A 57,671-nucleotide genomic window follows, 5' to 3' on the forward strand; every position below is an offset into this window, starting at 1 on the left:
GTTGTTCCATGTTCTGTTCTCCGTGAGAGGTTAAGCGTTATGCATAAGGGCTGGCGTAGTCGCCTAGCTCAATAAGAATGCTCTTGGTTTGAGTGTAATGAAGCAGGGTTTCGGGTCCATTTTCGCGACCAATACCAGATAGCTTGTAGCCACCGACTGGCATCTCTGCTGGTGAGTCACCCCAAGTGTTTACCCAGCAAATTCCAGCCTGCATTTGATGAATCACGCGGTGCGCGCGTGATAGGTTTTGAGTGAATACCCCCGCCGCCAAGCCATAATGAGTGTCGTTCGCGCGGCGAATCACATCGTCTTCATCGGTGAATTTGAGCACTGACATCACAGGGCCAAAGATCTCCTGCTGAACATGAGGCATGTCATCGTCACAATCGACGAATACGGTTGGGATAACAAAATTGCCATTACCTAGCCCATTGTCAGTCACTTGATAGCCGCCAGTCAGCAGAGTTGCGCCAGACTGCTTAGCCGTCTCAATCGCTTCAAGGACTTTAGACAGATGCTGTTTGGAGATGAGCGCACCGATTTGCGTTTCGATGTCCATCGGGTCACCAATCACAAGCTTTTCTGTACGCGCCTTGAGCTGGTCAACAAACTCTTGGTAGATGTTTTCATGCACATAAACTCGTGTGCCATTGGTACACACCTCACCTTGGGTGTAGAAGTTAGCCACCATCGCGGCAGATACCGCATCATCGAGCTTGGCATCATCAAAGATAATCATTGGCGACTTACCACCAAGCTCCATGGTGACGGACTTAAGCGTCTTTGCACTATCAGCCATTACCGCTTTGCCCGTACCCGTTTCACCCGTGAAAGAGACTTTGGCAATATCAGGATGAGCCGTCAGCATTTGGCCAACTCGGTAATCGCCTTGAACAACGTTAAACACACCGTCAGGCAAACCCGCTTCGGTAAAGATTTCAGCCAATTTTAGTGCAGTAAGTGGTGTCTCTTCTGAAGGCTTAAACACCATTGCATTACCCGCGGCCAGAGCAGGTGCCGATTTCCACATGGCGATTTGAATTGGGTAGTTCCAAGCACCTATACCAGCACACACACCCAGAGGTTCGCGACGGGTATAGAAAAACTGGCTTTCGCTCAGGGGTTGTTGCTCACCTTGCAGAGTTGGAGCAAGGCCTGCGTAATACTCAATTACGTCAGCGCCAGAGGCCACATCCACTTCAAGCGCTTCCTGCAATGGCTTACCTGTATCAGCAACCTCAAGCTTTGCAAGGTCATCGTTTCGTGTTCTAAGTATTTCTACCGCCTTCATCAAAATGCGACTGCGCTCCACTGCACTCATGGCAGACCATACAGCAAAGCCGCGCTTCGCCGATTCAACCGCCTGATCGAGGTCTGATTGGGACGCTTGGCCTATGATCGCAATAGGTTCACCATTGGCAGGGTTAGTGCTAACAAAGGTTTCCCCAGACGTAGCAGCCACCGTTTTTCCATCTATGTATAAAGTGTTCATTTCCATGTGAATTTCTGACTTAGTTTATGTTTAGGCTCTGCTGGCCCATTCAAAATTACGGGTTTTAAACGCGTTAATCGACATTCAGCGAGTAGAACGTCAGCTGTTTGTCGAGATAATCGTTGATGATTGCGCGTGCTTTGTTTGCATCTATGCCTTCGGGGTTGAGCGTCCCACGTAGCCAAATGCCATCAATTAAGGAGGCAATACCATGCGCCACTAACTCAGCTTGCTCAGGTTCCAAAAGTGCCTTTAGTTCAATAAGCAAATGAGAAATAAGGCGTTTTTCATTTACACGTTGCAGCCTTTTGAGCTGAGCGTCGTGCATTGAGTAAGACCAAAACGCCAACCAAGTCTTCGCGACCTTGTTCTCTGCTTGGTAGCCTTCGAAATTGCCGTTGATGATGGCGTTAATTCTTTGTTGATGAGCGTTAGCGGGTAACTCTTTTAGAGCTTTAGTGATAGTGACCGACAATTGGCGCAAGATTTCGCGCATCGTCTCTTCAAGCAGCCCATGCTTACCACCAAAATAGTGGTTAATGATCCCAGTCGACACTCCAGCTTCTTTACTGATCAAAGCGATACTGGCCGAATGCAAACCGACACGATCGATCACCGCCATTGTGGCTTGTACGAGTTGCGGTTTTCGGATATCTGGCATCCCTACCTTGGGCATTTTGGGGTCCTTTTATTTTTAATTGAACGTTCGATTAATTATAAAATGACAGAAAACTAGTTAGGGTTCAAATGATTATTTTAACAAAGCAATTACAAAACAAACGTAAAAACAACAAAAACAGACACTAAAACAATAGGTTACACAATCATTCGCCCACTAAATAAATACCCAAAAGATTTGAGGTGTGATGTTTATTGTTCGATAGTTTTAGGCAAAGGTTGTTTAATAGATGAGCAGAAAGAAGGGAAAGCTTGAGGCTTGAAAATAGAAAGAACCGAAAACCGAGTATCTTGAAAAGAGATAATATAAAAAAACGGAGAGTAGCCAATGGCACTCTCCGCGTGATTTAGGGTTAGACTGTGGTTTTATTAGAATGTGGGTTAACTAGAACGCAAGGTGATAACTGTTGCTCGGCTGACCAAGAGCAATACTCCACGTCTGCTCTGATTCGCTACTGGTCATTGGTACCCAGCGCACATAGAGCGAGTCCCAGTTCGTATTAACCTCGAGTTCGACTTCATCGGTAAGATCTGGGTAGATGGTAGTAATGCGCGAAACCGGATCTGGAATCACTTCACCATCAGCTTTTACGAACGCCGCTTCTGAATAGAGATGCAGAGCTCCCTTTGTTGACCCTGAATAATCGATCGACAGGGTAATTTTCTCACCTACATCAAACGAAAAATCGCGCTGGGCAACAATATCTTGAGCGGCAGCCGGAGTCGCAGGTTGAGCCGTTGAGCCACCACCTCCTCCGCCACCACCACATGCAGTCAGGGCTGAAATCGAAAGTAGGCTGATTAGCTTGATAAATGTTTTCATGATGCTCTCCTTATTCGCCCGTTGCTGAGACTGAAGTGTTTTCTACAGCGGTTTTGTACCACTCACCATGGCTCTCTCCGCTTGCTTCTACCCAGTCATCAAAGGTTAGGTAGGCCTCACAAATGTCTGTGTATTCAATCGGGTGATCCCACTCGTCACGAATGTTTATCGCCCACGGCATATTGTTTTCCGTAGTGAACGACGCCACGTTGTCAGACTTGTCGTCATGGGTGTTGAAGAAGGCGTTGTTCATGTCACTAGTGCCCGAGAACTGCTTCAAATGAGTCTGCCATGTGAATCCAGGAGCCTCGCTCGTAAAATCACCGTGATACATGTACTGAGCAGCAAAAATGAACGAGTCGTAAGGCGGGTAGCCGACAACATCACGTGAAACTGGGGTCGTGAACTCAACATAGAGTTGGTACTGCAATGCACCAGCATTTTGTGTGGCCAAGCAGTCGGTTTGTGTTCTGTAGAATGTGCAACTTTCAGTAAGTTCACCTAAGTTCTGAAGGTCCTCTTTAAGGTCCTCAGAAACAATCAATACTGCATCGCTAGTACCCTGCTTTACAATCGAATGACTAACCGCAACACCATTACGGGTCAGAGTCGCATTAGCAATGTTACTAGGGTCAACGCCCGGAAGATGGATACCGTAGCCGTTTGAGAAGCCTGCTCCCATTGCTTGCAGCGTATAGTCAAAACTGATGTTTTTCAGTTCACGCTGACCATTCAACTGCTCTGTAATTTGGTAACGCCATACCACATCATTGAAGTCGTAATCACCCATCAATGGCCATCTGTCCTCGAATGCGATGGTCGCATAATCACTACCACTTGGATAAACAGAGGTGATGGTGATGTCGCTGTCTTGCTGCACCAATGGCTCATATTTTGAGTCTGTTGAACCGTCTGGGTTAACCCCATCCACCGCAGTAAACGGAGTCACTTCAACCGTGAACAACAGGTCATTAAAGTCATGGTCGCCCCCCGTACGTTTTAGGTCTTCAAAGCCCAGTACGAAGAACTCATTCTCAGTGTCGATAAAGGCCACATTATGTCTTCGCAGAGTTGCCGTGTTCTCAGGGTTAAGTTCAGAGTAACTGTAAAAAGGGGTTCCCCAATTACCAAGTGAAGCAATGTTATTGTATGAACCCGACCACCCCCAACCATTGGGAACTACAAAGAAGGCGAGGGTTTGACCCGCGGTCAATTCGACGCCTAAGTCGATGGTGTCACCTTCGACCATTTCACCATCTGGGGCTTTTGAAGTGTTGGGGAAGACGATGGTATGCGCTGTAATGTCGTCAATTGAAGCTGGCGGGTTGTTGGTATCGTAGACAAAGTAACCGAGCGCGTTTCGATAGCCAGCCCCTTCATTCAAAAAAGTGATTTTCGCCGATGCGAACTCGGCACCACCCAATTCGTCATCAATATCAATATTAGAATAACGCTCTGGTGCGATGAAGGCGCTGTTGACATAAGTTCCTTCAGGCAACATCGAGTAGACATTATCTAGCGTGTCATGAGGCAATGTTCCGGCAATCGAATAGGTATCGTTGGGCTTACCTAAGGCAGAGTAATTTGAGCTGTCTGCTCCAGATTCAAAAGTAAAATCGGACGTTGTTAATGCAAGTGCTAGGCTGGGAGCCATGCAGCCTGCCGCAACCAGTGGATTCCATATTCTCATTATCTTCCCTCTCAACTGACTGTAAATGTGTAAAGTAGAAGAGAGCAAGTATGGTGCCTAAAATTTAGCCGTTTAATTTCATAAAGTTAGCGACACTGGATGCGATTTTCTCATTTTGAGAATGAAGCTGACATCCTAAAAGAGAGAGGAACTGATACGGGGAATTAGTGCGGAAAACAAAGAAGCCGCCCTGCTGCACGTTGGCAAAAGAGCGGCTAGATTTATATTAGTTGCGAAGGGTAACTCTTAGCTCAACTTTGTAACTATTGGCTCAACTGCTTGAGCAGTAACTCCGTTGGACGAACAATCGCAATGATCGATTCATCGTAGATCTTCGCAGCATCAGATAGGATAGCTTGGTAGGCATTGGCATCAGCTTCTCGAACTTGCTCACCCGCTTTCGCTTTAGCAATCAAAGTGAGCGCCAGATCGGCAACTTCGACCGTTTTCTCTGCAACCACCACAGTTTCTACCGAAGAGACGTTAGCAGCAAAGATAGTTTCAGCGGCAAGTGCAGCCGATTTTGCTTGCTGATAATGCTCAGTAAGCTGCTCCAATGCTTGTTGATTACCTGTCGCGACTTCGTTAACCAAATCCTGCATCTCATACACCGCATAGCTTTCCACTGGCAGCGCATCAACAAAGCGGTTTAGGCGCTCATATTGACTGTACAAAGTGCCTTTAGGCTCTGTTGAGTTCCACTTCTCCCAGTTACGAGCATAGTATTGTGCTGGCTCGGTATACTTTGAAAGAATACGAAGATCTTGGATATCTTGGCCTCTGGCAATACGCTTCAGCAACATATCAGCATCCGCGTGGTGACGCAGACCTACTGAGATTTCCGACCATGTGTCCATCGCTTTCATACGCTTGTACATGCTGCGCTCATCGGTCAGTTCAGCGTCCGACCAGAAACGTTCTGCAATCGCGTAACTACGAGGCCATAGGTAGTTTTCTACCGTGAGGCTGTCTTTGTTCTCTAGCCATATCGTAATCTCACCACCCAGAATCAACTCTTTTTCTTTGTCGGTGAGTTCTGCAGGGTAACCACCATTAGGTTCAGGGATGACACTGCCTTCGATATCGCTACTCGCAATCACTTCACCTGTCGTTGGCCAGCGCACGTTACCAATCAATTGGTAGCTGCCCTCAGAGAATCCATTTGGATTGAGGTTCAGGTTAAACTCAGTGTAAGACATGAAGTTATCGAAGTGACCGACAAAAGTTTTGCCCGGCACATAATCAAGGATGTAGATCTCTTCACGAGACTTTCCGTTGTAATCACTGAACGCGCGGAAAGTGCCATCTTTCGCTTCAATGATAGTCAGCGTACCCTTACGTGGACTGCCTTTAGAACGAGGCTTTTGCCATTGGTAAGTCACGAACTTCTCGCCGCTGTGAAGCTTATCATCAACAGTGATACCGGTTGGCATTGGGTCATTGCGGTAGTGATAACTCGTAGGCTGAGGCTGGTCTAGGTAGTAGCCGGTAGACAGGATACCTGGGTAACCCTCTTGCGCTGCACGACCAATACTGTCGTGACCTTGCCAGCTTTGAATCACGATAGAAGTTGGCAGATCTTTATGCCAAATCTCATCCCAACCCGTCATCTTCTTGCCACGCTCTTCCAGCATCTTCTCAACTTTTACGTTGAGATAAGACTGCAAACCGCGTTCGCCATCAATGCCGTTCTCTTCGATGAATTTCTGATGCTTTTCGCTGTTGATCCATTGAGAGTAATTTGGCTCATCGCCACCAATATGGAAGTACTCATCTGGGAATAGCTCGGTCACTTCATCAAATACATCACCCAGCATTTCATAAAGCTCTGGGTTTAGAGGGTCCATCAATGGCTCAAACACACCCCAGCCGCGCTCTTGGTCATAGCTTTGGCCTTCGCCACCCGACATTAAGCGTGGGTAAGCATGCGCCACAGCAGAAGAGTGTCCCGGTAGTGAGACTTCAGGAATCACACGAATACCAAGGTTACGAGCGTATTTAACTAAGTAACGAACTTGGTCTTTAGTGTAGTAATCACCATCGGTGGTTTCTGACCATAGCCGCGGCCAAGATTCCGTTTGAATGCGGATACCTTGGTCGTCCCAGAAGTGCCAATGGAACACGTTCATTTTCGCAGAAGCCATCGCATCTAGCTGACGAATCAACACATCAAATTCAATAAAGTGGCGAGAGGTATCGTAGGAAACACCACGCCAGCGGAAGCGAGGTTCATCAACAATCGTAACGGCAGGAATGTGGTAGCCAGTCGCTGTTGTTTCAACGAGCTGTAAAAGGGTTTCGATACCATGAATAGCGCCATAAGGACTTGGGGCGCTCAGCGTGATTTGTTCACCTTGAGTGGTAATCTTATAAGACTCTTCTGAGTCGATGTTCTGAATTTCAGACTTTGGAGCTGCGTCAATATCAATGATCAGGTTTGCTACGTCTGCGCTATCAACCTGCCAATTCAGAATCGGGATACCGGTTTGGCGTACCAAACGATCGACAAAGCGTTTCGCCGTGTACTCAACACGATCAGAATTATAGCCTTTGATGTAAACCTTGAAGTTACCGTCGACCTTTACTTGACCAGCTTGTAGTTCAACCGTTTGTGGGTACGGCATTAAGTTAAGATCGGTATTCGGAGCCATTGCTAACGCCATTGGGGACACTACTGAACCTGAAATCAATAGAGACAATATAGTTTTTTTCATTATTAGTTTTCCTATATAAGAGCGGTTCTGTTTGGTTTATCGGAGGCGATTCACAAAACAGAACCATCAGCCACTGCTGCTGTTTATCGTGAGATCAAAAGCCTGGCGCTAGTTAACAAGCTCAACAGCTTCACGAACCAATACAGCAATCTCATCCCACTGTTCGTTCTCGATCATCTTTGGAGAAACCATCCACGTGCCACCACAGCACACCACGCGATCAACGTCTAAGTAGTCATTGACGTTGTGTTTGCCGATACCACCTGTAGGCATTAGCGACACATCAACGTAAGGCGCGAGCAAAGATTTGACCATGTTGATGCCGCCAGACGCTTCTGCTGGGAAGAACTTCAAGAAGTTAAGACCTAGCTCCAGCGCTTGCTCTACTTGGCTTGGGTTATTTACGCCAGGAACGATTGGCATGCCGATCTCTTGGCAACGTTTAACCGTGTTTGGATTCAAACCTGGCGCTACGATGAACTCACTGCCCGCCTCTTTCGCAAGATCGATCTGCTCAGGGGTTAATACTGTGCCAGCACCGATGCACATCTCTGGGTAGGCATCACGCATCGCACGAATCGAATCCGCTGCCGCTTCGGTACGGAACGTCACTTCTGCGACTGGTAGGCCGTTTTCTACTAACACTTTTGCTAGTGGAATCGCGTGTTCCACCTTGTTGATTTGAATAACAGGGATAACTTTGAATTGCTTAAGTGTGTTGATCATTTCTTGAGACATAATAATTTCGCTTTATCTTTCTATTTTTTGATTAAGTGGTTCATAGCGCTTACCGGGATAATGGCGCCTGAATATTGAATAACGGTAGAAGCCAGTTGGTGGCCGAGTTCAGCGGCTTCGGTAGCACTCTCGCCCGTTAAGCGTGCAGCTAAGTAACCCGCCGCAAAAGAGTCACCAGCAGCGCATGTATCAACAACGTTCGCAACAGCTGTCGCTGATACGTAGCTTTCTACTACCTTGCCGCTTTCTACCTGAACAATTTTGCATGGCTCACAGCCACGTTTAATAACGATCTCTTGGCAACCTAAGCGAAGGCAGCGTTGTTGAACGCTCTCAGAATTACCCCAAACCAGTAGGTCGTCGTCTTCAGTGATCAGCGCGATGTCTACCAATGGCAATAATTTGGCGTACCAATGTTGAGCTTGATCAGTCGTCCAAAGCTGCGGGCGATAGTTGTTATCGAAAATCAGCTTACCGCCTTGGTTTGAGAACACGCCAATGGCTTTCAACAGGCGTTCACGTGAGGTGTCATCTAAAATCGCGATACTGATGCCACTGATGTAAACCGCGTCGACTTGTTTCTCTGTCAGCGCGATTTCAAGCTTATTCAGATCATTCGCTTGGAAATAAGATTTAACTGCCGCGTCGTTGCGCCAGTAATGAAAGTGTCGTTCACCAGTCTCATCGGTTTCGACCATGTAGAGACCAGGAAGCTTATTCGCAATGCGCTCTACGAAATTGGTTTGAATACCTTCTAACTGCCAGCTATCAATCATATTTTGAGACAGTTCATCACCACCAAGACCTGTCGCGTAATGCACTGATAGGTCTTTATGTTGAGTCAAGCGAGAAAGGTAAAGCGCGGTATTTAGCGTGTCACCGCCAAACTTTTTGGTTAATGGAGAGCCGCTGATTTCGACCATACATTCGCCAAAGAAAGCAATGTTGAAGTGAGAAGATACAGGCATAGCCGATCCTAAAAATAGAGAGATAAATGGGGAAGGGCCCTGCCGTTAAACAGGGCCTGAATTAAGCAAACCAGTTGTGGAGCGTTGGTTTAGCTTGTTTGATTTACTGGACGTTGAGGTGCCGCTTCTTCTTCAAGTACGCCAGTCTCAGACATTTCCATCTCCATCAGAGCACGCTCGTCATCAAGATTCGCTTTTGCCATTTCTGGTGTTACTTGGTTAGCCGGAGTACATAGGCTCACTACCACACCCGCTGTTAGAGCGAATAGACAAGATGGAATCACTGGGTTGCCCCAGAAGGCTGTTAGGTCAGCGTTAAGCATTACAGTGAATGAAGCGATCGACGCACCAACCAGTGTCGCAATCGCGCCTTGCCAGTTGTAGCGTTTCCAGAAGCGCCCCAACATACCGCACACGAACATGCCCGACATAACTGTTGAAATCATCTTGGTGATGTAGCCAATGATGTCGTTTGACGTCAGTGCGAACAGCAGTGCAAACCCAATTACCACAACCAAAGCTAAACGAGAGTAGTTCATCATTGATTCTTTGTTTGGCACTCGGCCAGTGAACATCACGTATACGTCACGCAGTAGGATAGACACACCCGCAATCGCATCAGAGCTCGCGCTCGACATGGTTGCAGATAGGCCAGCGATAAGAACAATCATGCCAACGCCAACTGGAAGTACTGTTGCTGCAATGTAAGGGAAAGAGAAGTTCGGGTTATCCAGCGTTGGGTCGATAGCGTGTGCCGCCATACCAATGATTGCTGGAATGATAGAGAAGAAAAGGTACAACACACCAGACGCCACGAAAGAACGACGGATTGTTGAGACGTCTTTACCAGAGTATATGCGTTGACGGAATGAAGGCGTCGCCAGTACACCAACACCGATAACCACAGCTAGAGAAACCGCAGGCAGAATGCCCAGTTTATCGATTGCTAAAAAACTCGTAGCAGCAGGGTCCATCGCAGCGTAAAGGTTATCCATGCCACCAATGTGGTTCACAGACATCACCGCCATCAAGATGAAGCCAGCAAAAAGGATGATAGCTTGGATAGTATCGGTCCATACAACCGCTGTGTAGCCACCGATAACAACGTAGATCGTGAATGCCGCTGCAATAATGATCTTCGCAAGGTTAAGGTCAATGTCAGCAATCCACGCTAGGTACATACCGCCACCTAGAATGTGCGCACCTAACCAACCAATTGACGCGATAAAGATAAGTAGGCCAACCACGTTTTTCACGATTCGGTTAGCACCTACGTAATACGCTAGCTCTTCACTCATTGTCATGAAGTTCAGCTTACGAACCGGAGCAAACCATAACGCAAGCAATAGGATGCCAACAGCACCGCCAATTCCGTACAGAGCACCAGCCCAGCCATTTGCGTAGCCGAAGCCAACTGCACCCATACTTGAACCCGTACCGACCATCGTCGCGACTGTTGTACCAAGTACTAAAAATAGTGGCAGGCCACGGCCACCTAATAAGAAATCTTCGCCAGATTTTTGATTACGCGAGACAAACCAGCCTAACCAAATTAAAAAACATACGTACACGCCGAAGCCTGTAAGAAAAAGAGTGCTGTTCATTGGACACCTCTCAGTGAAATATGAAGTTCATTCCTGAACTTTATTTATGATTCATTCATCTAATATTTCATATAATTACTTTATTGATTTTGTATAATTTTAATTAAAGTAATTTTTATAAATGTAGGGTGAGAGTATTAAAGAATAATAACAGGGATGACTACGCCCTAATACTCTCTAAGTAGGTTATTGTGATTAGGTTATAACTAAACGCGATCAGCGCGGTAGCAAGTCACATCTACTTCAACTTTCACGTCTACAACTAGGTCGCAAACCATGCAGATACGTGCCGGTGGGTTAGCACCAAAGAACTCTTTGAATACCTTATTAAAAGATTGAAAGTAACGAGAGTCCGTAAGTACAACCTTTACGTGCACTACGTCTTCTAGGCCGTAGCCCGCTTCAGTCATGATATCGACACAGTTTTGAATCGCTAGGCGAGACTGGTCAACAATACCGCCTTCAACCACTTCACCGTCAGTCATTGGTGTCTGGCCAGAAACATATAGGAAACCACCCGCTTCCGTTGCACGTGCAAATGGTAAATGTTGTCCACCTGTACCTGTACCACCTTCAACACCGTAACGTTTAATAGTCATTTTTTAACTCCAGATGTAAATATATAATATTGGTTATTCCAATAAACTTAATTTAAATAAAATAATTTCAGTTCTTTATATTCGTTAATTACGATAAATAAAAACGCCCGAACGATTATTTTGTACAATTCCTTTTTGGTAAGTTAACTCACCATTAACAAAGACACTCTCAATTCCTTCTGCAACTGAAATAGGATTTTCAAATGTTGCGGTGTCTTTAATATTCTTTGGATCAAATAAAACTAAATCGGCAAATGCGCCCTGGCGAATTTCACCTCGACCCGCTAAGTTGTAACGCTCTGCTGACATACCAGTCATTTTGTGAATCGCTTCAGGCAGTGCGAACAGCTTTTCGTCTCGGCAGTAATGGCCTAAAACTTTCGGGAAGGTGCCCCACAATCTTGGGTGCGGGTGCGGGTCATTTGGCAACCCATCGGAACCAACCATGGTCAGCTTGTATTTCAAAACACGCTTTACGTCGTTCTCATCCATGCAGTGGTAAACCGCACCCGCTGGTTGAAGCGCTTTTGCTGCCTCCATCAGGGGTAGGTTCATCTCATCAGCAATCTGCTTAAGGGTTTTGCCTGCATGTTCTGGTTTTGCTTCAGACCAAGTGATGAAGATGTCGAAATCGTCCGTCACCTGTTTCAAATCTAATGTCGAAGAGCTCGCTGAATATGGGTAACAGTCGCAAGACACATCTTGGTGTTCAGATACTTTATCCATCAAATCAAGCACTTCAACGGTTCTGCCCCAGTTACCTGCACCTGCACATTTAAGGTGGGAGATAACAACCGGCACTTTTGCGTATTGCCCGGTCTCAAACGCTTCTTCCATCGCGCTTAAGATCTCTTCAAATTCGGTACGCATATGCGTGGTATAGATACCACCATGGCTAGACAGCACTTTGGCTAACTGCATCACTTCATTGGCGTTCGCTTGTTTCGCACTTGCGTAAGCCAAGCCAGAGCTCAAACCTAATGCACCTTGCTCCATCGCCAAATCAAGGTTGTTTTGCATCTCTGCAATTTCATCTTCAGTTGCGGTGCGTTGTAGGTCATCCATCACTTGGTTACGCAGTGTGGTGTGTCCCACTAAGGCTGCGACGTTCACTGCAGGTTGCGCTTGCTCTACGGCTTGTGCATACGCAGCAAAGGTTGGGTATTTAAAATCTGCTTGGTCGCCCAATAGATTCATTGGGTCAGGTGGATCGCTTGCCAGTACCGTTGGCGAAGCACTGATACCACAGTTGCCAACGATCACGGTTGTCACACCTTGGCTGACTTTTGGTAGGCAGTCGGGAAAGCGAATCACGTTGGTATCATCATGAGTGTGAACATCAATGAAGCCCGGTGCTAACGCTAATCCAGCGCCTTCAATCAACTGCGCACAATCTTCATGATCGATCTGACCAATTTCTACGATTTTCCCGTCTAGGACAGCGACATCTGCACCAAAGGAGGGTGCGCCCGTGCCGTCAAATACCTCTACATTTTTGATGATCGTATCGAACAACATTTTCACTCTCTCAATCCGCTGTGTTGATGGAGCTATCTTAAAAATTCGGGTGATAGTTTTCAGTGACAAAACACACATTATATTTTAAATTGTGTGATAGTTTCTTTCACAGAAAAACAAAAAGATAAAAATAAACATTCAAAAACAGCAACTTAACCCATGTTAGGAATGAACAATGACACTGAACTCGAACCAAGAAAATGTTATAAAGTATCAAAACAGCAAAATAGCACTGCTAGAGAAAGGGCAAAAAGGTCGCGTGACCACCTTGTCACAATCCGGCAAATACAGCTTAATTGATGAAGAGATATCGCTACCGGCTGCAGTCATCAAACAGTCCGCTCTCACTCATAATCTTGGTTGGATGCAAGCCTTTGCTAACCATCATCAAGTTCAACTGTCTCCGCACGGAAAGACGTCCATGACGCCTGACTTTTTCCGAGAACAACTGAAACACGGCGCTTGGGGAATCACTGTCGCTACGCCTGCTCAAGCCGAAATCGCAGCACTCGCAGGTGCCAAAAACATCATGATGGCCAACCAGTTAGTTGGGAAAACCAACATGGCGATCATCTCCTCACTCATGGCTGAGTTTGACGTGAACTTTTACTGCTGTGTTGACTCTCAACTCAATCTAGAGCAACTCGATAACTACTTTTCCAACACCAAGCAGACACTCAATGTCCTGATTGAATTTGGTGTGTCTGGCGGCCGCTGCGGTTGTCGTAGTTCACAGGAAGTGCTCGAACTCGCCGAAACAATTCACGCTATGTCAGCTCTCTCGTTAGCGGGCATTGAGGTCTATGAAGGTGTGATTCATGGCGACAATGCCGAGCAAGACATTCGTGACTTCTTAGGCCAAACACTCAATGCTGTTCAAACACTGGCACTGGACGGATTTATTCAGGAAACACCGATCGTTACCGGTGCAGGGTCGGCATGGTATGACGTTGTTGCAGAGTGTTTTGCGAACCTGACCCACTGTTTAGCCATTATCCGCCCGGGCTGTTACGCAATCCACGACACAGGTATCTACCTCGACGCACAGAGCAAAGTGATGCAACGTGCTCAGGCCAACCAAGGTTATGCCTGTGAGCTAGGTGGTGACTTAGAATCGGCACTTGAGGTGTGGGCGTATGTTATTTCTCGTCCTGAGTCGAACAAAGCCGTGATCGGTTTAGGGAAGCGTGATGTCGCCTTCGATGCTGGTTTACCGATTGCCGAGCGTGGTTATCGCAATGGCGAGCAGATTTCAGTCAAAGGCATTGTGGCAACCGCCGTTATGGATCAGCACACCTTTATCGAGGTCAGCGAAGAGAGCGACCTTCAAGTAGGCGATGTGATTGCATTTTCGACCTCTCACCCATGCTTAACCTTTGATAAATGGCGCTATATTGCGATCAGTGATGACGAACACCAAGTCACAAATTGGGTCGAAACCTGCTTCTAGCGGTATTTTCCGATCACATTCAGATATACTAACGGGGCTAGACTGTTAGCCCCCTATTACCCTTTGCGCCACCAACAAGGAACGAGATTCTTGAGTTTAGAAGTAGACATCATTTCGCAGATAACAGAGCGTTTCCCCGCTCTTCGCGAGGCCGAGAAAAAAGTCGCCAAACTGATCATGGACGACATTAACTTTGCTGCCAACGCGAGCATTACTGAGCTAGCTGAGGGCGCACAAGTCAGTGAAGCCACCATCACGCGCTTTGCCAAGGCCATCGGTTGTAATAATGTGCGCGACATGAAGATCAAACTGGCTCAAACGCTTACCGTTGGCCAACGCTTTATTCTTGAGCCGGTTGACCAAACGGGTTATCAAGGGATTTACGAGTCGATCAAGCAGAGTCTCGACATCAACCGCTCTTTGTTCAAAGAGCAAGACGTTGAAACAGCAGTAAGCTGGTTGCATAACGCACGCCAAATCATTGCGATAGGTATGGGTGGTGGTTCGACTATCGCATCGCAAGAGCTGCAACACCGATTATTCCGATTGGGTTATCCCGTCGTCGCGTATAACGATGGCTTGATGTCACGCATGGTTGCTGCCACAGCGGATGCCAATGACGTGTTTGTGATGATTTCCGCCACCGGTTTTACACCCGTTATTACAGAAACCGCGGAGCTGGCAAAGCAGTATGGTATGAAGGTGATATCCATTACGCCACAGGACACTCCGTTGGCGAAAATGTCTGATATTGTTTTGCCTATCAAGCATATGGAGACAGATTTCATCTACAAGCCATCGGCATCTCGCTACGCAATGCTGGCATTGGTAGACGTGCTCTCTATGGGGATAGCGGTCAATCACAAGAACCGCTCACGAGACAAACTTCGCCGCTTGAAGGTAGCACTCGACTCTCATCGAGGCGGTGGCGATCGACAACCGCTCGGCGACTAAAACCAAGCCAGCCTTCGCAGCGCCTTAACGCGTAAACTCGGCCTCTATACCAATATACAAATATACAAAAACTCCGACTTAGCGTCGGAGTTTTTTGTTCAAGTACACAACCAGCATTAATTCCAATCAAGGATCTGCCAATTAGGCCTGTCTGCCAATGCTCGTAAACGCGGGCATGGGTTCACCAAATACGCGTAATCGGCAAATTCACACAATGGCAAATCATTGATTGAGTCAGTGTAGAAATGAATCTCTGAGTACGTTGTCGGCTGCGCAGCAATCCACTGCTCTAAGCGAGTCACTTTGCCTTCTCGGTAGCTCGGCACACCCTCTATCTTCGATGTGTAACAGCCCTGTTGCTCGACTAAATCGATGCCGAGTGCATGAGGAATACCCAACTTACACCCAACAACTTCAACTAAGAAAGTCACGCTGGCAGAGATGATCAGCATATCAATCCCTTCGCGTTTGAGTTGCTCAATAAGCGGTAAGGTTTGAGTAAACAGCTTAGGTAGAATTTTACTCTCTACGCACTCTTCCACCAACACATTCACCTGTTGTGTTGTCAGATGAGCGAGAGGCTCCATGGCGAACGTTAGGTAATCCTCCATATCGAGTTTACCTTGGCTATACAACCCCATAAGGCGCTGATCTTCTTCAATAAAGCTTGGGTCGCTCGCAATACCTTTTTCGACTAGGAACTCATTCCATAGCATCGCAGCATCGGCGTTGACTAGGGTTTCATCCATATCAAATACATACAAAGGCTTAGACATCTTAGGCTCTCACAGGTTGAATTTCGTTTAAGTTAAATAGCAACTCCAGCTGGCTTCCGTTCGCCAGTAGACGCTCAGAAGAACGGTTAAGCAAATCAACGGTCAGCTCACACTCATCCACATCCACTTGATAACGAATCACGTTACCCAACAGCTGATGATTACGGATCGTAGCCGTTTTTGGTGCTGAAATATGTGCACCGTATTGTCTTCCCTGCTCTTTAACGTAAATCGACTCTGGGCGAATCGCCACCTTCCAATCAGTATCGATATCGAAAAGTTGCTTGGCTTTATTGGCTTGAACCAGATTGTAGTGACCCATGAATCCGGCAACAAACTCGTTAGCAGGTTGAGTGTAAATCTCTTCTGGTGTGCCCGCTTGAACGATCTCGCCCTTGTTCATCAAAAAGATGCGGTCAGACATGATCATCGCCTCTTCTTGATCGTGAGTCACAAAGATGGTGGTGAGATCCATCTCTTTTTGAATATCACGGATCTGCTGACGAAGGTGCTTACGGATCTTGGCATCCAATGCCGATAGCGGTTCATCAAGCAACAGAATACGTGGCTTAACCACCAGAGCACGCGCTAAAGCGACGCGTTGACGCTGACCACCTGATAACTGATGTGGATAGAAGGTCTCTTTACCTTTCAAGTCCACCAGCTCAATCACTTTTGCTACTTCACGTTTGATTTCGTCGCCAGCCAGCTTTTTCATTTTCAAACCAAAGGCGATGTTGCCCTCTACCGTCATGTTTGGAAACAGCGCATAGGATTGGAAAACCATACCGATGCCGCGCTGCTGTGGCGCTTGGTGGGTGATGTCTTCACCATTAACCCAAATTTGGCCATCATCGACTGGGTTTAGCCCAGCCAAGCTACGTAGCAAGGTAGATTTACCACAACCACTTGGCCCAAGCAGGGTAATAAACTCACCTTTCTCGATAGTGAATTGAATGTCTTCAAAAACGGTGTTGTCACCGAAACTTTTCGTTAGATTGTGTGCGTTTACATAACTCATTATTTGACTCCACGGCTAAAACGACTTGCCATCCAAGTCAGTAAGAAAATGAATAGGAAGTAGGTCATCACCAAGGCTGAAGTAAAGTGGCCGCTGGTCTGACGCATGTTGTATAGATAGATTTGTAGCGTCTCATAGCGTGTTCCAACCAAGATGTTGGCAAACACAAATTCACCCAGTAGGAACGAGAACGACAGGAACAGAGAAGCCATCAAGCCCTTCTTTAGGTTTGGCAGAATAATCAACAAGAAAGCCTTGGTGGTGCTCGCGCCGAGTAAGTGCGCAGCGTCCATCAGATCTTGTAAATTGATCGCCTGAAAGCTGTTAGCGATAGCGCGATACATGAATGGCAGCGCAATGGTGAAGTAGGTACCAATCAAGATCCAAGGTGTGCCGATAAGTGCAATTTCACTATCGGCATACAGCTGTAGCAGGCCAACCGAAGAGACCACAGGTGGCACAGCGAACGGCAGTAAGATCATGATATTCATTACTTTATCCAGTTTCGGGAAATAGTAGAACACCACAAATATTGCCGGAAGAATCAGCACCACACTCAGTGCTAATGCCGCGATACAGATAAACAGTGAACGACCAAACGCTTGTAGGAAGCGAGGGTCCGTCAGTAGGCTAACGTACCAATCCAGAGTAAAGCCATCTGGCAGAATAGTGGCTCCCCAACGTGATGACAGCGAGTAAACGAACGTGGCAAGAATTGGAATCATCATGATGCCAACGATCGAGAAAACCACCGTTTTATGAAAGCGAGTATTAACGTTTTGCATTAGCTTTTCTTCCCTGCATAACTCTTACTGATAAGCCATTGGTTAATCACGGTGATAAATGCCAGCATCGCCATCAGAATCACTGAAATCGCTGCCGCTAAGTTAGGTTCAAGGAACAGATCCCCTGAAACCAGACTCGCGATTCGAATCGTAATGACGTTGTAGTTACCAGAAGTGAGTGCATAGACACTGGCGTAAGCGCCTATCGCGTTGGCGATCAGAATAATAAAAGTGCCGAATAGCGCTGGAGATAGCACAGGCAAGCCAACCTTAAGCCAGTACTGCCACGTCTTTGCGCCAAGCAATGCAGATGCTGCCTGCCAATCGTCGCTCAACGCATCAAACGCTGGATACAACAGCAACACTGCCAGTGGAATTTGAAAGTAGATATAGATCGCCAATAAGCCCCACTTTCCGTAGAGGTCAAACTCTCCCAATAGACCATATTGCTTCAGCAACAAGGTTATCGCACCGTTGGTACCAAGAATGATGATGAAAGCGAAGGAGAGCGGGACACCAGCAAAGTTGCTGCTCATATTGGTAAAGGCGATCACGCCGTCACGAATTTTGCAGTCAACACGGCGGAGGGAGGAAACCAATAAGGTAGCAATCGCTAAGCCAAACACGCTCGACCACACGGATAGCCACAAACTATTACCAAAGGCCTGCATCATGAAAGCAGAATCAAACACCTCGGTGTAGTTTTCGAGCGACAACTCGCCGTCGTAAAAGAAGCTGTTAATCAGTACCCAAACCATAGGGGCTAGCTGAAACAGATAGAAAAACAGCGCAAACGGCGCCAACCATAAAGCGGGCTTAAAGCGTTTGAACCAAGAAGAGGCCTTAGGTTTCGACGCGTTTGCGTTTAGTGAATTCGATTTTTGGGTAATGGCAGGACTGCTCATAGTGCTAACAATTCCTGAGTGTAAGATTTATTGTGTTCTAAATTAAGAAGTTGGCACACAGTGCCACAGATTTCGGTCTGCTTTACTTGGCAATCTTGATGTGTGAATTTGTCACCAATCACAAAGAATGGGACTTCGCGCTCTTCCGCCAGAATGCCACCATGAGAAAGGTCGTCGTTCATACCGTGATCGCTGGTCACAATCACTTGATAGCCATCTTCGATCCAACCTTTTATGTAGTTCGATAGGAAGATATCGGCGCCACGCGCACTATTGCGATACTGACTAGAGTCCAGTCCATGCTTGTGGCCCATATCGTCAATATTCATTGGGTGGATCAACAAGAAATCTGGCTGATACGTTAAACGCAAGTGCTCGGCATCTAGAAACAGCGCCTCATCTGGGTAGTGGTCCCAGTGGTAGAAGCAGCCGTGTTGAATGTTCAAATTCTCGTCATGAGTAAAACGATCTCGAACCGGATCGAATGGTGCACGATTATAAAGCTCGCTCACCCAGTGATACGCTGCAGCGGCGGTGGTTTTGCCCTGCGCCTTTGCCAAACTAAAAATCGACTCATAATTGGAGAGGCGCACAATCTGGTTGTTAACGATGCCGCTCTCCACTGGGCGAACTCCAGTAAGGATGCACTCATAGAGTGGGCGCGACATAGAAGGCAGTTCACACTGCATCGGATAAAGCGTCGCACACATTTTGCCTTGCAATGGGCTTTGTGAATCACTCTGATTACTAGCCGAGTGACTCAGTTCTAGAAGACCATTCAGGTAGCCCATGCAATTGCGGGCTACCTGATAATTCAGTCCATCTAGAACAACAAGGATAACCTTATTGCTCATGATTTATTCTCTTACTCAAGTGGGGATTATTGCTGGTGAATCAGAACGCTTTCTTGCCATTGACGTGGCAGACGACGTGCTGATTTTTCCCATGCAGAGAAGTCAGTCACAGGGTGAACATTGCCATACTCTTCATTCGCAATCAGCTTGTCTTGTACTGATTGAGGCAGAGTGATGTTGGTACGAATTGGACGCGCGTAACCCTCAGCTAGATTGATTTGGCCTTGGTCGCTGAAGATGTATTCACGAGCAAGCTTCGCCGCGTTAGGGTTCTTCGCATACTTGTTGATGATGGTGGTATAACCCGAGATAACAGAGCCATCTTGAGGGATGTTGACACTGAAACGCTCACGGTCAATCTTGTCGCGGTAGTTCAGTGCGTTGAAGTCCCACATGATCGCTACTTCAACTTCACCTTTTTCTAGGTTCGCCATATTTGGATCGGTGTAAGACAGACGACCCTGTTTCGCTAGCTCACCAAAGAACTTGATCGCAGGCTTTAGGTTGCTTTCATCACCACCGTTAGCAAACGCGGCTGCTAGTACTGCGTTATTTGCTTGTGCCGCAACGCCTACATCACCGACCGTCACCTTGTAGTCACCCTCAAGCAGATCACTCCATGTCTTAGGCGCGTCTTTGACTAGATTGTTGTTTGAGATGAATGAGATAGTTCCCGTGTAAGCTAGGGCCCAGTGGCCATCTTTGTCTTTCGCCCACTCAGGAATGTCGTCCCAAGTTGATGGTTTGTAGGGTTGAGTCACGTCTTTCTTCACTGCAACGCGAGCAAAAGCAAAGCCCACATCGCCAATATCAGCGGTTGCATTGCGCTTCTCAGCCTCAAATTTTGAGATCTCTTGCGCCGAGCTCATATCAGTGTCTTGGTGCTTTAGGCCATAGTTTTCCTTTAGGTCCGCCCAAGTGTCTTTCCAGTTTGCCCAACTATCTGGCATACCCACACTGTAAACCGCGCCCTCTTTTTGAGCGGCTTTTACTAGTGCGTCTAAGTCAGCGTCATTCGCCATCGTTGGCATTGAAATGGTCGCTGTCATCAAGGTTGCGCCAATCAGTTTTGATGGTGATAGCGTTGAACGGCAAAGCAAAGTTTTCATTGTCTCTATCCTTCTGGACTAGGTCAGTAAGTTCACTTTGTATGCTATAGGCGGATTGTTACGGTTTATGGCAACTTATTTGACAGTTCAAATGCATTTATATGGCAGAACTGTTTCAACAGCCCGACTTTTAGCCAGAACCTGTGTCACATTACTGTTAAACAGCCGACTTATACTGGTAACAACAAGGAATCATGGACTAGATCAACAATGAGAATGCCGGGCAACAGCCATTCAGAGACACAATTAGGAAAAATCAAAAACAGTATCCGCGAGCAGATCCAGTCTGGGATCTATAAAGAAGGGCAAAAGATTCCTTCAGAAAGAGAACTCAGTGAGCTCTTTGCTACCACTCGCATCACGCTCAAAGATGCGCTTATCTCTCTTGAGACTGAAGGGCTAATCTATCGCGAGGATAGACGCGGTTGGTTTGTCTCTCCTGAGCGTATCCGATACAACCCTCTATCTCGCTCTCACTTTCATCAAATGATTCGCGATCAGAATCGAATTGCAGAGACTCGTCTTATCAATACCCGCTCAGAAATGGCCGCTGGTGAATATGCCAAGGCATTGAAAGTGGAAAGCATCACACCAGTTCATGTCATTGAACGACTGCGCTACATCGACGGAAGAGTGGTGCTGTTTGTGGAGAACGTACTTAAGGCAAGTTTGTTTCCTGAGATCCTCTCACACGATCTCAAGATGTCACTCACCGATATCTACAAGAAAAACTATGGTTACGAAACCCAGCGTTCTCGATTTGATGTTATTCCCACCTCGGCACCCGCGCATGTCGCCAAGGCACTTAATCTTTCAGAGGGGCAACCTGTACTGAAGATCTGCCGCGTCAACTACAAGCAAGACGGCGAATTAATGGACTGTGAATTCGAATACTGGCGCCCCGATTCAGTGGTGATTCATATTGATAGCATTGGCTAATATCGTGATGGTATTACTTCGTTATTAACCAAAACTCCGACCTTAGCGTCGGAGTTTTTGTTGATAGTCGTTAGGTTGTTCGACTCTAAACAATGCAAAGCACAATTTATAAAAAACACTGTGCAATTCAAACTTTCTTTCGTTACTATTGGTGCGACTTATGAATGGAGTAAGGTTTTATGATCAAAGTGATTGCACCGTTATTGTTGGTATTTTCTGGATACACCCTAAGTGCAGGAACTTCAAACACTGAGAGTTCAAGTGCAGAGAGCTTAAATTCAAACAGCTTAAATGCAGACAGCCCGGATGTATTTGATATCAATTCGATTCAGAACCTACCAATTCAAAGTCTATCAAATCAAAATGTACCAACTGCGCCAGAGCAGAATCATGAATGCCAAAGCATCGTGTGTAACAACTACGCTTCTTTCGACACTAGCTCGACATCGAATGACGACAACATCACCGTGGTTAGCGTGCCTGAAAGAAACTCCAATGAAACCCTCGATGCGATTGGCAGTGCCCTCTACATCATTGGTGAGATAGGCTTTGCAGAGAATCTATCTGGGCCAGACTATCGCAACAGTTCTTCTAACTGATTGCCGGCACAAATGAGCGCTTGAGTCGCTCATTTTAGACTAGCCACAGCACGTTTAGTCCGGCATCACCACAATACCCATAGCTTCAAGCAATTGATCTTGTTGCCATTCTGCGATTTGAACACCTGTCATATCCACCCTTTTCGGGTTAAGCCCCTCTAGCTCAGCATGACATAGGTTTGCGCCTTGGAAACTAAATTGAGTCCAAGCATCTTCTGAAAAAACACCGCGGCTCAGGTCCGACTCCTTCATCGACGCTCCCACCAAATGTGCGCCTATCCAGCGGTTTTCAAACAGCTCACATTTTTCTAAGTTGGCGCTCTCTAGGTTCGTATAGGACAAATTACAGCCTGTGATATAAGCCGAGCAGAAGAAGACTTTCTGCGTCACATAGTTGGCAAAGTTAGCACGATGGAAATTCGCGCCTTTTAGGTCGCAGCTCCTGAATTCAATACCAAAGCAGTTAGCATTGCTGAAGTTGGCCATCGCTAACTTACAATCTTGAAAGCTCGCATCTCTCAGATCAGCAAAGTTAAACTGACACCCTTCCATATCGGAAGTCTCAATAAACTTGCAGTGTTTAAACGTGGTTTCTTTTAGTTGGGCGCTATGAAAGTTACACTCCAAAAAAGTGCAGGACTCAAAGGCCAAATAACTAAGGTCTTGATGAGAAAAATCGTGCTGATGATAAGTGTGGTTTTTGGTTTTCATGGCCGCTCCTTATTTGCGTCCCCGAAACGTAACATTAGGACGAGACCAAGTCACGATTTTAAAAACCTTTAAAAACAAACATTTAAAACACCCCAAAATCGCCAATTTAAGGCACCTAGAAGCCCTTTTAACAGGGTGTTTTTTTGATTTTCTTATGCACCTTTGAAGAAAAAAGTTTAAACAAACTGAGAGGCGCTCAGAAAGCATAGAAACTCAAAAAGTTCTCAAACATGAGTAAACTCGTGAAAAGTCCCATTTACATTGTAAATCCGCACAAAAAAAGAGCACTCAATGGTGCTCTTTCTTAATTAAAGTGAATAAGTTGCGTTACGCGACTTCAAGAATGATCTTCTCGAGCTTATCCAAACCTTCGTTAAGAACTTCTGACTCGATCGTCAATGGTGGCAGTAAGCGAATTACGTTCGCTTTCACACCACAAGACAGCAGAATTAAGCCATTCTCTTGTGCCTTGCTAATAACGGCCTTAGTGAGATCTTGCAGAGGTTTGCCCGTTTCAGGACAAGCAAACTCAATCGCCATCATCGCACCCGTAGTACGGATTTCACCAATTGCAGGTACAGACTCTTGAAGCTTAGTCATACGAGCATTAACCACCTCACCAATGCCCATCGCTTTCGCACACAGCTGCTCTTCTTCGATAATTTTAAGAACCTCAAGACCCGCAACACATCCTAGAGGTGAACCTGCGTATGTACCACCAAGGCCGCCCGGCAGTGCCGAATCCATCACATCCGCTTTGCCTACCACAGCAGAGATAGGGAAACCGCCTGCGATGCCTTTTGCCATCGTCATCATGTCTGGTTCAATGCCTAAATATTCCGTAGCAAACATTTTACCGGTACGCGCAAAGCCAGTTTGGATTTCGTCAGCAATGAGCATGATGCCGTGCTTATCACACACTTCACGTAGCCCTTGTGCGAATTCAGCAGGTGCTTTGTAGAAGCCCCCTTCGCCTTGCACAGGTTCAAAGATGATAGCCGCTACGCGTGATGGCTCGATATCACATGCAAACAGGTCTTCAAGCGCTTGCAGGCTCTGCTCGGTGCTCACGCCATGGAAGGCATTTGGGTATGGTGCATGGAAGATCTCATTCGGGAAAGGACCAAAGCCCGCTTTGTATGGTGCAACTTTACCTGTCAGACCCATTGTCATGTTCGTACGACCATGGAAACCACCTTTGAATGCGATAACGCCACTACGACCAGTATGAGCACGTGCTACTTTCACTGCGTTCTCTACTGCCTCTGCGCCCGTGGTTAAGAAAATCGCTTTCTTTTCGCTATCGCCCGGTGCAAGTTCAGTCAGTTTTTCCGCCAGTTCAACAAACGAAGCGTACGGTGTCACCATCGCACAGGTATGAGAGAAGTTGTCCAGCTGCGCTTTTACTGCTTCACTGATGCGTTTGTTTGAGTGACCAGTATTGGTTACCGCAATGCCTGCAGCAAAATCGATGTATTTGTTGCCATCTACGTCCCATACATGGGCGTTCTCTGCTTTCTCAACGTAAAGTGGATAAAGTGCGCCCATACCTTGAGCGATTACTTGGCTTCTTCTTTGGTGTAGTTGTTGGTTAGTCATTGTTTTGTCCTTAAATTAGTTGCCGCCAAAGCAGAGATATTTGATGTCCATGTATTCATCGATACCTTGTTTTGCCCCTTCACGTCCGATACCAGACTGTTTTACCCCACCGAACGGAGCCACTTCGGTAGAAATCATGCCTTCATTAATGCCGACCATGCCGTACTCGAGCGCTTCAGCAATCTTCCAGACGCGATGTATGTTTTGGCTGTAAAAGTACGATGCGAGGCCGTAGATGGTGTCGTTAGCCATCTCGATCAATTGCTCATCGTTATCGAATGCAATCACAGGCGCGACAGGGCCAAAGATCTCCTGCGAGACAATGTGCATGTCATGAGTTACGTTCTTGAGTACAACCGGCTGCATGAACAGGCCATCAAGATTCGGCACTTCCGAAACCGGCTGCGCGCCTTGCTCAATGGCACCATCAATCAGTGCTTGGATGCCCGCTTTCGCTGACTTACTGATCACAGGGCCAATATTCACGCCTTCGTCTAAGCCATTGCCGACCTTGAGCTGCTGAACCGCTGCATCAAATTTAGTCACGAACTCATCGTAGACTTTACTGTGAACATAGAATCGGTTCGCACAAACACACGTTTGACCTGCATTACGGAACTTAGATGCCATCGCACCCGTTACCGCTGCGTCGATATCTGCGTCATCAAACACGATAAATGGCGCGTTGCCACCCAGTTCCATTGAAGTACGTTTAATATCGTGCGCACTCTGCTGCATCAGAACACTACCCACTTGAGTCGAGCCCGTGAACGAGAACTTACGAATCAGTGGATGTGACGTAAAAATCGCGCCGATCTGGCGAGAGCTTTCTCCGAGAGTCACCTGCAACACGTCGCGCGGAATGCCCGCTTGGTACGCAAGTTCAGCGACAGCGAACGCAGACAGCGGGGTCGAGTCCGATGGCTTCACGATGAAGCTGCAACCCGCAGCCAGTGCAGGCCCAGCCTTGCGAGTGATCATTGCAATTGGGAAGTTCCACGGCGTGATCGCACATGCAACACCAATTGGCTGCTTAATCGTCACAAGACGCTTATCACCACTTGGGGCAGGGATCGTTTCCCCATAAGTGCGCTTGGCTTCTTCAGCAAACCACTCAATAAAGCTTGCGCCATAGAGCACTTCGCCCTGAGCTTCTGCTAGAGGCTTACCTTGCTCTAGCGTCATTAGACGGCCAAGGTCTTCTTTGTTGTCAAGCAGCAGTTGATACCACTTGTTCAATAGAGCTGCGCGTGCTTTTGCAGGCATTGCCGCCCACTCTTTTTGCGCGACACTTGCGCGTTCAACACCATCTAAAATGGCTTGCTCTGAAGAGACTGGGGCATAACCCAACACTTCACCAGTAGCAGGGTTAGTGACAGCAATGCCCTGCTCTTGGTCCGACACCATAAACGACAGCAATGTTTGGTTGTTAATTTGTTGCATGGTGATTCCTTTTGACAGCTAAACAATGCCGCTCTCTGTTGACTGATTCAGTCATCCGCGGCTATTAGTAATTTTAATTGATGATGGCTAAGCGGGGATCTGCTGGGTAATGCAGTGAATGTTGCCACCACCCAATAACACTTCACGTGATGGGATCCCAATCACCTGATGTTCAGGCATTGCCTGTTGCAGTATCTCGATCGCTTGCAAGTCGGTTGTATCATCGAGCAGAGGTAAAAAGACATACTCATTTACGATAAGAAAGTTTGCATAAGAGGCACTTAGGCGTTCTCCCGCATCGCGCACCATGCCTTCACTCTTATCGACACCGTTGGCTTCAGCTTCGCTGTAGTGCAAAGGCCCCGGCAACGGCAAGCGGATCACTTCAATACTTCGACCTTGAGCATCGGTCTGCGACTTAAGTGCATGTTCCGCTTGGCGGGATAGCTCGAACTGCGGGTCGCTTGGATCGTCAGTCCAGCTCAACACGACCTTACCCGGCGCAATGACGTGCATCAGATTATCGACATGACCGTCAGTCTCGTCGTTAAACAGCCCCATTGGTAGCCAGATAATTTTATCGATGCCAAGATACTCTTTAAGGCTCGCTTCTATCTGTTGCTGACTCATCTCAGGGTTGCGCCCCGGGCTAAGCAAACACTCTTGCGTGGTATACAGGGTGCCTTCGCCGTCGGTATGAATGGCGCCGCCTTCCAGAACAAACGGAGCTCGATAGTGGTCAAGACCAATGATGTCACACACCGAACTCGCCACTAAGTCGTCTTGCTGCCAGTTGTCATACAGGCCGTTGTAATCCCCGCCCCATGCATTGAACTGCCAGCTGATGCCACGGCGCACGCCTTGCTCGTTCACCACCACCGTTGGACCTATATCGCGCATCCAAGCATCGTTGTACGGGATTTCGACCAGTCGAATATCGGAATGAAGCAAGGCGCGAGCTCTATCAAACTGCTTACAGCTAACTGCCACGCACACCTTGGTCACTTCCGAAATCGCGTTGGCAATGCGAGCAAAGGTCTGCTGTGCAGGCTGCGCTTGTTCACGCCAATTGTCTTTTCGCTCTGGCCAAGCAAGCCACACTTCACTCACCGGTTGAAACTCAGCCGGAAAGTAGAAGCCATCTTGTCGAGGCGTGGTTGATAGCTGCATAGTGCCCCCTTATACCGCCAATTTACCTATACTGCCGTATAGATCTGGTCGACGGTCACGGAATAACCCCCATGAATGACGAGCCTGCGCCGTTGCGGCCAAATCGACTTCTGCATAGATAATCGCTTCACCTTCACGTGGAGCTTCAGCAAGCTTGCCACCGGTATGATCAGTGATGAAAGATGAGCCGTAGAAGGTCGTTTCAATGCCGTCGTCCAGTTCAGTACCCACGCGGTTTGACGCGATTACTGGTACCAAGTTGGCCGCTGAATGGCCCTGCATCGTGCGTTGCCAATGGTCACGTGAGTCTAGGGTTGGGTCTTGTGGCTCACTACCTATCGCAGTTGGGTAGAAGATCGCTTCTGCGCCATGTAGGGCTAAGCTGCGAGCCAGTTCTGGGAACCATTGATCCCAACAGATACCAGCGCCGAAAGTGCCAAACTTGGTCTTCCAAACCTTGAAGCCAGTGTCACCCGGGCTGAAGTAGTACTTTTCGCTATAACCTGGTCCATCTGGAATGTGTGACTTGCGGTAATTATCGAGTACCGTGCCATCTGCATCGATCATCACTAACGAGTTAAAGAAGGTGTTACCCGCTTTTTCAAAGTAGCTCACCGGGATCACAACCCCCAACTCTTTAGCGAGAGCGCTCATCTCTTTAATCAGTAAGCAGTTTTCTGTCTCTTCTGCCAACTCGAAGTATTTCGCTTCCTGTTTCTTGCAGAAGTAAGGCGCCGCAAACAGCTCTTGTGGCAGAATTACGTTGGCACCGTTGCTCGCGGCTTCACGAATCGCCTGTTTGGCTTTGTTCAGGTTATCTTCCAGATCCCAGCTCTTAGTCAGTTGTAAGGCTGCAAATTTCACTACTCTACTCATTCGATGTTCCTTATCTGTGTCTGGATTAGATAGCCAGTTTGTCTCTTAGGTTGTAATACGCTGCACCCACTGCGGTGAATGGGATTTGGAAGTGACGGCCCCCCGGGAAAGCGTAGTGCTTCAATGCTGCGAAAGCATCGAATCGCTCAGCGTGTCCGGTTAAGGCTTCTGCCAATAGTTTGCCTGCAAGGTGAGTACAAGTGACACCATGGCCGCTATAACCTTGTAGGTAGTAGATGTTGTCATCGAATGCGCCGAACTGAGGCATACGCGAGTAAGTTAGCAGGAAGTTACCCGTCCAAGTGTAATCAATCTTAATCCCTTTCAATTGAGGGAAAACCTTCTCTAGCTTAGGACGAATCAAAGCTTCGATATTCTCTGGATCACGTGCGCCATACACTACGCCACCACCAAACAGCAGGCGTTTATCAGCACTTAGGCGGAAGTAATCAAGTAGGTAATTACAGTCTTCAACACAGTAGTCGCTTGGCAGTACCTGCTTAAGTTGCTCATCAGTCAGCGGCTCTGTCGCCACCACTTGGGTACCACACGGAATCGCTTTGTTGCTGATGTTCGGTGCAAGACCACCAAGGTAAGCATTACCTGCCAACACTAGATATTTGCACTTCACGCTGCCCTGAGCCGTTCTCGCCACAGGGTTCACGCCCTTCTCTAGCGAGGTTACTGCAGACTGTTCGAAAATTTGACCACCCAAAGAGACAAACGCAGCTGCTTCACCGAGAGCCAGTTTTAGAGGATGGATGTGACCACCACGCATATCGAGCAGACCGCCAGTGTAAACCTGAGTACCGACTGCCGCTTCTACCTCATTGGCATCAAGCAGAGTCAGTTGGTCATTACCGTAACGCTCCCAGTTTTTCTTATGGTGCTCTAGGCCAGCGAGTTGCTTTTTGTTTAGTGCTGTAAATAGGCCACCGCGCTTATGATCACACTCGATATCGTACTTATCGATAAGGCCACGAATGATGTCGCCGCCTTCAAAGATCATGTCACACAGAGCTTTAGCTTGGGGTTGGTCGTAACGGCTTTCAATCACGTCAACATCTCGGCTGTAGCTATTAACGATCTGACCGCCGTTGCGACCGGTTGCGCCAAAACCGACTTTCGCACTCTCTAGCACCACCACTTTAAAGCCTTTCTCTGCCAGATGCAGTGCTGAAGATAAACCAGAGAAACCGGCACCAACCACACACACATCACACTCGATGTTGTCTTGAAGTTGTGGGAAATCTGGCATGTTTGGTACTGAGTGCGCGTAAAACGAGTCCGTATGCTTATTCATTGCTTTATTCCTTTGTTATTCGTCAGCAGGCTTAAGGGTGTAGGCGAATCCAAGTCGTTTTGGTTTCTGTGAACTTTTCAATGGCATGCAGTGACTTATCACGGCCGTTACCACTCATTTTGAATCCACCAAATGGGACAGTCATGTCACCTTCGTTGTAGTTATTGACCCAGACTGAACCCGCTTGAAGCTGCTTAGCCACACGGTGAACACGATTAATATTGCTGCTCCAAAGAGCGGCACCTAGGCCATATTTAGAATCGTTAGCAATGGCTATCGCCTCTTGCTCATCTTTGAAAGGAATCACGCACAACACAGGGCCAAAGATCTCTTCCTGCGCGACACGCATCTTATTGTCGACGTTGTCGAGAATGGTTGGCTCAACGAACGCGCCTTTACGGTCCACATCACCACCGCAGCGCAATGTTGCACCCTCAGTCTGACCAAGGTGGATGTACTCCAGCACTTTGGCTTTATGCCCTTGATCGATAAGCGCGCCCATAGAACAAGTGATGTCCATTGGGTCTTTTGGCGTGAAGGCTTTAGACGCTTCAATCACCTTCTCAACAAACTGATCTTTAATGCTTTCATGAACCAGTAGTCGAGTCGCTGCGACACACACTTCACCTTGGTTATAGAAACAACCACCTGCAGTTTCAGCGGCTGCGCGGTCAAGGTCGTCACAGTCTTCAAAGACAATATTGGCATTCTTACCGCCTGCTTCTGCAAAAACACGTTTGAGGTTGGTCTCACCAGAGCGAACCATTAACTGGCCAGCAATTCGGGTTGAACCGGTAAAGGCAATGCAATCAACATCATGGTGTTTAGCTAGCGCATCCCCAGCTTCATGACCAAAGCCAGTGATGACTTGGAACACGCCACGAGGAAGACCCGCTTGATTAGCAAGCTTGCCAAGGAAGATCGCAGTTAAAGAAGATTTTTCTGACGGTTTTAGAATAACGCTGTTACCAGCCGCGAGCGCAGGGCCGAGCTTCCAACAGGCTAGCCATAGAGGGAAGTTCCATGGAACCACAGCGGCAACAACACCAATAGGTTGGTGAGAGATGTAGGCGTGAACATCCTTTTCGGTTGGTGCGACTTCACCGTAGACTTTATCAATCGCTTCAGCGTACCAGCGCAAAGAACCTGCTGCACCTGGGATATCTGTAGAGACACTATGATTGATAGGTTTACCGGTATCGAGCGTTTCCAGTAATGCTAGCTCTTCACGGTGTTCATCAATAAGATCGGCGAATAAGCTTAGGACAGCTTTACGATGAGATGGGGCGCTGTTGCTCCATTCACCTGCTTGAAAGGCTTGACGAGCGCATGTTACCGCAAGATCAACATCTTCTTCTTGGCAACGAGCGATTTCTGTAAGCGTTTCGTCCGTTGCTGGGTTGATGACATCAAGCATTTGGCCACTGATGGCAAGGGTATACTCGCCGTTAATAAATGCTCGATTTTCGATGTTTAGACTGTTTTGTAATTCAATCCATTGTTCCTGGGTTTTCATACGCTCTCCTTGTTATCACAACAAGGCAAGGCCCACTTAGAATGTGGTTGGCGTATGCGCGCTTATCATTCGACAAGCCTTGTCTGTGTGATTTGTAAACTTATGCGGCTGAGTTGTATCAATGACGTACGACTCGCCTTGTTTAAGGACGTAAGATTGGTCTTTATACTCAAGCGTGATTTCACCCTCAAGAATGGTTCCGATCTCTTCGCCTTCATGTTTAATTTCTGCCGCACCAGTCGTGCCATGTGGGGCATACTCTTCGATTAAAAACCCGATGACCTGCTCTTTACTGCCGTTGGTGACTAGCTTCATTGAAACGGACTCACTGCCCATCTCCACCAACTCATCAGGGGTAACGACAACCTTTACTTCATCACTGGCTGGCTTTTCAAAGGTGAAAAACTCCGATAGCGACAAAGAAAAAACGTTCACTATTTTTTGCAACGAGCTCACTGAAGGGCTGACCTTAGCGTTCTCAATAGAGGAGATAGCACTATGTGTAATGCCAGCTCGCTCGGCTAATTCTCGTTGTGACAATCCATGTTCTTTTCTTAACTGAACAATATTTTTACCAATCTCTTGATTGTCCATTTATCTGGCTCCTAACTTATAGAGAGGCAGCCATCATAAATTCTTTGAACAAAATTTGTGAGAAATGATTGGTTTTCGCTTTCCATTCTGGGTGCCACTGCACGCCAACAAAGAATTTTTGTCCTGGAAGGCTAAATGCTTCCACCAAACCATCAGGGGCTTTCGCTTCCACTTGCAGTTGCGGAGCCAATTGATCAACCCCTTGATTATGCAGGGTGTTTACTTCAAAAAAGACCGTGCTTTCCCAGTGATTCTCTGTCAGCCATTTTTCAAAAAGGCTCTGCTTTTGCACCAGTACCGCATGTGATGGTGCGTATTTCTCTTCAAAGTCGTCGACTTGGATCTCTCGATGATCATTAAAGCCGGAATCGTGAACCGCCGGATTTAACGAGCCACCCAACGCCACATTCATCTCTTGAAAGCCACGGCAGATCCCTAGACATGGAATGTCTTTATCAATAGCTTTGCGCAGTAATGAAAAAGAGAGCTCGTCACGCGCTTCATCTTTCTTTGCCTCTTGATGCGTCGCGTTATAGTGGTGCGGCGCAACATTCGAGTGACTACCTGGAAATAAAAAGCCATCACACATCTCGAGGATTCGCTCGATATCTTCACTCGCCATATCTGGCGCTAACATCAGCGGCAAACCGCCGAAGTCTTTTACTGCCGCTAGATAGAAGTCATTAACGGCTTGTATTTGATAGCCACCCAACTCTTTCGCGCAGCTAACAATTCCAATAATGGGTTTGCTTTGTGTAGACATGTTACTTCCGTGCTCGATTTATTTAACACTCACACTACAAACCATGTACAAAATTATCAACATCGATGTTCGATATTCTGACCAAATCGTGACCAACGCCTCTTTTTTGGTCAAAAAAACGGCTAATTTTGCTCATTATATTGAGCAAAAACCGATCAGCTGTTACAAAATAGTTAACAAAAAACATCTTTCATAAAATTGACAACTTGAAAGAAAATCAAAATAAACCATTGTATTTTAAGCAAATAAAACAAAATTTTTAGACTTTAGTCTTATCAACACAACTCAGTTGTTTATTTTTTGTTGCTTTAGGTTTGCTGTACAGAGGCTAGTTGGAGAACTCAATGGAATCGTATCTACAGGAAGTTAAAAATTTTCGACAAAAATGGCCCAACATCGAGTTTGTTGATCTCATTTTCACCGATATCAATGCCACACCAAGAGGCAAAAGAATCCCAGTCAATGCGCTGGAGAAGCTAACGAAAGGGGTGGCACTACCGCTGTCTACTATTACTCTCGATACTAAAGGCAATGTAGTAGAGAGCGCAGGGTTAGGTGAAGACCTAGGCGAGCCGGATAACATTTGTTTCCCTGTTGCTGACACACTGATGCCAACAGCAAAAGAATCTGTCGGTCAGGTGCTGTTAAGTATGATGGATGAGACAGCAGAGCAACCAAGTCCGCTATTCATTCGTAATATCGTCGAAGACATGCTCGATAAACTGCACGCTAAAGATCAGTACCCATGCGTTGCCTTAGAACTTGAATTCTACCTCATCGACAAAAAACGTGGCGAGATGGGTGCTCTGCAAACCGCTATTAACCCAACCAAAAAGTCACGCGAGAAAGATACCGAGGTGTACGACCTCGACGGCCTTGATGACTACGCAGATTTTCTCTCAGATCTTAATAAGGTCGCCCAAGAACAAGGGTTAAATACCTCTGGTGCTCTCTCTGAATCCGCGCCAGGGCAATTTGAGATTAACTTTAACCACTCAAAAGACGTGCTCAAAGCGTGTGATGAAGTGATCATCGCTAAGCGTCTTATCCGCCAGATTGCCCACCAGCACGGTTTTGATGCCACGTTTATGGCTAAGCCGTTTGGTGACCAAGCCGGTAATGGCATGCACATTCACCTTAGCTTGGTGGATGCACTCGGCAACAATCACTTTAGCCAAGCCGATGGCGAAGTCAGTGACCTCTTTTATCAAACCATGGCTGCGATGTTGGCTCAGACATCCGATTCCATGGCATTGATTTGTCCTAACGTAAACTCTTACCGCCGTTTTGTCCCCGGCGCTTACGTACCTACGAAAGCCGATTGGGGAGAAAACCACCGTGGTGTTGCGATGCGTGTGCCCATCAGCGATAGTAAAAATCGCCGAATTGAACATCGTATCGCAGGAGCTGACGTTAACCCTTATATTCTCGCTGCAGTAGTACTTTCCGCGGTATTAGCGAGTGAAAACTATACCAAAGACCAATGTCCTAAAGCCCTCAGTGATGATGCAATTGACCTACCACTGCGTATGTCAGAGGCACTCGACCAGCTAGAACGCAGTGAGCTGGCTCCGTACATCTCTAGAGACTTTATCGATTTATATTTAGCTTGCAAACGGAGTGAACTCGCCGACTTTGAACGCGAAATCACCCCATTAGAAATCGAATGGATGTTGCACTCAGCATAAATAAAGGAAATATACGTATGACTACGCAAACCAAGGCGTTGGACGCGCCGCTGAAGATCAACACTCAACACATCATGGTATCCCTATTGGTGGTGGCGACGTTTGTGTTCTTCACTTCAATTGGATTGAACCACCAAGAAGGAGAGGCTTACGGGTGGATGAGTTTGCTTCCAACGGCTCTGGTGTTGGTGTTCGCACTGACAACGCACCGCACCGTAGAAGCGCTATTTAGCGGCACGATTGCAGGTGTGTTGCTACTGAACCCAACCGAAGCGGTGGAGCAGATCGTTGGCATCTCTATGGATGTGATGATGAACGAGACCATTGCATGGATCGTGCTTGTTTGTGGTCTGATGGGCGGCTTAATTGCGATTCTGGAGAAAGGCGGCAGTATCTTAAGCTTCTCTGATATGCTGGTGACCAAGGTGAAAAGCCGCAAACAATCTATGCTGATGACCTTCTTCCTCGGTATTCTGATCTTCATTGATGATTATCTAAACGCGATTGCTATCTCCTCTTCAATGAAGAAGATCACAGATGGCTACAACATTTCGCGTGAGAAACTCTCTTACCTAGTGGATTCGACCGCAGCCCCTATCTGTATTCTGGTTCCGATTTCAACTTGGGCAATCTTCTTTAGCTCACTGCTTGAAGCGAATGGCGTTGCTGAAGCTGGTCAAGGCATCAAGGCGTACATCGAAGCGATTCCTTACATGGCTTACGGCTGGGTAACACTGGCAATCGTACTTCTCGTTGCAATGGAAAAACTGCCTGACCTAGGCGCAATGAAGGTTGCTGAAGAGCGCGCGAAGAAGGGTCAAGTTCGCCCAGATGGCGCAACAGATATCGACTTTGGCGCAGACATCTCAGCACACACTAACCCAACCATGGGCCTAATCAACTTCCTACTGCCAATGGTAGTATTAGTTGCCGCGAGCTGGTACTTCGGTATCGATCTACTAGCCGGTGTGTTTGTCGCAATCATCTTCACTATCTGTTTCTACGGTGTGCAGCGTCTGATCTCGATGAACGACATGTTCGAAGCGGTCTACGACGGTATCAAGGTGATGTTGTTGCCACTAGCAACGGTAATCGGCGGCTTTATGCTGAAATCGGTTAACGATTCTCTGGGTGTAACTCAATATGTAATCGAAACGGTGAGCCCTTACCTATCTGCACCTTACTTCCCTGCAATCATCTTCATCATCACTGGCGCGCTGGTATTCGCGACTGCATCATCATGGGGTACATTCGCTGTAGCAATGCCAATCGTATTGCCACTTGGCGAGCAGCTTGGCGTTCCACTGCACCTTACTGTTGCGGCGCTACTATCAGCATCAGCGGCGGGCAGCCACTCTTGCTTCTTCAGTGACTCAACGGTTCTGTCAGCACAAGGCTCAGGTTGTACATCAATGCAACACGCGACGACTCAGTTCCCGTACGCATTGATCGGCATCATCGCAACCGCTATCTTCTTCCTAGTGATTGGCTAAGAAGAAAAACAAGCTTAATTAAAAAATCCGAGTGTTTAACGACACTCGGATTTTTTACATTACTCGTCTCCAGAAACTCGCTCAGTAAAAGCCGCCATGTTTCATGTGCACAAAAAGCAAGATAGAGGCGATCACCAGCTCTAGAACCAATGGCGGTACAACAGCTTTATCGAATCCATCCAGAACCAGACCGACCACTCGCCCGGCCGCGACAGCCAACATCACCACTGCAACAAAGAAGTAGCCGTCAGTGTCATTGTTAAAAAAGCCAGCCGCAATAATATAAACGCTTGCCAAAAATAGGCCGCCCATCACTGAGCGGATCGTGTTCATGCCCGCTTTACCAATCGGTTCCAAAGCGAAATTTGCCAACATTTTCTTGGGTGCAAACATCGACATCACGCCAAGCCCAGTCAACATCAACGCAATCACGCCAACCAATGTATTCATTACTGTATCCATCATATCTCTCCTTATGCTGGTGTTTTCGCTGTTAAAAACTGTTGAATCGCTTGATAAGCGTTGTCTTGTGCAGAACTGTTGTTAAATAGTGGCTCCAGTGTCACTTGGTCGATCACAGGCCCTGTCGGAGAACCGGCTCGGCTCGCGTAAAATCGGCCACTCTCAAAGCTTGGATTAAACAAGCCTTCTAAGTAACGCTTGGCGCCTTTCTCGACACTGTGCATCATGCCAAACAGTGGCATCACGGTTCCGCCCACGTACTTAAAGAACACCTTTTTCAACAGTGGCAAATCGTCCATACCATTGGTGCCAGTCGTGCCACCAGGGCTGATGGTCACAAAACGAAGGTGCGGGTGCTGTCTCGCCATCGATGACATCCACAGAGTACCAGTCAGTTTAATGGTGCCGTAAACATCCAGCGGATCCGCGTTTGAACCAAATTTGCTGCCGTCTGCAATAGAAGAAAATTCCTGTACCGACGTGTCCTTTAGCTCAGGCTTAGCAACCCCCATTCTTGGTACACCTCGCGCCGTCTCAGAGCCCGCATAAATAATGGTCGACGTAACCAACTGCTTTTTCACTAGCTCTTCTACAAGTACTACATGACCGAGAACATTCGATGCAAAGATAGTGGTCACGCCATCTTCAGTCAGTTGATGAGGTGTTTTTCCGCCCGTACCACCCGCATTCAAAATTACCGCATCAACAGGCGACTTGAGACGAGTCACTGCTTGTTGCACGGAATAGGACTCAGAGACATCAAGTAGTAAAATCTCGAACAAATCTTTGCCGGTTTCTTCAACCAGCTTTCTCTTCGCTTCGTTCGCTTTCTGTTGGTTTCTGCAACCCAAGTAAATCTTCTTTATGCCACTTTGTTGAGCCAACTGGCGCGCTGCTTCAAAGCCTAAGCCAGCGTTGGCACCCGTAATTAATACACTTGTTATTGAGTTCATCATGTTCCCTTCTCGGTGATGTTTAACGTGTAATTAAGCTAACATGATTGAAAAATGGACTGTATATAGGTAAAAGTGGACACTGTGTTTCAAAAATGAACCATAGGCAGAATTATGCTGAACAATGAGACTTATACCTTTAACTGGGATGACCTAAAGATCTTTCTCGCGGTGGTGCGCAGCGGAACACTGCGTGGGGGAGCCGAGAGCATCAAGATCAATCACACCACGCTCACCCGTCGCCTGTCAGTAATGGAAGAGCAGATTGGTAGTCGACTGTTTGACCGCTCCAAGCAAGGCTTACAGCTCACTCAGATAGGAGAAGAACTACTCCCATACGCTGAGCGCGTCGAAGAGGAGATGGTCGCAGCATCACGCATGATCATTGGCAAAGACAGTGAGCCTGTTGGCACCGTTTATGTCTCTATGCCTCATGGATTGGCGATGACCTCGATAATGGATGACCTAGCACTCTTTGCTGAGCGTTATCCAGATATCACACTTAATCTCAATTTCGGTAACGACATCGCTAACTTGAGCCGTCGTGAATCAGACGTCTCGATTCGCATCGCTAATGAGGTTTATGACGATGCCGTAGGTCGCCGTTTAGTTCAGATGTCGCAAGCGGCCTACTGCACCCGAGAATACGCAGAGAAAGTAAAAGACAACGCTGGCGAAGGGCTACACTTTATTGGATGGCACGAACCAGAGGGGGATGTCAGTGCTCAGTGGCTAAAAGAGAGCTTCTACCCAAAAGCCACACTTAAACACCGAGTTTCGGAGCTGGTCCCATTGATAAACTTAGCGGCTTCTGGGCTTGGGATGGCTTATCTGGCATGCAATTTAGGTGACAGACACCCAAACCTTGTGCGCGCTCCATTTCAAAAGCCGCTGCCCTATCGAAGCATCTGGTTGTTGCTTCACACAGACCTACGCCGAACTGCAAGAATTCGTCGCTTTGTCGATTTTCTTGGAGAACAGATTCAATCACGTGAGAACGAGTTTTGGGTGACGGGAACCGTGGCAAAAGCTGATTAGGCAAATAATGAATAACACCTCAATAAAGCCACTCATGTAGTGGCTTTTTTCATACTCGATTTTCACTCTATTGCTGCCGATTTATATTGAGTTTATTTAGGCAAATAAATACACTGAATAGAGCATTATCCGGAGGTGAAATGAACAATAAAAACAAGCACATAATATTAATTCACGGCCTCTATATGCCTGCATTGATCATGCAGTATCTAGATAGAAACTTTAAAAAGCGCGGCTTTCAAACTCACAAGTTTGCCTATAACTCTCTGCGCTTTCCATCCGCTTCCAAGCGATTGAATCGATTTGTCACTGCTCGCTTTGAAGAAAATGATGAGGTCTACTTCTTTGGCCACTCACTCGGTGGTTTACTGATTCGTCACTACTTCAAACATTATCAGCCCAAATTTGCCGATACTTGCATCATTACCGCGGGCACGCCACACAATGGCGCAACTATAGCCAAGACACTCTCGAATCATGGACTAGGATTCATTTTTGGTTCAACCAAACATATCCTCAATGACGGGCTTGGCGACTACGATAATGACGTGCCAATTGGTGTGATTACTGGCACCTACGACGCTGGCGTAGGACGAATCGTATTAGGAAAAAATCACGGCGATGGCACGGTAACACTAGAAGATGCCAACCTAAAAGGGGCAACCGACACCTGCGCACTCAACCTCAATCACACTGCTTTGGTGTATTCGAAAGAAGTGGTACAGCGATCGTTGGAGTTTATTGAAAATAAGGCTTTTAGATCTGGAAAATAAGAGAGGGGGATTTGCTCTTTACGTGATTTTCTAGTTCGTATTTATACTTCAATAGGGTTATTCAAGCATATAGATTGACGCATCCTTGCGCCTGATAGTCCTTTTATCGATTAGTTTCCGAAACGGTAGTGTGCACCAACGCCTGCTGAGAAATCTGATGATGCGTGAGAAGTCGATGTCGCGTAGTTCATTGTGCCAGAAACTGACCATGAGTCATTCACTTGGTACGCACCGCCAAGTGCAAGGGCTTCCGTAGAACCTGCAAAACCAACACCCACACCAACTGCATATTCACCTGCATTAGCTAGCACAGGACGAGCGTTAGTAATTGCGTGAGAAGATGCCATAACCTGATCCATGCGGTCATCAAGCTCAAGCATTTTTTGACCTTGCTTATATAGATCTTGTTCTAGTGAATCCATGCGAGCAGAGCTGTCATAGATAGCACCATCTATGCGGTCAATTTCGCCACCAACAATGTCTTTACCGTTACTCACGAGATCACGAATTTGTTCTGATGCCTCTGGGCGATCTGGCAATACGTTATCACTATCTTTTGGTAACTCAGGGCGAGGCTTGTCTGCACCCCACTCTGGAGTTGTGTCATTAGCCAATACACGACCATCATCAAGGATAATCGCACGCTGCCCGTTAGCGTTTTCTACCGCTACAAAGGTCTTGCCTCCAATAGTTTTGGCGCGAGAGTCAACATCAATAGAGCCTAATTTCTTACCTTCAGAGTTATAAACATCGCCTGAGCTTTTATCAACAGTGTAAGTTACATCATCTACAGTTACTTCGGCTACATAGTATCCGCCCTGAGTATCTACACTTACGTTCTCCAAGATGATAGTGCCGTCCAGATGGTCATGCGCTTCTGTAATGACATCACGGATAGGAGCATCCAAATCAGGAGTTTGAACGTCCGCCACTGCGCCAAATGATACTGCTGCAATTGCCACTGCTAGAATTGTCTTTTTCATTACGTTACTTTTCTTTACTCGTTTAATTTAAAGGGAGAGAGGAAACTCTCGGTGAGATTTTTATTAACTGTGGAACAGGCGGGGTGTTTAAATAAAACCAGCGCTCCCGTTCAGTGGCGTTAATGTAAACTCACAGGATAAAGACAAGTAGCGGGCATAATTTATGCTCTACATAAACAACGTTTATGTAGAGCAAGGCAAGTCAAAAGTAACATTAAATATCATAACTTTAAAACAATAAAAGCACGTACACCCCCACAAAGAAACAGGCTTATATAAGTATTAAATAACCAAAAAGCACTTAACTAATAAATATTTCAGATGGAATAAGAGATATTCTATCCATATAGATCCTCCTCAGTGAAAATTAATTAAAACAGTAAACCACTGATAATTAATCATTAAGGTTTTATTTATTCACTTTAATAACTCACTAAGTCGAAATGCGACTTTTCACAACCCGAGTAAAGGTGTTAATCCAAGTCGAATTGTTATTGATAATCAGCTTCACAACGAAATTCGACTCAAACCAATTAATTGGTGACTAAGGATATAACATGACTAACTACAAACATTCTCTCATTGCGCTTGGCGTAATTTCAGCACTTACTCTGTCTCACTCAGTAACAGCAGCAGAAAATGACGTGCATGATGCCGACCCTCGCAATACGGCTTGGCGTGGTGGTATCGCTTCTGATGATAATGGCGAGATCAAACTTGTTGCGGGCGGTGGATTCAACAACCTCTACGGAGGCGATGGTGTAGAGACTCAAACCATCATGATTGGTGAGTATTTCACGCAGTCAGAGGACTTCCGTTTTCGTTTAGCGAACTTTGACTCACGTTTTGGTGGTATCTATGTCGATACTTATCTCACCGACACAACAGACATGTACACAGCGGGCTACATGCTGCCATTGACCGCTACCAATGGTAAAACGATGTTCTTCCCGTCGGTCAATTATTCGTACGTCGATTTTGACACTGACCAAATCGCGCAAAACATCCAAGGAACCCTTGTACCTAGCTCAATGAGTGGATATTCAACAGGTACTGGTCAAACCGCGCTTAATAATGCCCTTATGAACATCAATGGTAGTGCAGTGAAAAACGTATTAGGTGGAGATGATGCGCATATGGCGTCGGTCAACTTATACGGCCTTCAACCATGGAACGATACTTTCTACACCGTATTCCAAGCTTTTGGTGGTTCAAGCTATGGTGGCGTAGAGATGGAAATGGTGGATTTGATGCTCTTACAAGGTACACGAACCGAAGTTGGCGGTGCGATTTTCAACATCTACCTAGAAGCGAAATACACCAACATTAAGCTGAACGACATCAACATGCCCCATAAAGACTACTTGCGTGGCGAGGAAACCAAGATCTCTGTCGGCTTCGACTGGCGTTTCTAACCCGCTCCTCCAGATGACACCAGAAAGGACTCTGGTTTCATAACACTTATTCCATTCTTACATTCGACTTAGCTTAATATGGGAACATGATGATTGACAATATTGACCTCAAAGCAATGAGAATGCTCATTGACCTAAACGAAACTCGCAACACTTATGTGACCGCCGAACGACTAGACCTATCACAATCTGCCGTTGCTCGTATGCTGAGTAAGTGTCGTACCGCACTCAACGACCCAATTTTTGTTCGCGCATCTGGAAAGTTACAACCCACTAGTTTTGCCGAACATTTGCTATCTCGCTTACCCAATATCATCAGCGAAATTGATGATGCCATCAGTGCCAACCGAAAGTTCAATCCAGTACAACTGAAAGGTAAGATTCAGATCTGCATCAATCGTCCAATCCAATCGCGGTTTGGTGCCGAGTTGTTTACACGTTTGTCTGCCGAGGCACCCAATGCGACTTGGTACTTAAAAAGCTGGGAATCTACGGCCGTCGAGCAGATCTTAGATGGGCGAGTATTAATGGGAGTGAACTATTACAGTGACCATTTTCCAAAATCAATCACGCAAAAGATGCTCGCAAAGGATCAATTTGTCGTGCTGGCTTCAGAGAATCACCCACTTGCCCAGCTCGACAGCATCTCTATAGAAGCCGCATTAGAATATGGTTTTATCTCACTGACTTTGCCGGGCTGGGATGAAAAGAACACTCACCTAAATAGGGTATTCGGTCGCTCAGAACGATCCCCTCTCATTCGCTTGCAAACCGATAGCTTACACTTGGCAATGCAAGTCGCTCGTACAAATAACATGCTCTTGCCCGCCTCTTTAAAAATGAACACGGGTTATACCGGTCTCGTTCCACTAAAACTAGACTTTAATGGCGCACATATACCCAATGCGAATGTAGTGAGTAGTGTGGCGTATAAAAATGCGAATAAACCCGTAGTGAACTGGTTAAATGAGCTTTTAGCAAACCTAGTAAAAGATAAAAACCTATGAACATTTCCAACTAACTAGAATTTACCTATTCAATACAACTGGGTAGTCAAACCTCATCGCGTCATTTGTAATATCGGCTATTCCCAAACTTCACCAATAACTAAGTATCGTGTATGTCATCCAATCACTGAGTGACAAGCGCTATGTTTCACTACAATCAAACCAACGACGCTAAGGACAGCTTCGGTAAAAAGGTAAAGAATGGATTCTTCACCATCACCAAGTTTATTGCCAAATCTTGCGTGATAATCGGTGCTCTCATTGGAGCATCTGTCGGCTTATCCAAACTTGGGACCATTCATGGCAAGTCCTTACCAGAGCACTACTTTATTGATGGTCACCCGACAATACTAAAACTGCTCGATTCAGAGGTCTTTATGGGCTTCGTGTTTTTTGTCACAGTCGCCATCCTCGTTTATGTCTTATACCTGCTGTGGGAATTACATGAAATAGCAGTCCATAAAGCTGCCAAGATGTCGAGTGCGCATACTCAAATCGTCTTTGCGCTCTCCTTATGTGGCCTGTTTATCGATAAAACATGGTGGGTACTCGCCATCATCATTGCCTTTGCCCGCTGGGATATCCTCGCTGACGCGATTTCGAGCATCATCCGCAACGGCAATTCAGCAACTAAGATTGCTAAGGAGTAACCCATGAAAGAGATCATGCTTCCCTACATCTTAATCTGTTGGATTTTAGTTAAAACAGGAATTGTTCGCTGGACACTGAAAAACGCGACAATCATCGTCGGCATTGGTGTGTTAATCGCCTTTGCTCTATTTACCGCCCATAGGTTCTGGTCTCCTGCTGACCTCACAGACAGCACGACAGTCAAAGCACCACACGCAGTGTTAAGCCCCTTGATCGGTCAGGAGGTTGAGCAAGTATTTGTCGATCACAACCAGTTCGTAAATAAAGGCGATCTGATTTACACACTACGTTCGGTCGACACTGAATCGCAAATGAAAGGGCTAGAAGCTCAAAAACAAGCCGCACAAGCAGAAATATTGGCGCTCACACATCAGGTAAACAATGATGAGCGAACACTGCAACGCTTGACGCAATTAGGCGATTTTTCACAAGAATCTCAACGTGATGAAATTCGAACTCGTATCGACACAACCCAAGCTCAGATTGCATCGGCAAACGCGCAAGTACTGAATATTGAAGCGCAAATAGCAACCGCACAGTGGCAGAATGAACGCCGTGAAGTTCGTGCGCCATTTGATGGTCAGCTCTCTATTTCGAACATTGTTGACGGCACCCGTGTAGGCAACATGCATCTATACGATGTAAATAAGAAGTTTGTTGAAATGCGTATAGCTGATCAAACCTATAGCCGCATCAAGGTGGGGCAATTTGCGGAGTTTTACGTCAACGCCTACCCGGGTGAAATCTTCCGAGGTCGTGTCCATAGCCTGACGACCGGAACTGGTGAAGCAAGGGTTTCGGTAATGAACGGGTCACAACACGTAAGACAGCATGTCGGGAACAACATGAATGATCATGGCCGAACTGTCGTCATCGAGTTTGATGAGCCAGAAGGCTATAACATTCCTATCGGAGCGACTGGTTCTGGCTGGGTATCCGCGACCAAGCCTCACCCAATGCTCGGCTTCATGGACATTATTGGCGGTGCGACCGTTCGCCTCAAAGCCTACAAAGCTTATCTTTCGGCACTGTAATTATCCCGCTATTGGAATAGTGATGTTGCAACACAAAAAAGAGGCTCACATGAGCCTCTTTTCAATTCAAGCACATTTAATCTTGATTCAGGATTGGGGTTAGCAAGTCACATAGCCACGCTATCTTGGATGAATAACGACGCGATGACTTCATGATCAAAGCCACCTCAAGGCTCAAATCCGGCTGGGTATCATCCATCACTTTCGAATATTGCAAGGTATAGAATTCATCCATTAACTGCGACATGAGCTGATAGTTATCGACAAATACTTGAGGCTCTATCGTAGGATCAAGCTGATGAAAGTGATGTATTTGGTCGTTAACACCAGGAACGACAAATTTTACGTATTGTTTAGACTCAACGTTGCCAATAAATGCTCCAGAGCCACGGTGAAGACGTTTTTGGTAAAAGCTCTGAGGCTTATCACTTAGTACGTGTACGCCTAGATCGACCTCTCCTTGCAAGATCAAACTCTCACTGGTGTCTCCCCATGTACGAATATCAATGACGGCATTCGTCTGATTTCTAATGGCTTGAATTATCGCTTTTCCTCTAGTCACTAAATAAGGCTCTGCAATATGCAGCGAGACCGTTTCTAGTTGTCTCGGGTCAAACTTTTCGGGTTCTAATGCTTGGTTTAACTGCCCTAGTGCGGCACTGATTTTCGGCTCTATAGAAACCGCATAAGTCGTTGGGGTTAAACCTGTCGGGTTACGTAGGAATAGAGGGTCACCCAAGTCCTCTCTCAACTTCGCTAGAACCTTTGAAACGTACGACTGAGATCGACCAATCTCCATCGCAGTGCGGATCGTGGATTGCGTTTTCATCAGCGAAACAAAAACATGCAGTGTATTTAAGTCATTCATAACAGGACCTCAATAATAAATCGTCGCAAAGTAAACGTAATATGCGATTAAGAGACCAAAACATAAGAACTCACACACTGCTGTTTACTCAGGCACAAAAAAAGCGAGCTCCCTTGAGCTCGCATCACAGAAAACGCCTTACTACCTAGTAGCTATAGATTGAAGGGAGTTCTTCATCATGATTACCTCCACGCTACTTCCCTATAGCGAGGAGTTATTTTTAAAATTGGTAGTTAAATTCGATACGGTGATCGCCATCTTCGAAATCAACCTCTTCATTCCAGTTCGCAAAGTAGCGAACATTGAGGCGTGGGTTGATTTGGTATGACGCTGCAAACTCATGAGTCATGATTGAATCGTCACCGTAGAACGCACCATTTTTGTAGGTATCTGAGCCGCTGATTGTGCCCATGTACATCGGGTTATAGTTCAGCCAGATTTTGTCTGTGATCTCGACTTTCGCGTACATACCCGCCACATAAAATGTGCCGTGCATGTCATAACGGTCACGTAGCTCATCTTTTCCTGAGCGAGCTTTGTCATCCCATGGCTCACCTGCAGCAATACCGGCTCCAGCTAACGGATATAAGTTCACAGGGCCAAACTTGGGCAGCGCTTGAATGAAGCTATAAGACGCAGAGCCTTGGTTAGTATCAAAGTTGTAATTCACGTCAACTTGAGCGCCTCGGCCATTGGTTAAGTCAACAGTAAAATTGCGAAAACGTACCGAGTCTATTGAATCATCGACACTGCCGAATTTATCTTTATCGTTATCACGGAAGCCAATGGCATCGCCTGCGATCCCCTTAATCTCCAATACGTTCATACCCATTGTGGTGTCTGAGCCCGTATCGTAGGTTTGACCAAACTTTAAGTTCAGTCCTTTATCGCTGGATCCTGCACCAGCCTGAGTATATACAGCCAGTGGATCACTCATGTCTTGGACAGAGTCTTCTGCTTTTGCTACAGAGGGAGCACAAACTAGAGCTGTAACAATGCCTACCGCTAATGTGCGCGGCACAAATGTATCTAAATCAATTTTCATGGATGGAACCTTTGGTTGGATGCGTGCGACCAAGGCGCGCATAAATCAGATGTCAATTTGAATGCTCATCCATGAGCATTTATTAGTTAGTCACAACGTTGAAGAATCGTCTTTAACTCCGCCATTCGAGGCCCGTAGTAGCGTTCAACAAAGTAGTACGGTTCGCCCTCGTTCACTGGCACCCAATAGCTGCCATCCTGCGGGTCATCCGTTGAGAAGGTGATGGTGATGTTTCCGTTTTCATCTGGCTGCGTGTTGTACGCGTTATAAACTTGATGTTCAGCGCCTGGGATAGTGTTGTAAGTAATACCCGAGTAGCGAGTCAGTGACCAAAATAGATCGACTCCAGGTTCATATGGCATAGTAAAGACCTCGGTCTTCGAACCATTTAACGGTTTACCTTCGCAGTTGCTCGGAACACCTGTGTAGTAGGCATGTTCTGCGTCCATTGTTGCCGAATACACTGGCAACCCAAGGTGACCAACAATACCAATGACGCGAGTAACATGGTCATCTGCTCGTGGCTCATTGGAATCGATTGGGCCAAACAATCCCCAGTTATCTGCGCCTTCAGCGATTGACCTTTCTAGGTAAACGCCCGTCATGAAGTTCTGCATACGCTTGAATTCAGCGTCACTGTGTTTGCCTACTCGTGACTTCATCAGCTCAAGGTTTTCAGGGTATACACTGCTCGTATCTAGCGTAAATTTGATTGGATCAGAAAAGTCCAACGCGCCGCCTGTGGTGACCGCCTGAATAGCGACCTGATCTTGAATCGCATGGCTTTCTGAAATTGTATCTGCTTCAAAGACCTGCGTTCGCAGGAAGACATGCGGATGATTACCTCTAGACTCAACAACAGTCACACCATCTTGGGCTTTATAGTCACTGCCCTCGCGAACAAACATATAATTGGTTTGTTTAGGGTTATATTCATCATAAATCGTGTAGTGTTCTTGGTCTGTAATATGGACTGAGAAGTAACGGTCTTCCACCACGGGTACTTGCATGAATACAGGGCCATCAGAAAGGTCTAGCACCGCCTTGGAGTACAAATGATCAAGTGCAGGTGTCACAACGAAATCCGTGCCTGAACCTGGCAGTTCACGAGTATGCTTAATGATGTTTGTACCACCATTATCAATCACAGTGTCTTTTAAATAGTTAGCATGATGCGTAACAATATACGCACGCATTTCCGCAGGTGTTGCCGTAATTTCTGTTCCATTTGGCAGGCTTGTCGTCACTGCGTCGCTCGCTACCGCCCCGAATGATGCCGCTGCAATGGTTAGGGCAAGAAGTGTTTTTTTCATGAGTTTTTCTCTCGTTTAATCGTAATCAAATACTGAAATTGCTATGAATCGATGCGATAGCATCACTGAACAGGTACAGCCACTGGCAGCGTGTAAGATTCCATTTCATCAAGCTTTGGCTCGTAGACTCGAACCAAGAAGTTCCAACCTTCAGTCACTGGCAAATGGTTTTTCACACCTTTAACACCGTCACAATCACCAAAGTGCACAGTAAAGGTATTGTCTGAATTGAACTGAATGTTGTTCTTGTTCAGGATTGCCTTCTCGTTCATCATCCAGCCTTCTGAGCCATACATGGTGATTGAGAAGAATCCATTGCGAGTATCATCGTTGTAGAATGGAGGGACTTCATAAGTGGCGACGCTACATGCAGTCGAACCACCATCGTGGGTATACCCAACGTATTGAGCAGCTGCATCCGGCAGTAAACCCCAGCCTGTTGCGGTTCCTAGGCGATGCATCAGTGGGTTGATCTCTCCACGAGCACCTTGCATGTCGTTCAAAGAGCCTATTCTTGAACTCACTTCATCAAACATTGCACGCCAAGCTAGCAGTTCGTCGCGGTCGTATTGAGGCTGCACATATGGCGTCTTTGAGTAACTTTCAACAACCAGTCCATCTTGGATTCGATGCACTTCTTTGATGTCGTCAGGGTTATTCGCATCAACCTCTGTGCGCACAACGATCATGCCGTGAGTCTGCTCTGGGTCGGCATCAATCTTATGCTTACCTGCGGTGCTAAATACTTGGTTGATATAGTGGTCACCAAGAACCACCATGACAGAGATGTAACGATCACCAAGATCAGGGATCGTAATTTCGCCGCCTTTACTCAAATCAGTAACGAAACCACTGTAGAGCGTATCCTGATTCATTCTGACAACGGTTTGATTATCAAGCGGTGTGATAGCGCGGAAGTGGAAAAAGTTATTATCACCAGCAAGGCCAGCGATACGGCTCATTGCTTCATGTGTCTCCATCACTTCATAATTGTCGTAAGTAATTTCGATATTGTCGGCGTAGGCGCCACAAGAAAGTGCAGCAAGTGTTGCTGCTACCGCTGTTTTTTTCATGTTTTCATCCTCAAAAATAACCCAAGTTAGATGACAGGTTTTACGCTGTATCGTTGATGTGGTTAATGTATTAAGGAATGAATAGCGGTAGTAGACAGGTGCAGTGATGCTCTACATAAATGGCGTTTATGTAGAGAACAATCTATTCAAAAAAGAAGATGGGAGAGGTAGACGAGCGTTTAGATATCTCCGAGGTGCTTGAGGATCTGTGCTCTCACCTGTTTGTGATGATGATTATCTTGGTACTTTTTGTGGTACACCAAGTCTATCTGAATGGGATCAATTGCAAACGGTACCGCGACCTTTTTTAAACCCAAAATTTCGATCAAAGGATCATTGCCATTAGTGGCACAGATAGCATCAGAGTCACGCACACACAGTAGCATCGAACTTGGGCTTGTCACCTGCTTGACGATTTTTCTTGGCAGATTCATCCCTGTGAGTTTTTCCATACCCGACACTTCATGTTGAGAGTAAGTAAGAGTCACATGTTCGAGGTCGTGAAACTCCTCTAAGGTTACCGAATCACCTATCCAAGGATGATCTTCTCGGCATACATACGCCAACTCAACATCTTGAAGATGCTCATAAACAAAAGACTGCTCTTTATCTTGCTTAAAGCGGGACTCAATCGCCATGTCGATCTTATCGTGACGTAAGTGGTCAAGCACAAGATACTCAGACAAGGGGTTTTCAATTAACTTCACCCCTTCAATCACCGGCAGCTGAATCACAATGTGTTCGGGAGCGTAGACAGTGAACTCTCTGGGTTTATCCAGCGCTAACTCAAGCCTGTGTTCTATCTCTTTAAAGTGTTCAGCAAGGGCGTGAGCATCAGATGTGGGTTCAAGCCTGCGACCATGACGAACAAACAACGCTTTGCCCAACTGTTGTTCTAAGCGTTTGATGCTCGCAGACATGGCAGGCTGGGTAACGTCGAGAACGTCAGCAGCCTGAGTAATACTGTTGAGTTCGTAAACACGTAAGAAAGGGATAATGAGATTTAAGTCCATACATTCCAGCCGTTAGTGGTTAAGTCGAGCCGCCGCTTGGTAACTCTTTAAGTGTTCGGGAAGAAGTTACACCCTAAAACAAAAATACCACCCTTTAACAAAGAGTGGTATTGAATAACTCAAACAAACATAGTGAAAGCAGGACTATAGGCGATTCACTCTGGTAGGTAGGAACACCTCACCAAGCATGCAGCGTACTGAGCCACCGCCGATATCTTCGATAGTCTTCACGTTGAATGGCAGCAGTTTACCGTGCGTCGCTAGCTGAGCGCGTTGTGCAGAAGAAAACGCATCAAAAGCCGACTGTGACATCGCAATCACTTTATCGCCATTCACGGTTTCAAGTTGAAGGATGTTGCCACAGAAGCGGTTCATCTGATCAATCGAAATCGAGATCACTTGTTTATCTTTCGCAAGGGACTTCACGACGAAGCGACGCTCGAACTCTGGAATCACTTCATCACAGATCACACAGAAGTTATCACCGATCGCCATCATCACATTGGTATGGTAAATCGGGTGCCCAGAAGGCAGAGCTGTTTGGAAAGAAACCACTCGCGAATAACCGATACGCTTGGCGTAGTCTTCCAATACTTCTCTATCACAGCGTTGAGAAAGGGCTGCATAGATGGTCTTGTTGATGTGGTCGATCACCATTACGCCTGTACTTTCAAGGTAAGCACCCTGCTGCAAGTAAGACTCAAGCGTATCTACATGGTTTACAATACGACCAGATGCTTCAAGTGCTTCGATGAGAGCATTAGGCTTCACTTCATGTTGGCGGTTTTCACACGCCATTGGGAATGTGTATAGGCTGCCGTCGCTAACAGTACTAAACCAGTTGTTTGGGAAAACCGCATCCGGTGTTTCAACACCAAGCTCAGGATAATCAAACTCGACTACTTGCACGCCTTCTTTGCGAAGTACCTTCACCATTGCCTTAAACTCAGCCATGGTTTGCGACTTTACTTCTTCTTGAGTCAAGTTAACGCGCTGCTGAAATTCATTGTCACGCGCGGTCTCTTCATTAAAACGAAACTCTTTAGGTGGCACCATCACTACACAGTTTGCATTTTGTACATTCGTTGTTTGTAGTGATTTTTCATGTAGGTTTAACATCTCAACTGTCCCTATCTGGAATTTACCCGCTAATTGTAAACAGGTTGTTACGAGAAAAATCACTGAATTATTGATAATTTCATTAGCTAACCTCAATAATTCCTGCCAAATGTCCAATCCTCCCTAATTTTTACTGCACTACCTTGAGCGCCGCCCTCTACTCACTTATAGCATCCTATTCGAACAGTAATATTACGCTAAGTGTCAGTTTTGGTTACAATTTAATCCAATTAGCGTTAGGATAGCCCTGTTGCATAACACGTTGATCCCGCGGCAGTCAGTCAACGTCTCATTTCACATCAACCCTAACTCATTAAAAAATAACTATGATTTCGCTTATCGCGTTGTCATGGACTTGTTTTACTCGTGATCTAAAATCACCACAATAATTACAACTTTGCACACAGATGCAGAGGTTGACTAAGGGAAATCTATGTTTAAGAAATTTGAAGGCTTTACCGAGGCCTTCCCAAAAGACGAACCAATACAGCCCCCAAGCGGCATATTGGCTTTTTGTCGACATTACACACGTGGCTTTGAAAAACCATTACTGCTTCTCGGCTTAATGAGCATGACTATCGCCATCATCGAGGTTGCCCTGTTTGGCTACATGGGCCAGCTCGTGGATTGGTTATCGACCAGTAATAAAGAGACCTTCCTTGCCGACAATCAATCAACATTGATTGGTTTAGGCATTCTATTACTGGTCATCATGCCAGTTATGATCGCGATATATTCTCTGTTGCTTCACCAAACTTTACTGGGCAACTACCCAATGTCGATTCGTTGGCTTGCCCACCGCTACCTTCTCAAGCAGAGCCTCTCTTTCTATCAAGATGACTTTGCAGGACGTGTCGCAACTAAGGTGATGCAAACATCATTGGCCGTTCGCGAAACCGTGACCAAAATGGTCGATGTATTCGTCTATGTGACTGTCTACTTTACGGCAATGCTATTCATGTTGGCCGAATCCGATTGGCGCTTAATGGCTCCAATGCTGATCTGGCTGTTCGTCTACGTCGGTATTCAATTGCATTTTGTACCAAAGCTAAAAGATGTCTCTTCTGAACAAGCCGATGCGCGTTCACTGATGACAGGTCGAATCGTGGATAGCTACACCAATATTGCGACGGTTAAGCTGTTCTCACACAGCAAGCGTGAAACGGAATACGCTGAAGAGGGAATGGAAGGCTTTCTAGACACGGTTTACCGTCAAATGCGTTTAGTGACTGGCTTTAACGTGTGGGTTGAGTTTGCTAACTACCTACTGGTTTTCGCCATTGCAGGTATCTCGATTTATCTATGGTTAGATGACGCAATCACCGTTGGTGCGATCGCTATCGCGGTCAGCTTAGCACTGCGTATCAATGGTATGTCTAAGTGGATCATGTGGGAAATCGGTGGCCTATTTGAAAACTTGGGTACCGTTATTGACGGCATGAAAACGCTGGCTAAACCAATCGCTATCGAAGACAAGCCGAACGCGGAGCCATTGCAAGTGCCTCAAGGTGGCATTCACTTTGATAACGTAAGTTTTAACTACGGTGAGAACAAAGGGGTCATCAACAACCTTAACCTCAATATCAAACCGGGTGAAAAAGTAGGTCTAGTAGGTCGCTCTGGTGCGGGTAAATCAACGCTGGTTAACTTGCTGCTTCGCTTCCATGACGTTGAAAAAGGTCGCATTCTGATTGATGGGCAAGAGATCGCTGAGGTTACGCAGGACTCGCTGCGTAGCAACATCGGTATGGTGACACAAGACACCTCACTACTTCACCGCTCTATCAAAGACAACATCCTTTACGGTCGTCCAGATGCGACTGACGAAGAGTTGTATGCAGCGACCAAGCAAGCGCATGCTCATGAGTTCATTGAAACCCTAACCGACCCGTTCGGCAACTTAGGTTATGATGCACAAGTGGGGGAGCGTGGTGTGAAACTGTCAGGGGGTCAGCGTCAGCGTATCGCGATCTCTCGTGTACTTCTGAAGAATGCACCGCTATTGGTACTTGATGAAGCGACATCTGCACTCGATTCTGAGGTAGAAGCAGCAATTCAAGAGAGCTTGATTGAGCTGATGGAAGGTAAAACGGTGATTGCGATTGCGCACCGCTTGTCGACTATTGCAGCAATGGATCGCTTGATCGTACTCGACCAGGGCAATATCGTTGAAGAGGGCACGCACCAAGAGCTCATTTCACAAGATGGCATCTATGCTCAACTGTGGAATCATCAAACAGGTGGCTTTATCGGAGATGATCTGGAACAGGCATCCAACGCTTAAATTGTATGCAATTTTAAATATGCGGGGCGATTCACACTAATTTGTTAGATAGTCGTAAATTGGGCGTAGCAGAATGTTATGTCGTAATTATATAATATGACTAACAGACAAAGACGCTTCGCTTGCGCGTTCTGGAATAAGGCTAGACTTCGGGGGGAGGCTAGCCTTTTTTATTGGCTAGCTTTTTTGTTAACTGGCTTTTTTGTTAACTAGAATTTGCGATTCATTTTCTCTAAGCATGCTGTCAAAACCTGCGTCTCTTCCGAAGAGATGCCACTGGTTAAGTCATTTACTAGCTCTAGGTGTAACTGGTTGTGCTGGGTATGAATCGCTTGCCCTGCTGGCGTTAAGTCAACCACGATGGCGCGTCTGTCTGTAGGATGCTCGCAGCGCTTCACTAACTCCGCTTTCACCAACTTTTCAATCTGAACCGTCAACGTTCCTGTCGTGATTCCAAGCTTTTCAGACAGCTCTTTCATACGCAGAGCACCATGAACACCCAGTACTTCGATGGTGTGTACCTGAGCTAGCGAATAGCCCGTCTCTTTCACAACCGATTGCTCCCAAGAAGACATCTTGTCGTAGAATTCGGTAATAAGCTGACTTAGGTGTTCAAGGTTTTGCATGACAAATGACTAATTTAATTCAAGAGTAAGATGATTAATCTTATCAAACTTCGCCAGTCGTTGCCTAAAGTCATTCACGCTCAAATCACCATTTGATCGCAGCGCAATGGCTGCCGAATAGTGATGACCGCTGATTCTCCATATGTGCAAATCGTTCACCTCTGCATCCGGCGCAAGCTCTTCAATAATCTGCTGGCGATAGTTTGAGTCAATGCTTTCGTCTAGCAGGATCGGGCTCGTCTGTTTAAGCAGGTTCATTGTCCACTTTAAGATAACGACGGCACCGACCATACCCATAATCGCATCTAACCAGTTCCAACCGTAGAATTTGCCAAACAACAACGCGACGATCGCCAACAAAGAGGTGAGCGCATCGGCCAACACATGCATATAAGCAGCTCTGAGGTTGTGATCATGATGATGGTGGCTGTGGTCATGGTCGTGATGGTCGTGATGGTCGTGATGGTCGTGGTGATGATCGCCCAATAAGAACATACTCGCCACATTCACAGCCAAACCGATACAAGCCACCACTATCGCTTCATTGAACTGGATAGCTTGAGGATTTAGCAAGCGATGCACCGACTCAGTAAACATCAACAAAGCAACAATACCCAGCGCAATAGCACTGGTGTAGCCACCCAACACACTCACTTTCCCCGTACCAAATGAAAACCGGTCACTGTTTTCATGCTTCTTCGCATAGCGATACGCAAATAGCGTGATACAAAATGCGGCAGCGTGAGTCCCCATATGCCAACCATCGGCCAACAACGCCATGGAGCCATATACCGTCCCTGCCCCGATCTCCACCACCATAGTGACCACGGTTAACAACAAGACATAAAAAGTCCTTCTTTCACCCGTTTGGTTGCGGGCAGAAAAGTGGTGTGAATGCTTAACTTGAGGGTTCATCATTATTCCATTTTAGTTTGATAATCAAAATACTTGCCCATCAATGTAGTTTGACTATCAAACAAAGTCAACGATCAAGCTATGATCCACGGCAAGCTAAATTTCATGATTAGCCTAGATCCATGAATAAGCTTGCTGCTTTCTATTTGTTTCTTTCCTGATTTTTTTTAAAATGCGCGCAAGACTTAATCTAGAGAACAACTATGAACAAGAGTGTTATCACTAACGCGGTGGCTTTAGCTCTGCTGGCTGCGGGTTACTTTACGGCTAGCCAATATTTACTTTATGCGGGCCTATTCGCATTTTCTGGCGCGATTACCAACTGGCTTGCCATTCACATGCTGTTTGAAAAAGTGCCGGGATTGTATGGCTCAGGTGTGATTCCAGCTCGTTTCGAACAGTTTAAAGCGGCCATCAAGCAGTTGATGATGGAACAGTTCTTTACCGAAAGTAACATCGACCGCTTCTTGAACAGCGAAATGGCTGGCGGCCAGTCGCTGAACTTAGAGCCAGTGATCAAGAAGATTGACCTTAACCCTGCGTTCGATTCCTTGGTCGAAGTGATCGCCAACTCTCAATTTGGCGGGATGCTCGCAATGCTTGGTGGCACAGAAGCACTTCAACCGCTGAAAGAACCATTTGTAGAGAAAATGCAGACTTCTATCATTGAGATTGGCCAAAGTGACACTGTGAAAAATGCCCTCAAAGAGCAGTTTGAGTCTCCTGCAATGATGGACGAAATCAAAGAGAACATCGAAGCGATCATCGACCAGCGCTTGAGCGAGCTGACACCAAAATTGGTAAAAGAGATGGTGCAGAAAATGATCAAAGAGCACCTTGGCTGGCTTGTGGTATGGGGTGGTGTTTTCGGTGGCGTAATTGGCGTTATCTCAGCGGCTATCACTCTATAAACCGTAAACTCTCTCCTTTAGAACGCAAAATGGAAGCCATGTGGCTTCCATTTTTTATATCCCATAATCAGAGCGAAAACAGAACTAGCCCAAGGTAGAGAGCAATTCAGGGTTCACGCCAAAGCCCTTTTTGTGCTCTTCAATAACCACTTCACTTCTTGTCTGTATCACTCCAGGTAGCGTACCAAGCTTAGTCGACATAAACGACTGATACGCCTTCATATCTTTAACTCGTACTTTGATCATGGTGTCGAAGTCACCAGAAAGCGAATAGCACTCTTCAATTTCAGGCATCATCTCTACGGCCTGTGCAAACTTATCGAAAATCGAAAAGCTGGTCTGGTCTAAGCGAATATGAATGAACACCTGTACATCGAGGCCTAATTTTTCTGAACATAACTCAGCGTGATAGCCAGTAATGTAGCCCTCTTTCTCGAGACGCTTTAAACGATCCGAACATGGAGAAGTGGTGAGGTTTACCTGCTTAGCCAGTTCAACAACCGGCAGTCGGCCCTTCATGTGCAAGATTCGTAGTATCTCTTTGTCGATACGATCCAATTGGTGTTGAGGCATAACATCTCTATAAACAGTCTCAATATAGGGTGAGTATATTCCATGCTTGACCAAAACCTGCAGAGCACGGCTCACAGAATTTAAAACAGGTCGACAACACCGTATTTACAAGGAAGATATAAAGAGAATTAGCCATATTGATAACTTATAAATTCAGTTTCAGACTGTTAATATAATGTTATAAATTTGACCTTTTTAACAAATAAGTTGAGCTATAGAGAAAAGTATCTATTGAGGGCTGTGTGAATAATAGATTGCACAGAGAGAAAGGATGACTCTATATATGAAAACACAAGAAATCGCATACAAACCTTACCGCATTGGCTTATGGACTCGAGCAACCGTATCTAAAGACGTCGCTCAAGCACTTGCAAACGAATATTCAAGCTACGGCTGGGAAGTAAAACTAGATGGCTTTCTCGTTGAACCAGAAGGCATCAAGCAAGCCGCTTAAGCACATCAAACCTCCATCTTGGAGGTTTTTTTATTGCTAATCTCGCTACTTTCTTCGTCTTTAGCTTTATGCTTCTTTTAAGATTTGCCGTTCGGCTAGGTATCTACAGCGAAAAGCTAAGCTAACCCAACTTGCGGAGCGACACTTTCGCTCTCTTTCTTAGGAAGCTCTTCTGCTCGGCTGTTGCACGTTCTGCAAAAGTGTTGAACTTCCATATCATAGTACTGAGTGCCACTGAACAGTTTTGAGGTAAGCAATAACATACGACCTGATAAGGTTTCCGGTGCGATCTCACAGCGCTTCATGATCGACTTGTGGTGAGTGGTTTTCTTACACGTTTTGCAATATAGATCTGGCATACCTTTATCCTATCCGGCTTGTCCTCATTACTGACAATTGACATATCATGTCCAATTCAGTTCAAACATTCACCGTATGATTTATAAAAATGAGGGCTAAGTTCAAAAAAACACCGTATCGGTAAACGGTTTTTTGAAGCAAGGCGAGCTTAGTCTTCATTCAATCCTATGAAAAACTCAGTCACAAAGCGGCGATAATTTACAATGTAAACTTGCTCAGAAAGTCATCGCAAAGACAATTCTAAATAGCCATTCTGTTAGTTTGAGACATCTGCCATGCATTCTTTTATTGAGCTTTTAAGAAAAGACAATGAGCTCAGAGCTATAAACAAACCACAGCTTTCTATCGCCTCTCTACGAGCGGTGTCTTGGAGAACAAGGTTGTGGTGGCATGATGATATTCAGGCACAAAAAAAGAGCCACCGAAGTGACTCTTTGTTTCAATAGATTGGCGTGTGAAGAATTAGTCTAGTTCAACTAATTGCTTTTCAAACTTCTCGTGTTGCTTCTTAACTGACTCTTCTGGCTCACCAGTAATTAGGCTCACAACTACGATAGAGATAGCTGAGAAGATGATGCCCGGTACGATTTCATACACGTCAAACCAACCACCTGTTAGCTGTTTCCACATTACGATAGTCACACCACCCACAACGATACCCGCTAGAGCGCCGTTACGGTTCATACGAGACCAGTACAGGCTAAGTACGATAGCTGGACCAAATGCAGCACCGAAGCCTGCCCACGCGTAAGATACAAGACCAAGAACAGAGCTGTCTGGTGTCATCGCTAGGAACAGTGCGATAAGTGAGATAATCACAACTGCAAAACGACCTACACGTACAATCTCTTCAGATGTCGCGTCTTTCTTCAGTACTTGCTTGTACAAGTCTTCTGCCATTGCAGATGAAGATACAAGAAGTTGTGAATCCGCAGTACTCATGATTGCCGCTAGGATAGCTGCCAGTAGAATACCCGCGATTACTGGGTGGAACATTGCGTTCACAAGAAGCATGAAGATCTTCTCGCCGTCATCCAGTTTAGGTGCACCAGAGTTGGTTACGTAGATTAGACCCACTAGACCTACTAGCATCGCACCAGCCATAGACAGTGCAGTCCATACCACTGCGATACGACGCGCAGTGCCTAGGTCTTTGTTAGTACGTGTTGCTTTGAAACGCGCTAAGATGTGTGGTTGACCGAAGTAACCTAGACCCCATGCCGCTAGAGAGATGATTGCAATCGCAGATAGAGGCTCACCTTTCGCATCATTCCATAGCGTTAGCAGCTCTGGGTTGATGTTGTGTAGGTCGCTAGACAGTTGACCAAGGCCGCCGTTCATCGCTGCGATAGGCACGATAAGCAGCGCTGCAGACATCAATAGGCCCTGAACAAGGTCAGTCCAAGATACCGCAAGGAAGCCACCAAAT

General features: G+C 46.3%; 55 protein-coding genes (2 of these 55 cut by a window edge). 15 read left to right on the forward strand and 40 right to left on the reverse strand.

Annotation, left to right across the window (positions count from 1 at the left end; translation table 11 throughout):
* The 11 genes from betA to AC6R05_RS22530 form a co-directional block, all read right to left on the reverse strand.
* A protein-coding gene (gene betA / locus AC6R05_RS22480; protein ID WP_500648700.1) for a choline dehydrogenase crosses the window boundary here: on the reverse strand, positions 1–10 show its beginning. It extends 1,703 nt beyond the left edge of the window; only the first 10 of its 1,713 coding nucleotides appear in the window; the start codon lies at positions 8–10; its stop codon lies beyond the left edge, outside the window.
* A gap of 27 nt (positions 11–37) precedes the next feature.
* Positions 38–1,498: a betaine-aldehyde dehydrogenase gene (gene betB, locus AC6R05_RS22485; protein WP_500648701.1), complete on the reverse strand. Its 1,461-nt coding sequence runs from the start codon at positions 1,496–1,498 to the stop codon at positions 38–40.
* 67 nt (positions 1,499–1,565) lie between these two features.
* Positions 1,566–2,168, reverse strand: a complete 603-nt coding sequence (gene betI, locus AC6R05_RS22490; protein ID WP_152469999.1) for a transcriptional regulator BetI — start codon at positions 2,166–2,168, stop codon at positions 1,566–1,568.
* Positions 2,169–2,555: 387 nt separating this feature from the next.
* The gene (locus AC6R05_RS22495; RefSeq protein ID WP_500648702.1) at positions 2,556–2,993 is read right to left on the reverse strand and encodes a hypothetical protein; all 438 of its coding nucleotides are present in this window, start codon (positions 2,991–2,993) and stop codon (positions 2,556–2,558) included.
* Between the two features lie 10 nt (positions 2,994–3,003).
* On the reverse strand, positions 3,004–4,683 hold the full coding sequence (locus AC6R05_RS22500; RefSeq protein WP_500648703.1) for an LruC domain-containing protein: 1,680 nt from the start codon (positions 4,681–4,683) through the stop codon (positions 3,004–3,006).
* A gap of 263 nt (positions 4,684–4,946) precedes the next feature.
* Positions 4,947–7,397, reverse strand: a complete 2,451-nt coding sequence (locus tag AC6R05_RS22505; protein WP_500648704.1) for a family 20 glycosylhydrolase — start codon at positions 7,395–7,397, stop codon at positions 4,947–4,949.
* A gap of 108 nt (positions 7,398–7,505) precedes the next feature.
* A complete protein-coding gene (locus AC6R05_RS22510; RefSeq protein ID WP_500648705.1) occupies positions 7,506–8,135 on the reverse strand; it encodes a bifunctional 4-hydroxy-2-oxoglutarate aldolase/2-dehydro-3-deoxy-phosphogluconate aldolase in 630 nt (209 codons plus the stop codon).
* 20 nt (positions 8,136–8,155) lie between these two features.
* On the reverse strand, positions 8,156–9,103 hold the full coding sequence (locus tag AC6R05_RS22515) for a sugar kinase (protein ID WP_500648706.1): 948 nt from the start codon (positions 9,101–9,103) through the stop codon (positions 8,156–8,158).
* Positions 9,104–9,192: 89 nt separating this feature from the next.
* Positions 9,193–10,707: a sodium:solute symporter family protein gene (locus AC6R05_RS22520; protein ID WP_500648707.1), complete on the reverse strand. Its 1,515-nt coding sequence runs from the start codon at positions 10,705–10,707 to the stop codon at positions 9,193–9,195.
* Positions 10,708–10,913: 206 nt separating this feature from the next.
* A complete protein-coding gene (locus AC6R05_RS22525) occupies positions 10,914–11,306 on the reverse strand; it encodes a RidA family protein (protein WP_061016111.1) in 393 nt (130 codons plus the stop codon).
* Positions 11,307–11,390: 84 nt separating this feature from the next.
* Entirely contained in the window at positions 11,391–12,824 is a 1,434-nt protein-coding gene (locus tag AC6R05_RS22530; protein WP_500648708.1) for an N-acyl-D-amino-acid deacylase family protein, read from the reverse strand.
* A gap of 175 nt (positions 12,825–12,999) precedes the next feature.
* On the opposite strand from AC6R05_RS22530, the gene AC6R05_RS22535 reads away from it, so the two are divergent.
* Both AC6R05_RS22535 and AC6R05_RS22540 read left to right on the forward strand, forming a co-directional pair.
* Positions 13,000–14,274: an amino acid deaminase gene (locus AC6R05_RS22535; RefSeq protein WP_500648709.1), complete on the forward strand. Its 1,275-nt coding sequence runs from the start codon at positions 13,000–13,002 to the stop codon at positions 14,272–14,274.
* Positions 14,275–14,364: 90 nt separating this feature from the next.
* Positions 14,365–15,228, forward strand: coding sequence for a MurR/RpiR family transcriptional regulator (locus AC6R05_RS22540; RefSeq protein WP_500648710.1), 864 nt, complete (start codon positions 14,365–14,367; stop codon positions 15,226–15,228).
* A gap of 116 nt (positions 15,229–15,344) precedes the next feature.
* Here AC6R05_RS22540 and AC6R05_RS22545 read toward each other — a convergent pair whose 3' ends face one another.
* From AC6R05_RS22545 to AC6R05_RS22570, 6 genes are read right to left on the reverse strand one after another with little or no spacing between them, the layout of a single operon-like run.
* Positions 15,345–16,004 (reverse strand): HAD family hydrolase, encoded by a 660-nt coding sequence (locus tag AC6R05_RS22545; protein WP_500648711.1) that lies wholly within the window; start codon positions 16,002–16,004, stop codon positions 15,345–15,347.
* A gap of 1 nt (position 16,005) precedes the next feature.
* Positions 16,006–17,025 (reverse strand): ABC transporter ATP-binding protein, encoded by a 1,020-nt coding sequence (locus tag AC6R05_RS22550; protein ID WP_500648712.1) that lies wholly within the window; start codon positions 17,023–17,025, stop codon positions 16,006–16,008.
* Positions 17,025–17,810: an ABC transporter permease gene (locus AC6R05_RS22555; protein WP_150869822.1), complete on the reverse strand. Its 786-nt coding sequence runs from the start codon at positions 17,808–17,810 to the stop codon at positions 17,025–17,027. Before AC6R05_RS22555 ends, AC6R05_RS22550 begins: the two co-directional genes overlap by 1 nt.
* Positions 17,810–18,715 carry an ABC transporter permease gene (locus AC6R05_RS22560; protein WP_032553807.1) on the reverse strand — a complete coding sequence of 302 codons (906 nt, stop codon included), beginning with the start codon at positions 18,713–18,715 and terminating at the stop codon, positions 17,810–17,812. The genes AC6R05_RS22555 and AC6R05_RS22560 overlap by 1 nt, the downstream gene beginning before the upstream one ends.
* Positions 18,712–19,569: an alkaline phosphatase family protein gene (locus tag AC6R05_RS22565; protein ID WP_500648713.1), complete on the reverse strand. Its 858-nt coding sequence runs from the start codon at positions 19,567–19,569 to the stop codon at positions 18,712–18,714. Before AC6R05_RS22565 ends, AC6R05_RS22560 begins: the two co-directional genes overlap by 4 nt.
* Before the next feature lie 26 nt (positions 19,570–19,595).
* Positions 19,596–20,678 carry an ABC transporter substrate-binding protein gene (locus AC6R05_RS22570; protein ID WP_500648714.1) on the reverse strand — a complete coding sequence of 361 codons (1,083 nt, stop codon included), beginning with the start codon at positions 20,676–20,678 and terminating at the stop codon, positions 19,596–19,598.
* 210 nt (positions 20,679–20,888) lie between these two features.
* Here AC6R05_RS22570 and AC6R05_RS22575 point away from each other — a divergent pair, with 210 nt between their 5' ends.
* Both AC6R05_RS22575 and AC6R05_RS22580 read left to right on the forward strand, forming a co-directional pair.
* Positions 20,889–21,617 (forward strand): UTRA domain-containing protein, encoded by a 729-nt coding sequence (locus tag AC6R05_RS22575; protein WP_285465832.1) that lies wholly within the window; start codon positions 20,889–20,891, stop codon positions 21,615–21,617.
* 179 nt (positions 21,618–21,796) lie between these two features.
* A complete protein-coding gene (locus AC6R05_RS22580; protein WP_500648715.1) occupies positions 21,797–22,216 on the forward strand; it encodes a hypothetical protein in 420 nt (139 codons plus the stop codon).
* 54 nt (positions 22,217–22,270) lie between these two features.
* On the opposite strand, the gene AC6R05_RS22585 is transcribed toward AC6R05_RS22580, so the two are convergent.
* From AC6R05_RS22585 to AC6R05_RS22625, 9 genes are all read right to left on the reverse strand, one after another.
* Positions 22,271–22,927 carry a Qnr family pentapeptide repeat protein gene (locus AC6R05_RS22585; RefSeq protein WP_390518391.1) on the reverse strand — a complete coding sequence of 219 codons (657 nt, stop codon included), beginning with the start codon at positions 22,925–22,927 and terminating at the stop codon, positions 22,271–22,273.
* 327 nt (positions 22,928–23,254) lie between these two features.
* On the reverse strand, positions 23,255–24,526 hold the full coding sequence (gabT, locus tag AC6R05_RS22590; protein WP_500648716.1) for a 4-aminobutyrate--2-oxoglutarate transaminase: 1,272 nt from the start codon (positions 24,524–24,526) through the stop codon (positions 23,255–23,257).
* A gap of 15 nt (positions 24,527–24,541) precedes the next feature.
* Entirely contained in the window at positions 24,542–25,969 is a 1,428-nt protein-coding gene (locus AC6R05_RS22595; protein WP_500648717.1) for an NAD-dependent succinate-semialdehyde dehydrogenase, read from the reverse strand.
* Between the two features lie 87 nt (positions 25,970–26,056).
* Positions 26,057–27,139 (reverse strand): agmatine deiminase, encoded by a 1,083-nt coding sequence (gene aguA / locus AC6R05_RS22600; RefSeq protein WP_500648718.1) that lies wholly within the window; start codon positions 27,137–27,139, stop codon positions 26,057–26,059.
* Between the two features lie 9 nt (positions 27,140–27,148).
* Positions 27,149–28,015 (reverse strand): N-carbamoylputrescine amidase, encoded by an 867-nt coding sequence (aguB, locus tag AC6R05_RS22605; RefSeq protein ID WP_500648719.1) that lies wholly within the window; start codon positions 28,013–28,015, stop codon positions 27,149–27,151.
* Between the two features lie 25 nt (positions 28,016–28,040).
* Positions 28,041–29,318, reverse strand: coding sequence for an NAD(P)/FAD-dependent oxidoreductase (locus AC6R05_RS22610; RefSeq protein ID WP_032553791.1), 1,278 nt, complete (start codon positions 29,316–29,318; stop codon positions 28,041–28,043).
* 31 nt (positions 29,319–29,349) lie between these two features.
* Positions 29,350–30,834 carry an aldehyde dehydrogenase gene (locus tag AC6R05_RS22615; protein ID WP_500648720.1) on the reverse strand — a complete coding sequence of 495 codons (1,485 nt, stop codon included), beginning with the start codon at positions 30,832–30,834 and terminating at the stop codon, positions 29,350–29,352.
* A gap of 36 nt (positions 30,835–30,870) precedes the next feature.
* A complete protein-coding gene (gene puuR, locus AC6R05_RS22620) occupies positions 30,871–31,428 on the reverse strand; it encodes an HTH-type transcriptional regulator PuuR (RefSeq protein WP_032553788.1) in 558 nt (185 codons plus the stop codon).
* A gap of 16 nt (positions 31,429–31,444) precedes the next feature.
* Entirely contained in the window at positions 31,445–32,191 is a 747-nt protein-coding gene (locus AC6R05_RS22625; protein WP_500648721.1) for a gamma-glutamyl-gamma-aminobutyrate hydrolase family protein, read from the reverse strand.
* Between the two features lie 344 nt (positions 32,192–32,535).
* Here AC6R05_RS22625 and AC6R05_RS22630 point away from each other — a divergent pair, with 344 nt between their 5' ends.
* Both AC6R05_RS22630 and AC6R05_RS22635 read left to right on the forward strand, forming a co-directional pair.
* Positions 32,536–33,879, forward strand: a complete 1,344-nt coding sequence (locus AC6R05_RS22630; RefSeq protein ID WP_500648722.1) for a glutamine synthetase family protein — start codon at positions 32,536–32,538, stop codon at positions 33,877–33,879.
* A 17-nt stretch (positions 33,880–33,896) separates the two neighbouring features.
* The gene (locus tag AC6R05_RS22635; RefSeq protein ID WP_500648723.1) at positions 33,897–35,372 is read left to right on the forward strand and encodes a Na+/H+ antiporter NhaC family protein; all 1,476 of its coding nucleotides are present in this window, start codon (positions 33,897–33,899) and stop codon (positions 35,370–35,372) included.
* 81 nt (positions 35,373–35,453) lie between these two features.
* On the opposite strand, the gene AC6R05_RS22640 is transcribed toward AC6R05_RS22635, so the two are convergent.
* Together AC6R05_RS22640 and AC6R05_RS22645 are read right to left on the reverse strand one after the other, a co-directional pair.
* Complete coding sequence (locus AC6R05_RS22640; protein ID WP_150870343.1) at positions 35,454–35,834, reverse strand: DUF4345 family protein; 381 nt, start codon at positions 35,832–35,834, stop codon at positions 35,454–35,456.
* A gap of 11 nt (positions 35,835–35,845) precedes the next feature.
* Positions 35,846–36,787, reverse strand: a complete 942-nt coding sequence (locus tag AC6R05_RS22645; protein WP_150869806.1) for an SDR family NAD(P)-dependent oxidoreductase — start codon at positions 36,785–36,787, stop codon at positions 35,846–35,848.
* A gap of 114 nt (positions 36,788–36,901) precedes the next feature.
* On the opposite strand from AC6R05_RS22645, the gene AC6R05_RS22650 reads away from it, so the two are divergent.
* The gene (locus AC6R05_RS22650; protein WP_150897399.1) at positions 36,902–37,825 is read left to right on the forward strand and encodes a LysR family transcriptional regulator; all 924 of its coding nucleotides are present in this window, start codon (positions 36,902–36,904) and stop codon (positions 37,823–37,825) included.
* A 140-nt stretch (positions 37,826–37,965) separates the two neighbouring features.
* On the forward strand, positions 37,966–38,598 hold the full coding sequence (locus tag AC6R05_RS22655) for an esterase/lipase family protein (protein ID WP_500648724.1): 633 nt from the start codon (positions 37,966–37,968) through the stop codon (positions 38,596–38,598).
* 110 nt (positions 38,599–38,708) lie between these two features.
* On the opposite strand, the gene AC6R05_RS22660 is transcribed toward AC6R05_RS22655, so the two are convergent.
* The gene (locus tag AC6R05_RS22660; protein ID WP_500648725.1) at positions 38,709–39,581 is read right to left on the reverse strand and encodes a YadA C-terminal domain-containing protein; all 873 of its coding nucleotides are present in this window, start codon (positions 39,579–39,581) and stop codon (positions 38,709–38,711) included.
* Between the two features lie 557 nt (positions 39,582–40,138).
* Between AC6R05_RS22660 and AC6R05_RS22665 the strand changes: the two genes are divergently transcribed.
* From AC6R05_RS22665 to AC6R05_RS22680, 4 genes are all read left to right on the forward strand, one after another.
* Positions 40,139–40,996, forward strand: a complete 858-nt coding sequence (locus AC6R05_RS22665) for a hypothetical protein (RefSeq protein ID WP_500648726.1) — start codon at positions 40,139–40,141, stop codon at positions 40,994–40,996.
* Positions 40,997–41,085: 89 nt separating this feature from the next.
* On the forward strand, positions 41,086–42,003 hold the full coding sequence (locus AC6R05_RS22670) for a LysR family transcriptional regulator (protein WP_500648727.1): 918 nt from the start codon (positions 41,086–41,088) through the stop codon (positions 42,001–42,003).
* Positions 42,004–42,146: 143 nt separating this feature from the next.
* On the forward strand, positions 42,147–42,653 hold the full coding sequence (locus AC6R05_RS22675; protein WP_500648728.1) for a magnesium transporter: 507 nt from the start codon (positions 42,147–42,149) through the stop codon (positions 42,651–42,653).
* Positions 42,654–42,656: 3 nt separating this feature from the next.
* On the forward strand, positions 42,657–43,688 hold the full coding sequence (locus tag AC6R05_RS22680; RefSeq protein ID WP_500648729.1) for an HlyD family secretion protein: 1,032 nt from the start codon (positions 42,657–42,659) through the stop codon (positions 43,686–43,688).
* A gap of 76 nt (positions 43,689–43,764) precedes the next feature.
* On the opposite strand, the gene AC6R05_RS22685 is transcribed toward AC6R05_RS22680, so the two are convergent.
* From AC6R05_RS22685 to AC6R05_RS22710, 6 genes are all read right to left on the reverse strand, one after another.
* On the reverse strand, positions 43,765–44,556 hold the full coding sequence (locus tag AC6R05_RS22685; RefSeq protein WP_500648730.1) for a LysR family transcriptional regulator: 792 nt from the start codon (positions 44,554–44,556) through the stop codon (positions 43,765–43,767).
* A gap of 220 nt (positions 44,557–44,776) precedes the next feature.
* On the reverse strand, positions 44,777–45,601 hold the full coding sequence (locus AC6R05_RS22690) for a hypothetical protein (RefSeq protein WP_500648731.1): 825 nt from the start codon (positions 45,599–45,601) through the stop codon (positions 44,777–44,779).
* 86 nt (positions 45,602–45,687) lie between these two features.
* Positions 45,688–46,914, reverse strand: a complete 1,227-nt coding sequence (locus tag AC6R05_RS22695; protein ID WP_500648732.1) for a DUF1254 domain-containing protein — start codon at positions 46,912–46,914, stop codon at positions 45,688–45,690.
* 62 nt (positions 46,915–46,976) lie between these two features.
* The gene (locus tag AC6R05_RS22700) at positions 46,977–47,987 is read right to left on the reverse strand and encodes a DUF1254 domain-containing protein (protein ID WP_500648733.1); all 1,011 of its coding nucleotides are present in this window, start codon (positions 47,985–47,987) and stop codon (positions 46,977–46,979) included.
* A gap of 179 nt (positions 47,988–48,166) precedes the next feature.
* Positions 48,167–49,000, reverse strand: a complete 834-nt coding sequence (locus AC6R05_RS22705) for a LysR family transcriptional regulator (RefSeq protein ID WP_500648734.1) — start codon at positions 48,998–49,000, stop codon at positions 48,167–48,169.
* 144 nt (positions 49,001–49,144) lie between these two features.
* Positions 49,145–50,119, reverse strand: a complete 975-nt coding sequence (locus AC6R05_RS22710) for an arginine deiminase-related protein (RefSeq protein ID WP_500648735.1) — start codon at positions 50,117–50,119, stop codon at positions 49,145–49,147.
* A 433-nt stretch (positions 50,120–50,552) separates the two neighbouring features.
* On the opposite strand from AC6R05_RS22710, the gene AC6R05_RS22715 reads away from it, so the two are divergent.
* Positions 50,553–52,403, forward strand: coding sequence for an ABC transporter ATP-binding protein (locus tag AC6R05_RS22715; protein WP_500648736.1), 1,851 nt, complete (start codon positions 50,553–50,555; stop codon positions 52,401–52,403).
* A gap of 209 nt (positions 52,404–52,612) precedes the next feature.
* Here AC6R05_RS22715 and AC6R05_RS22720 read toward each other — a convergent pair whose 3' ends face one another.
* Together AC6R05_RS22720 and dmeF are read right to left on the reverse strand one after the other, a co-directional pair.
* Positions 52,613–53,029, reverse strand: coding sequence for a MarR family winged helix-turn-helix transcriptional regulator (locus AC6R05_RS22720; RefSeq protein ID WP_032553769.1), 417 nt, complete (start codon positions 53,027–53,029; stop codon positions 52,613–52,615).
* Between the two features lie 9 nt (positions 53,030–53,038).
* Positions 53,039–53,944: a CDF family Co(II)/Ni(II) efflux transporter DmeF gene (gene dmeF / locus AC6R05_RS22725; RefSeq protein ID WP_500648737.1), complete on the reverse strand. Its 906-nt coding sequence runs from the start codon at positions 53,942–53,944 to the stop codon at positions 53,039–53,041.
* A 203-nt stretch (positions 53,945–54,147) separates the two neighbouring features.
* Here dmeF and AC6R05_RS22730 point away from each other — a divergent pair, with 203 nt between their 5' ends.
* Positions 54,148–54,855, forward strand: coding sequence for a DUF445 domain-containing protein (locus AC6R05_RS22730; RefSeq protein ID WP_285402791.1), 708 nt, complete (start codon positions 54,148–54,150; stop codon positions 54,853–54,855).
* Between the two features lie 84 nt (positions 54,856–54,939).
* Here the strand turns inward: AC6R05_RS22730 and AC6R05_RS22735 are convergent, their stop codons facing one another.
* On the reverse strand, positions 54,940–55,428 hold the full coding sequence (locus AC6R05_RS22735; RefSeq protein WP_032553765.1) for an Lrp/AsnC family transcriptional regulator: 489 nt from the start codon (positions 55,426–55,428) through the stop codon (positions 54,940–54,942).
* Between the two features lie 283 nt (positions 55,429–55,711).
* Between AC6R05_RS22735 and AC6R05_RS22740 the strand changes: the two genes are divergently transcribed.
* A complete protein-coding gene (locus AC6R05_RS22740) occupies positions 55,712–55,882 on the forward strand; it encodes a hypothetical protein (RefSeq protein WP_500648738.1) in 171 nt (56 codons plus the stop codon).
* Between the two features lie 116 nt (positions 55,883–55,998).
* Here the strand turns inward: AC6R05_RS22740 and AC6R05_RS22745 are convergent, their stop codons facing one another.
* Positions 55,999–56,241 (reverse strand): hypothetical protein, encoded by a 243-nt coding sequence (locus tag AC6R05_RS22745; protein WP_032553764.1) that lies wholly within the window; start codon positions 56,239–56,241, stop codon positions 55,999–56,001.
* A gap of 463 nt (positions 56,242–56,704) precedes the next feature.
* Positions 56,705–57,671, reverse strand: the 3' portion of a protein-coding gene (putP, locus tag AC6R05_RS22750; protein ID WP_150870339.1) for a sodium/proline symporter PutP. It continues 524 nt past the right edge of the window; only the last 967 of its 1,491 coding nucleotides appear in the window; its start codon lies off the right edge, out of view; its stop codon occupies positions 56,705–56,707.

This window comes from Vibrio sp. R11-SG3-ISO9 (assembly GCF_059834255.1).

What these genes read in the sequence shown, in the direction of transcription:
- AC6R05_RS22565 (WP_500648713.1), bottom strand. Translation starts at nt 19,569, where the DNA reads ATGAGCAATAAGGTTATCCTTGTTGTTCTAGATGGACTGAATTATCAG.
- AC6R05_RS22640 (WP_150870343.1), bottom strand. Translation starts at nt 35,834, where the DNA reads ATGGATACAGTAATGAATACATTGGTTGGCGTGATTGCGTTGATGTTG.
- AC6R05_RS22555 (WP_150869822.1), bottom strand. Translation starts at nt 17,810, where the DNA reads ATGCAAAACGTTAATACTCGCTTTCATAAAACGGTGGTTTTCTCGATC.
- AC6R05_RS22580 (WP_500648715.1), top strand. Translation starts at nt 21,797, where the DNA reads ATGATCAAAGTGATTGCACCGTTATTGTTGGTATTTTCTGGATACACC.
- AC6R05_RS22680 (WP_500648729.1), top strand. Translation starts at nt 42,657, where the DNA reads ATGAAAGAGATCATGCTTCCCTACATCTTAATCTGTTGGATTTTAGTT.
- dmeF (WP_500648737.1), bottom strand. Translation starts at nt 53,944, where the DNA reads ATGAACCCTCAAGTTAAGCATTCACACCACTTTTCTGCCCGCAACCAA.
- AC6R05_RS22705 (WP_500648734.1), bottom strand. Translation starts at nt 49,000, where the DNA reads ATGGACTTAAATCTCATTATCCCTTTCTTACGTGTTTACGAACTCAAC.
- AC6R05_RS22510 (WP_500648705.1), bottom strand. Translation starts at nt 8,135, where the DNA reads ATGTCTCAAGAAATGATCAACACACTTAAGCAATTCAAAGTTATCCCT.
- AC6R05_RS22675 (WP_500648728.1), top strand. Translation starts at nt 42,147, where the DNA reads ATGTTTCACTACAATCAAACCAACGACGCTAAGGACAGCTTCGGTAAA.
- AC6R05_RS22630 (WP_500648722.1), top strand. Translation starts at nt 32,536, where the DNA reads ATGGAATCGTATCTACAGGAAGTTAAAAATTTTCGACAAAAATGGCCC.
- AC6R05_RS22570 (WP_500648714.1), bottom strand. Translation starts at nt 20,678, where the DNA reads ATGAAAACTTTGCTTTGCCGTTCAACGCTATCACCATCAAAACTGATT.
- puuR (WP_032553788.1), bottom strand. Translation starts at nt 31,428, where the DNA reads ATGGACAATCAAGAGATTGGTAAAAATATTGTTCAGTTAAGAAAAGAA.
- AC6R05_RS22495 (WP_500648702.1), bottom strand. Translation starts at nt 2,993, where the DNA reads ATGAAAACATTTATCAAGCTAATCAGCCTACTTTCGATTTCAGCCCTG.
- AC6R05_RS22645 (WP_150869806.1), bottom strand. Translation starts at nt 36,787, where the DNA reads ATGAACTCAATAACAAGTGTATTAATTACGGGTGCCAACGCTGGCTTA.
- AC6R05_RS22595 (WP_500648717.1), bottom strand. Translation starts at nt 25,969, where the DNA reads ATGCAACAAATTAACAACCAAACATTGCTGTCGTTTATGGTGTCGGAC.
- aguB (WP_500648719.1), bottom strand. Translation starts at nt 28,015, where the DNA reads ATGAGTAGAGTAGTGAAATTTGCAGCCTTACAACTGACTAAGAGCTGG.
- AC6R05_RS22625 (WP_500648721.1), bottom strand. Translation starts at nt 32,191, where the DNA reads ATGTCTACACAAAGCAAACCCATTATTGGAATTGTTAGCTGCGCGAAA.
- AC6R05_RS22655 (WP_500648724.1), top strand. Translation starts at nt 37,966, where the DNA reads ATGAACAATAAAAACAAGCACATAATATTAATTCACGGCCTCTATATG.
- AC6R05_RS22530 (WP_500648708.1), bottom strand. Translation starts at nt 12,824, where the DNA reads ATGTTGTTCGATACGATCATCAAAAATGTAGAGGTATTTGACGGCACG.
- AC6R05_RS22700 (WP_500648733.1), bottom strand. Translation starts at nt 47,987, where the DNA reads ATGAAAAAAACAGCGGTAGCAGCAACACTTGCTGCACTTTCTTGTGGC.
- AC6R05_RS22695 (WP_500648732.1), bottom strand. Translation starts at nt 46,914, where the DNA reads ATGAAAAAAACACTTCTTGCCCTAACCATTGCAGCGGCATCATTCGGG.
- AC6R05_RS22735 (WP_032553765.1), bottom strand. Translation starts at nt 55,428, where the DNA reads ATGCCTCAACACCAATTGGATCGTATCGACAAAGAGATACTACGAATC.
- AC6R05_RS22720 (WP_032553769.1), bottom strand. Translation starts at nt 53,029, where the DNA reads ATGCAAAACCTTGAACACCTAAGTCAGCTTATTACCGAATTCTACGAC.
- AC6R05_RS22560 (WP_032553807.1), bottom strand. Translation starts at nt 18,715, where the DNA reads ATGAGCAGTCCTGCCATTACCCAAAAATCGAATTCACTAAACGCAAAC.
- AC6R05_RS22575 (WP_285465832.1), top strand. Translation starts at nt 20,889, where the DNA reads ATGAGAATGCCGGGCAACAGCCATTCAGAGACACAATTAGGAAAAATC.
- AC6R05_RS22690 (WP_500648731.1), bottom strand. Translation starts at nt 45,601, where the DNA reads ATGAAAATTGATTTAGATACATTTGTGCCGCGCACATTAGCGGTAGGC.
- AC6R05_RS22685 (WP_500648730.1), bottom strand. Translation starts at nt 44,556, where the DNA reads ATGAATGACTTAAATACACTGCATGTTTTTGTTTCGCTGATGAAAACG.
- AC6R05_RS22505 (WP_500648704.1), bottom strand. Translation starts at nt 7,397, where the DNA reads ATGAAAAAAACTATATTGTCTCTATTGATTTCAGGTTCAGTAGTGTCC.
- aguA (WP_500648718.1), bottom strand. Translation starts at nt 27,139, where the DNA reads ATGCAGCTATCAACCACGCCTCGACAAGATGGCTTCTACTTTCCGGCT.
- AC6R05_RS22585 (WP_390518391.1), bottom strand. Translation starts at nt 22,927, where the DNA reads ATGAAAACCAAAAACCACACTTATCATCAGCACGATTTTTCTCATCAA.
- AC6R05_RS22670 (WP_500648727.1), top strand. Translation starts at nt 41,086, where the DNA reads ATGATTGACAATATTGACCTCAAAGCAATGAGAATGCTCATTGACCTA.
- AC6R05_RS22635 (WP_500648723.1), top strand. Translation starts at nt 33,897, where the DNA reads ATGACTACGCAAACCAAGGCGTTGGACGCGCCGCTGAAGATCAACACT.
- betB (WP_500648701.1), bottom strand. Translation starts at nt 1,498, where the DNA reads ATGGAAATGAACACTTTATACATAGATGGAAAAACGGTGGCTGCTACG.
- AC6R05_RS22615 (WP_500648720.1), bottom strand. Translation starts at nt 30,834, where the DNA reads ATGAAAACCCAGGAACAATGGATTGAATTACAAAACAGTCTAAACATC.
- AC6R05_RS22745 (WP_032553764.1), bottom strand. Translation starts at nt 56,241, where the DNA reads ATGCCAGATCTATATTGCAAAACGTGTAAGAAAACCACTCACCACAAG.
- AC6R05_RS22500 (WP_500648703.1), bottom strand. Translation starts at nt 4,683, where the DNA reads ATGAGAATATGGAATCCACTGGTTGCGGCAGGCTGCATGGCTCCCAGC.
- AC6R05_RS22650 (WP_150897399.1), top strand. Translation starts at nt 36,902, where the DNA reads ATGCTGAACAATGAGACTTATACCTTTAACTGGGATGACCTAAAGATC.
- AC6R05_RS22520 (WP_500648707.1), bottom strand. Translation starts at nt 10,707, where the DNA reads ATGAACAGCACTCTTTTTCTTACAGGCTTCGGCGTGTACGTATGTTTT.
- gabT (WP_500648716.1), bottom strand. Translation starts at nt 24,526, where the DNA reads ATGACTAACCAACAACTACACCAAAGAAGAAGCCAAGTAATCGCTCAA.
- AC6R05_RS22515 (WP_500648706.1), bottom strand. Translation starts at nt 9,103, where the DNA reads ATGCCTGTATCTTCTCACTTCAACATTGCTTTCTTTGGCGAATGTATG.
- AC6R05_RS22610 (WP_032553791.1), bottom strand. Translation starts at nt 29,318, where the DNA reads ATGAATAAGCATACGGACTCGTTTTACGCGCACTCAGTACCAAACATG.
- AC6R05_RS22525 (WP_061016111.1), bottom strand. Translation starts at nt 11,306, where the DNA reads ATGACTATTAAACGTTACGGTGTTGAAGGTGGTACAGGTACAGGTGGA.
- AC6R05_RS22710 (WP_500648735.1), bottom strand. Translation starts at nt 50,119, where the DNA reads ATGTTAAACCTACATGAAAAATCACTACAAACAACGAATGTACAAAAT.
- AC6R05_RS22715 (WP_500648736.1), top strand. Translation starts at nt 50,553, where the DNA reads ATGTTTAAGAAATTTGAAGGCTTTACCGAGGCCTTCCCAAAAGACGAA.
- AC6R05_RS22660 (WP_500648725.1), bottom strand. Translation starts at nt 39,581, where the DNA reads ATGAAAAAGACAATTCTAGCAGTGGCAATTGCAGCAGTATCATTTGGC.
- AC6R05_RS22730 (WP_285402791.1), top strand. Translation starts at nt 54,148, where the DNA reads ATGAACAAGAGTGTTATCACTAACGCGGTGGCTTTAGCTCTGCTGGCT.
- AC6R05_RS22550 (WP_500648712.1), bottom strand. Translation starts at nt 17,025, where the DNA reads ATGAGTTATGTAAACGCACACAATCTAACGAAAAGTTTCGGTGACAAC.
- AC6R05_RS22665 (WP_500648726.1), top strand. Translation starts at nt 40,139, where the DNA reads ATGACTAACTACAAACATTCTCTCATTGCGCTTGGCGTAATTTCAGCA.
- betI (WP_152469999.1), bottom strand. Translation starts at nt 2,168, where the DNA reads ATGCCCAAGGTAGGGATGCCAGATATCCGAAAACCGCAACTCGTACAA.
- AC6R05_RS22545 (WP_500648711.1), bottom strand. Translation starts at nt 16,004, where the DNA reads ATGTCTAAGCCTTTGTATGTATTTGATATGGATGAAACCCTAGTCAAC.
- AC6R05_RS22740 (WP_500648738.1), top strand. Translation starts at nt 55,712, where the DNA reads ATGAAAACACAAGAAATCGCATACAAACCTTACCGCATTGGCTTATGG.
- AC6R05_RS22535 (WP_500648709.1), top strand. Translation starts at nt 13,000, where the DNA reads ATGACACTGAACTCGAACCAAGAAAATGTTATAAAGTATCAAAACAGC.